Genomic DNA, 55,397 nt, shown 5'->3' with positions numbered 1-55,397 from the left:
TCAGCCTGGAAGGTTACGAGCACCATGCGCCGATGACGGCGCCGATGGCGGTCTGATCTCAAGCCTTCCAATCACCGGGCTGTCAGTCTTCCCAGCAGCCCGGTTGACTTTTCCTACATCGCCAATCTTCGCGCTCCCACATCGCCACCTTGTTGACTCAGGGACAATTACCCGGCCTCCCAGCAAGCGCCACGCCGCTTGCTGGCGGCGGTAATGGCGAGCGTTTTCCATACAGCAACCGCTCGGCGTCGCCTTCCCTTCGATAATAAAAAACGAGGTGTCGATATGTACCCACAAGCGGAAACTACCCACGCTCCACTGGAAATGACCCTGGAAGAAACCCTAGAGGTACGAGGCGCTGGCACCTGGGCTGACGTTGGCCAGGCAATCGGCCAAGTGATCGACACGGCCATTGTGGTGGCCAAAACCGTCAGCTGAGGCCTCGACGCCTTCAATTGAGGGGAGTGGCGCCGCTCCCTTCCTCACGCTGCCTCGAGGGCATTTGCCATGTTGGAACTGGGAAGGGTCGCCCAGCGTGCGCCAGTGCGCAGCCTGGTCTTCGGTTGGCTGCTGTGTCTGTTTTTTTTTATGCTCGTCATCCTGTTGCTGGCGGGTGAGTATGCGCGCAAGGAAGAGGTCCAGGGCCGTATCCTGACCCGCGATGTGGTACGCATTGCCAGTGAAGGCAATGTGCATGTCCAGGAAGTTCTGGTAACGGCCGGGCAAGCGGTACACAAGGACCAACCCCTGCTGCGGATTCGCCCGCAGGAGCCTGAGAATTTCAGCGAAGCCAGTGGCCAGACCACCGCCGCGCAAAGCGCCGAGCGCCTGGACAGCCTGCTGGCCGACACCCACAGCGACGAGCAGCATGCCCGTGAGCTGAATCAGTCCCAAACCCAGTCCCTGGCCCTGCAAATCGAGCAGTTGCAGGCCGATCTGGTACTGAACGACCAGATCGAGCAGTCGATCCGCCGTCGCGTCAACATTGCCGCAGGCCTGCAGCGGCGTCACGAGCGCCTGGCGCGCGAGGGCGCGGTGTCCGAGGCCGCGTTGAATGAAGCCATCGTGCGCCACGAAACTGCTCGCCAGAACCTGGCCAGTAATCAACAGGCCAACGTTGCCGCGCGCCAACGCCTCCTGGAGTTGCAGCAACGCAGCCGCGACGCCGGCCACCAGATGACCTTGCGCCTCGGCGAAATCGCTCGGCAGCGTCATGAGCTGCTGGAGCGCCGTGAAACCCTGAACAAGCGCCAGCAGTACGTGTTGCTGTCTCCGGTGGACGGCATCGTCGACGGCGTCTCGGTATTTGCCGGCAGCCTTGCCCAGGCCGGCCAGCCAATGATGCTGTTGCGCATCGATCAACCCGAGCGGCCGGCGCCTACGGTGATGCTGGATATCAGCCCCTCGAGCATCGGTTTCGCAAGCCCCGGAACGCCGGTGATCGTCCGGGTCGACGCCTTTCCCTACGAGCGCTATGGCGTAGTCAAAGGGCGCATCGTGCACAGTACCGCCAGTACCTACCGCGACACGCCACTCGGTGCTGCGGCCAATGCGCAGGGCGAGGCCATGTATGTGGTGGAGGTTGCCTTGGATTTCAGTGACCCGCGCACGCGTATCCGCGAAGCCTGGCTCAAGGACGGCATGACCCTGCGCGGTTCGCTGCGGCTGGAGCCTCTGAGCCTGATCGAGTGGCTATTCCTGCCTCTGCTCAAGGGCAGCCAGCGTAATCCCGACTTCCTCTATGGCGTGGCGACATGACCGTGTTAGGGGATGCGTTGAGCCGCGCCAGGCGCCTGCTCCGCCCGCGGGTGCCGGTGATTCTTCAGGACGAGATGGCCGAGTGCGGCATGGCGGCCATTGCCATGATCGCCAGCTACCACGGCCAGGCCACCACCTTGCGGCAGATGCGCCAGCGCTGCACGGTGGCCCGCGATGGCATGTCGCTGTTCCAGATCATCAGGGTGTGCGAAGCCTCCGGGTTCGCTTGCCGGCCACTCAAGGTGATGCTCGACGGTCTGCGCCAGGTACGCGCGCCATCGATCCTGTTCTGGAACAAGATGCACTTCGTGGTGCTGGAGGCGGTGGATGGGCGCGGCCTGCACATTGTCGATCCTGCCTTGGGGCGGCGTTTCTACACCTGGGAAGAAGCGCTGCCGCTGTTCAGTGGCGTGGCCCTGGAGTTGGTGCCAGGCTTGCAGTTCACCCTGCGTCGGGCCAGCCCCGCGGGTCAGGCCCTGGGCTTCGGCAGTGTGCTCTCCGGCAACCCTTGGCTGCTGCGCTACCTGATTCCCATGGGCCTGTTGGCCATCGTCGTTTATCTGGGCGCCATCGCCGCGCCGAAGCTGTTCTCGCTGACCATCGATGAAGTCGTGGCGAAGAACGACGCCGACTTTCTATTTCTGATCCTCTATGTGTTCGGCGCTGTCTTCCTGCTCAAGACAGCGGCCGCCTGGGTGCGCACCTGGCTTGATGCGCAGCTGCGCATCGCCCTCAGCCAGGACTTGGGCATCGGCGTGGTGGCGTGGTTGTTGCGCTTGCCCGTGAACTACTTCGAACGGCGGGCGCCGGGGGATATCCTGCGGCGCACCCAGGCCAGCGACCGCGCCTACATCCAGTTCACCGCGGGCTGGATGGACTTGGTGATCGATGCGCTCTTTGGTCTTGCCTTCCTCGGCCTGATGGCGCTGATCAATCTGCAACTGGCGGCGCTGTCCCTGGGTCTGTGCTTGCTGTTTTTCCTGTTTCGCCTGCTGACCCTGCCGATGATGGAGCGTACTCACAAAGCCTCGATCGAAGCCGAAACCGCCAGAAACGTGACCCTCTTAGGCACCCTCGGCGCGGTGGAGTCGATGAAGCTCTACCGCTACGAAGGCACCAAACTGGCATGCTGGAGCAATCAGCACGTCGAGACCGAAGCCGCCCGCGCCCGGGTGCAGCGCCTTCAGGCCATGAATGGCGTGGTGCATGAGGGCTTGTCCCACGGCCATTCGTTGCTGGTCAGTGCACTGGGGGCCTTTGCCGTTTTGCAGGGCGAGAACAGCATCGGCGATCTGTTTGCTTTCGTGCTCTACAAGGACATGTTCATGGGCTGCACCCTCAAGGTGCTCGACCGTTATGCCAACTTGCGTCTGATGCGGGTGGAGCTAAGCCGGGTGGAAGATATCGTCGACGAACAACCCGAGGCGTCGGATGACAATCTCTACCAGGCGCGAGTCGACGAAGCCGCACCGATGCTGCAAAGCCTGCAGGTGCGTGGCGGGGTGTTCCGCTACAGTAGTTTCGAGCGGCCGGTATTCGCCGATGTCGACCTGCACCTGGTGGCCGGCAGCAAGGTCGCCATTTTCGGGCCATCGGGGTGCGGCAAAAGTACGCTGCTCAAGGTATTGGCAGGCTTCTATCGGCTCGATGACGGGCAGTTCGAGGTCAATGGCATTGCACTTCAGCGGTTCGGCCTGCAGCGCTTTCGGCAGCAGCTGGCCTATGTCACAGCCCATGACGAAATCATCACTGGCAGCGTGACCGACAACATCACGCTCGACAGCGACCGTGTCGACGGGGCCTGGTTGCAATCCTGCATAGAGCAGGCTGGCCTCCTGGCGGCGGTGCAAGGCTTGACCAACGGCTTCAATACCACCTTGGGGCCGACTGGCGTGCAGCTTTCCACCGGTCAGAGACAACGGCTGTTGATCGCCCGTGCGCTGTATCGACGCCCGCAAATGTTGCTGTTGGACGAACCTACCTCGCACTTGGATGCCGATGCCCGTGACCGGATCATCGCCACCCTTGAGCAGTTGTCCACGCTGTGCGTGATCGTGACCCATGATCCGGAAGTCGCCAAGGCCTGTGATCGCGTGTTGCGCATGCACGCTGGGCAGTTGCAATCGATACCGGGGGGAGCGTTGCGTGACTGAGCCTGCTCGTGTTGGCTGGCGCATGCGCTATTGGCTGTTACGCATGAGCGCCAGGTCCTGTCTGACTCAGGGGGTGGCGCGATGCTTGGCATGGATTGCGCGCTTTCTGCCGTTGGGATGGCTGTTCCGTGTGCTCCCCGCGCTGTTGCAGCGCTTGCCGGCGGCTTGGCGCGGCAAGGATTACAGCCTGTGCCGACAGAACCTGGAAGCCCTGGGCTATGCGCGACCGCAGGCGCAGGCCCTGGCCTGCCGTTATGGTGTGTTGCAGTTGCAACGGGCCGTGCACGAGCGGCTTTACCCGCGTAGCCAGCCACAGGCGCTCAGGGCGTGGGTGGACAGCATTCCCGAGGTCGATCCGCAGAGTTGGCCTCCCGCGAGCCGGCCGGCCCTGTATCTGCTGCTACACACGGGCGAATACTGGATGGCGGTGGCCAGTGTCATGGCCCGTGAAGCTTCGCCGACGCGATTCGTGATCCCGATCTGGAACTTCACTGACGCCTTCACCCAGGCTTCGCTGCGGCAACTCGAAGGGCTGGGTCATCGCGTGGAAGTACTCGACGCCGCGCACCCAACCGCGGCGCTGACCATGACCCGTGCTTTGAAGCGCGGGGCGCGGGTCATTCTGTTCTGCGACCTGCCGGTTGGCCTGGGGGCCTTGCGCTTTGGTGAGCCACTGCCCGGCAGGCTATTCAATCGGTCAGCTCAGTTCGTTAAAGGGCCACTGTTCTTGGCCGCGAAGCTGCAGTGCGATGCCTTGCTGGTCGGCCATCGGGCGGTATTGGGCGGCAAAGGTGAGGTGCGCATTCTGACGCGTGTCCGTGCAGCACCGCTGGAGGTCATGCAGAAAGGATGGATGGCGGCGCTTGAGCGCTTTATCGGCGCAGCGCCGGAACAGTGGCTGTATCTGCCCCGGCTCGAAGCCTTCTACCATCGCCAGCGGTCGGCGGGGGAACAGCGTGGCTCGGCAGGCTTGGCCGGCAGACGATGAGATGGCCTAAGGTTTGCGCAGTGGCTACCTGCCTGGCTTTAGCCGGCTGTTCTTTCGTGCCCACCTATGAGCGGCCTCACGCTCCCGTCGCGCAACAGTGGCGCGACCAACCCGCGCAACCCGCTGCCGCGCTGTTGCCCGATTGGCAGCGGATGTTCAACGACCAGCACCTGCGCGCGTTGATCGCCCAGGCGCTGGAGCATAATCGAAGCCTGCGAATCGCGGTGCAGCGGGTCGACGAAGCCCGGGCGCTGCTCGGTATGGCGAGTGCCGAGCTGTGGCCGACCCTGGGCATTAAAGGGTCAACCCAGCGTCGGCAGCAGTCTGCGCTGGACTCAGGGGGCCAACGGACGTTCATTGAGCCGGGGCGCTTCAGCTTGGGCATCGGCATCACCGCCTATGAGCTGGATATCTGGGGACGTGTGCGGGCACTGCGCGAGAGTGCGGATCAGCAGTTGCTGGCGACCGAAGAAGATGCCCGAGCTGTGCAGATCGGCCTGGTGGCCGAGGTGGCCGCAGCCTACTACGAAACCCTGGCTTACATGAATTTGCGCGAACGCGATGGGCAGTTGCTTGCCGTTGGGGAGCGCTCGCTGGCGCTGATTCAGCGGCGGCGTGGACAGGGCCTGGCCAGCGAACTGGAAGTGCGCCAGGCACAGGCACTGGTGTTGGGGGTGGCGGGCACACTGGCGAATGCCGAGCGGGCGCATGTGCTGGCGGTCAACCGCCTGGAACTGCTCACAGGTGCGAGAGTGACGCCGTCCCGGATGCAGCCGGCAGCGCTGGAAGGCGAGGCGGTATTGGCGCCGATTGCGGCCGGGCTCCCATCGGACTTGCTGACCCAACGCCCTGACATTCGCGCCGCCGAGGCCCGGTTGAAAGCCTTCAATGCCAATATCGGCGCGGCGCGGGCGGCTTACCTGCCGCGCATTTCGCTGACCGGCTTGCTGGGATTGAGCAGTCCGGAGCTGAACCAGCTGTTTCGCGGTGGGGCTAAGGCCTGGTCGTTTGTGCCCGAGGTGTCGTTGCCCGTGTTCGACTTCGGTCGTCGGGGGTCGCAACTGGCATTGGCCAAGGCCCAGCGGAATATTGCCGTGACTGAATATGAACAGGCCATCCAGCAGGCATTTCGCGAAGTGGCCGATGCATTGGGATCGACGGAACCGCTGCGCCGCGAGCTCGAAGCACAACGGTTGCTGGTGGCGAATGAACGGCGCCGGGTGGAGCTGGCAACCTTGCTGTACGAGGACGGCCTGAACAGCTACCTGGAAGTACTGGATGCACAACGCAGCCTCAGCACAGCACAGCAAGGGTTCATCCGAGCACAGTTGGCCGGGCTGGGTAACCGTTTGTCGTTGTACAAGGCATTAGGGGGTGGCTGGGGCTGAAGTGGGAAGCTAATGCCCGTGACTGCGCCCTACATGCGAATGCTCGGTTTCCGGTACCGATACCGCCCCATTCACTTCCAGTTGCTGCAGGATTGCACACTCGGCCCCCTGAGCATTGCAGCGCTGACGCAGCTCCACCAACTGCGCCTGCAACGCCACCAGCCCATCGATCCGTGCCTGCACATGCTCTATATGTTCGTCGATCAACGCATTGACGCTGCCGCATGAGCCATCTGGGCTGTCGCGCAGGCGCAGCAGGCTACGGATTTCGTCGAGGGTCATGTCCAGGGTGCGGCAATTACGGATGAATGTCAGGCGCTCGACATGGGCCTGGGTATACAGCCGGTAGTTGCCGTCGGTGCGCGCTGGCTCTGGCAGCAGTTGCTCCCGCTCGTAATAGCGGATGGTTTCCACGGCGCAGTCGGTGGCTTTGGCCAGCTCTCCGATCTTCATGGCGAAATCTCCAGCAGTTAGGCTTGACCCTATAGTGGCTACAGGGTGTTCACTTAGCAACAGGCTCTCTTTAAGGACGACCCCATGAACCAGCCTGTCAGTCACGAACACGCACATGACCACGCCCACAGCTGCTGTGGCACCCATGCCGCGCCGGCCCTCGTGCAACTGAGCGAAAAGGCCAGTGATACCGCCCGGCTCAGCCGCTTCCGCATCCAGGCCATGGACTGCCCCACCGAGCAGACCCTGATTCAGGACAAGCTGGGCAAGCTGGTCGGTATCGAGCAGTTGGAGTTCAACCTGATCAACCGCGTGCTCGGCGTGCGCCATACCCTGGCCGGCACCGCCGAAATCGAGCGGGCCATCGACAGCCTGGGTATGAAGGCCGAACCGTTGGCCGATGAAGATCAGGGCAGCACCGCCACGCAACCGGTCAAGACCCGCTGGTGGCCGTTGGCACTCTCCGGCGTTGCGGCGATCGCCGCCGAAATCATCCATTTCAGCGCCTTGGCCCCCGAGTGGCTAGTGGCCGCGCTGGCGCTGGTGGCGATTCTCGGTTGTGGCCTGGGTACCTACAAGAAGGGCTGGATTGCCCTGAAAAACCGCAATCTGAACATCAACGCCTTGATGAGCATCGCGGTGACCGGCGCGGTATTGATCGGCCAGTGGCCGGAAGCGGCGATGGTCATGGTGCTGTTCACCCTTGCCGAGCTGATCGAAGCGCGTTCCCTGGACCGGGCCCGCAATGCCATCAGTGGCCTGATGCAGCTCACACCGGACATGGCCACGGTGCAGCAGGCCGATGGCCAATGGCGCGAAGTCGAAGTGCGCGACGTGGTGATCGGTACGCATGTGCGGGTGCGTCCCGGCGAGCGGATTGGTCTCGATGGCGAAGTGATCAGTGGGCAGTCCAGCGTCGATCAGGCGCCGATCACCGGCGAAAGTCTGCCGGTCGAGAAAGCCGCTGGCGACAAATTGTTCGCCGGCACCATCAACCAGGCCGGCGCTCTGGAGTACCGCGTCATCGCCGCGGCTGGCCATTCCACCCTGGCACGCATCATCAAGGCCGTCGAAGAAGCGCAGGGCGCCCGTGCGCCTACTCAGCGTTTCGTCGACACCTTCTCGCGCATCTACACCCCCGTGGTGTTCGCCCTGGCACTGGCCGTGGCGATCATCCCGCCGCTGTTCATGGCCGGCGCGTGGTTCGACTGGGTCTACCGGGCGCTGGTGCTGCTGGTGGTGGCGTGCCCCTGTGCGCTGGTGATCTCCACCCCGGTGACCATCGTCAGTGGCCTGGCCGCCGCAGCGCGCAAAGGCATCCTGATCAAGGGGGGTGTCTACCTGGAGGGCGGGCGCAAGCTCGACGCCCTCGCGCTGGACAAGACCGGCACGATTACCCACGGCAAGCCGGTGCAGACCGATGTAAAGGTGCTCGACCCGCTGTTCGAAGGCCGTGCTCAAGCCCTGGCTGCCAGCCTGGCGGCGCGCTCCGACCACCCGGTATCCGGAGCCATTGCTCAGTTCGCCAAGGCACAAAACCTGCCGCTGAGTGACGTCAGCCAATTCGCCGCCCTTGCCGGGCGCGGGGTGCGCGGCGACATCGATGGGCAAACCTACCACCTGGGCAACCATCGCCTGGTCGAAGAGCTGGGCCTGTGTTCGCCGCAACTGGAAGCACAGCTGGATGCGCTCGAGCGTCAGGGCAAAACGGTGGTGCTGTTGCTCGACCGCTCAGGCCCGTTGGCGCTGTTCGCCGTGGCCGACACGGTCAAGGACAGCAGCCGCCAGGCCATCGCCGAACTGCATGCACTGGGTATCAAGACCGTCATGCTCACCGGTGATAATCCGCACACCGCCCAGGCCATCGCGGCCCAGGTCGGCATCGACCGCGCCGAAGGCAACCTGTTGCCAGCCGACAAGCTGGCCAGCATCGAGCAGTTGTACGCCCAGGGCCATCGAGTGGGCATGGTCGGTGACGGCATCAACGATGCGCCAGCCCTGGCCCGCGCCGAAATCGGTTTCGCCATGGCCGCTGCCGGTACCGACACCGCCATCGAGACCGCCGATGTGGCGCTGATGGATGACGACTTGCGCAAAATCCCGGCGTTCGTCAGGCTGTCTCGCCAAAGTGCGGCGATCCTGACGCAGAACATCGTTCTGGCGTTGGGCATCAAGGCGATATTCCTGGCGATCACCTTTGCCGGCATGGCCACCTTGTGGATGGCGGTGTTCGCCGACATGGGCGTCAGCCTGCTGGTGGTGTTCAACGGTCTGCGCCTGTTGCGCAAATGAGGTCCTGCAATGCTGAGTGCCGAGCTCAAAGCCTTCTACATGGTGGCCCGCCTGGGCAGCATCACCCTGGCGGCGAAGAAGCTTGGGCTCAGCCAGCCGACGGTGACCACGCAGATCCGCAACCTGGAGAGCCAGTACGCGGTGGAGCTGTTCTACCGTGGGGGCCGGCGCCTGGTGCTGAGCGAGGAGGGCGTGCGCCTGCTGCCGATGGTCAAGGCGCTGTTGCAGCAGGAGGCCGACATCGAGTTCGAACTGCGCAACAGCGGTCAGCAGCAGGGCAGCCTGCGCATTGCTGCCACTGCGCCGTATTACATCCTCGACTTGATGAAGATCTTCCGCGAGCGCCTGCCGCAGGTGGAAGTGGCGGTGGAGATCGGCAACTCGCAGCAGGTGCTGGAGATGCTCGAAGACTACCGCGTCGATATCGCTGCTTCATCACAACTGCTTGAGGATGCTCGGCTGATACGGCGCGTACTCGGCACCGATCCACTGGTGGTGGCTGTGCACCGTAATCACCCATTGGCCCAGCGCCACACGGTGTCCATCGACGCGGTGGCAGGGCATTGCCTGCTGATGCGCGAGCAGGGCTCGACCACCCGCAAGCTTACCGAGCAGATGATGCAGGATGCCGGGGTGAAGGCCGGGGCATTGCTGGAGATCGGCAGCCGCGAGTCGATCCGCGAGGCGGTGCTGCGCAATATCGGCATCAGCGTGATTGCCCGGCATGAAGTGCCGCACAATCCCGAGTTGCGGGTGCTGACACTGGAGAATGCCCCCGTTATGCATGAATACCTGTACTGCCTGAAAGAGCGGCGCCAGGCCAGGTTGCCGGCGGCTTTTCTGGGTGTGGCGCAGGAAGTGGTGGGGTCGCAGTTCTAGGTCTGCGCCGGCCTCTTCGCGGGGCAAGCCCGCTCCCACGGATTATCCCTTCATCCTGAGAGCGGGGGGATACCTGTGGAAGCGGGCTTGCCCCGCGAAAGGGCCGGCTTGGCCACTACAAAATCTGCCTATACCACTATCACCCGCTTTTGCCTAAACGCCACAGAACCTTCGCACAGCCTTCCTAGCATGGCCCCATCTGCTAGATGAGGCCTTGCCATGAACCACGCCACCCCTGGCGCACAGATGAAAGTGCGCGGTATCCACAAGCGTTTCGGCGCCTTCACGGCGCTGAACGATGTCTCCCTGGACATCGCCGCGGGCGAACTGGTCTGCCTGCTCGGCCCTTCGGGCTGCGGCAAGACTACCCTGCTGCGCTGCATCGCCGGCCTTGAGCGCCAGGACCGTGGTGAGCTGTTCATCGGCGAGCGCGACATCTCCGAACTGCCGCCCCAAGCGCGTGATTACGGCATCCTGTTCCAGTCCTACGCGCTGTTTCCCAACCTCACCGTCGAAGCCAACATCGCCTACGGCTTGACCGGCAGCGGTCGTGACGCAAGCCGCCAGCGTGTTGGCGAGATGCTCGAACTGGTAGGCCTGACCGGCAGCGAAAAGAAATACCCCGGCCAGCTCTCCGGCGGCCAGCAGCAACGCGTGGCTCTGGCCCGCGCGCTGGCCCCGTCGCCTTCGCTGCTATTGCTCGATGAGCCGATGTCGGCCCTGGATGCGCGAGTTCGTGAGCACCTGTGCACCGAACTGCGCCAGCTGCAACGCCAGCTGGGCATCACCACGCTGATGGTCACTCACAACCAGGACGAGGCCATGCTCATGGCCGACCGCATCGCGGTGATGAACAACGGCCAGGTCGAGCAATACGCCACGCCACAGGAAATCTACGACCAGCCCGCCACACCGTTCGTCGCCGAATTCGTCGGCCAGGGTAATTGGCTGCCGTTTCAGCGCACTGGCGACAGCCACGCCCAGGTCGGGGGCATGAACATGCGTCTGGCATCTGGTGCGCCGCGCGCCAGCAGTGGCCGGTTGTTCTGCCGCCCGGAGGCAATTACCGTCAACCCGACGGTGCATGAGGAAAACCTGTTTCCAGCCAAGGTCCGCGAGATCACTTTCCTCGGCAACCGCTGCCGTATGAGTTTCGAACTCCAGGCCCTGCCGGGCCATGCCCTGCTCGCCGAGCTGGCGCCAGAAGCCATGCCGCGTCTGGGCTCGCAGGACATCTGGGTGGCGCTGCCGCCGCAGAGCCTGCAGGTGTTTGCCTGAGATGGCCGCGTCAATGACCCTGCCGCTCACCCAGGCCAAGCGCGGTGATGTCGCCTTGGGTGACCGCCTGTTCGTCGTCGGTGGCAAGAGCCTGCTGCTGATCCTGCTGTTGCTGGCGGTGCTGATGCCGTTGCTGGCGATCTTCTGGCGTGGCTTCAGCGGCGATGCCGGCCAGGGTGGTGGCTTGTTGGCCGCCCGTGAGTTGTTCGCCAGCGAGAATTTCCACTGGCTGCTCGGCAACAGCTTGTCGGTGGCCTTCACCGTTGTCGCGATCGTGATCCCACTGGCCTACCTGTTCGCCTATGCCCTGCAACGCACGCTGATACCGGCCAAAGGCCTGTGGCGGGGCATCTCGCTGCTGCCGTTGCTGGCGCCGTCGATGCTGCCGGCCATTGCCCTGGTGTATCTGTTCGGCAACCAGGGCCTGCTGCGCGGGCTGCTTAGCGACAACATCTATGGCTTCTGGGGCATTGTCCTGGGCGAGGCCATCTACACCTTCCCGCATGCGCTGATGATCCTGCTGTCGGCCTTGTCGCTGGCCGACGCGCGGCTGTTCGATGCTGCCTCCAGCATGGGCGCCGGACCGTGGCGGGCGTTTCGCAGCATCACCTGGCCGGCCACGCGCCAGGCGGTGTTCGCGGCGTTCTGCCTGGTGTTCACCCTGACCATCACCGACTTTGGCGTACCTGTGGTGGTTGGCGGCGACTACCAGGTGCTGGCACTGGAGGCCTACAAGGCGGTCGTCGGCCAGCAGCAATTCGGCCGAGGGGCATTGATCGGTATGGTGTTGCTGGTGCCGGCGTTGCTCAGCTTCGCGGTCGACGCCTGGCTGCGCCGCCGGCAGGGCGAGTCCATGAGCGGCCGCGCCCAGGTGTTCGAGCCCAAGCCGTCACGTGGCCGGGATGCCTGCTACCTGGCCATCGTACTGCTGGTGTGCGCTGCGCTGGTGGGGGTGATCGGCATGGCGGTGTACTCGTCGCTGGTGACCTTCTGGCCTTACAACATGACCCTGTCGTTCAAGCACTACATGTTCGAGGACACCGCCGGTGGCGGCTGGTTGGCGTACCGCAACAGCGTGACCATGGCCCTCGGCACCGCGCTGATCGGCAGCATTGTGATCTTCGCCGGTGCCTACCTGATGGAGAAAACCTCGGGCCAGCGTCTACTCAACCAGGCTTTGCGCCTGCTCAGCTTCATCCCGATGGCCGTGCCGGGCCTGGTGCTCGGCCTGGGTTATGTCTTCTTCTTCAACCTCAACGGCAACCCGCTGCATGTTTTTTACGGTGGCATGGGGCTGCTGGTGGTATGCACCATCGCCCATTACCTGACTACCGCGCAGATGACCGCCACCACCGCGCTGCGCCAGCTTGATGGCGAGTTCGAAGCCGCTGCGCTGTCACTCAAGGCGCCGCTGTACAAGCACTTTGTGCGGGTCACCGTGCCGATCTGCTTGCCGGCGCTGCTGGACATCATCCGCTACCTGTTCGTCTCGGCGATGACCACCGTTTCGGCGGCGATCTTCCTCTACAGCCCGGACACCATCCTCGCCGCCGTTGCCGTTCTGAACATGGACGATGCCGGCAACGTCGGCGGCGCTGCCGCCATGTCGACCTTGATCCTGCTGACCAGCGCCATTGCATCCCTGCTGCTGGCCGGTGCTTCCCGCGGCCTGCTGCGCCGTTCCCAGGCCTGGCGCCAGCGCGCGCCAAGCCATTGACCGACTGCCCACTCTGATAGGAACCGCATCATGTTCAAGCCCCTTGCACTTGCCGCTGCCGTATCTGCCGTATTCAGCCTGCAGGCTTCGGCCGCCAGCACGCAGCTGACTGTCTACACCGCCCTGGAAGCCGAGCAGCTCAAGAGCTACAAACAGGCCTTCGAGAAGGCCAACCCGGACATAGAGATCAAGTGGGTGCGTGACTCCACTGGCATCATCACCGCCAAGCTGCTGGCCGAAAAAGACCGCCCGCAAGCCGATGCGGTGTGGGGGCTGGCGGCTTCAAGCCTGGCTATCCTCGACCAGAACGGGATGCTCGAAGCCTATGCACCGAAGGACCTGGGCAAGATCTCCGCCAACTACCGAGACGCCGCCAACCCGCCAGCCTGGGTCGGCATGGACGTGTGGGCCGCGACCATCTGCTTCAACACCATCGAGGCCGAGAAGCAAGGTCTGAGCAAGCCGATCAGCTGGCAAGACCTGACCAAGCCGGAGTACAAGGGCAAGATCGTCATGCCTAACCCGGCGTCGTCGGGAACTGGCTTCCTTGACGTGTCCGCCTGGTTGCAGACCTTTGGCGAACCCCAGGGCTGGGCCTACATGGATGCCCTGCACCAGAACATCGGCCAGTACGTCCATTCCGGTTCCAAACCGTGCAAGCTGGCGGCGGCGGGCGAGTTCCCGATCGGCATCTCGTTCGAGTACCCGGCCGTGCAGCTCAAGCGCCAGGGCGCGCCGCTGGACATCGTCTTGCCGAAAGAAGGGCTAGGCTGGGAGATCGAGGCGACCGCATTGATCAAAGGTTCGCCGAAGGCTGAAGCCGCCAAGCGCCTGGCCGACTTCTCGGCAAGCCCGGCGGCGATGGAGCTGTACAAGGAAAACTTCGCGGTGCTCGCCGCACCGGGCATTGCCAAACCGCAGACCGAACTGCCGGCCGACTATGAACAGCGCCTGATCAAGAACGACTTTGCCTGGGCCTCGAAGAACCGGGACCAGATCCTGGCCGAGTGGCGCAAGCGTTACGACGGCAAGTCGGAGAAGGTGGCGCAGCAGTAATCACAGGAATCAGGTTAATGACCACGCCAGCCCAGATCATCGACAACACCTTTGCTCTGTACGCGCGCCACGGCAGCGACGACTACATCGGCGAAGCCATCACCCAGTTGGAGCACATGTCCCAGGCCGCGCAACTGGCCATGGCCGAAGGTTTCGACGATGAAGTGGTACTGGCCGCGTTCTTCCACGATATCGGCCACTTGTGCGGCGGTGACGGTGACATGGGTGGTTATGGTGTGGTCAGCCATGAGCGCATCGGCGCCGAGTACTTGCGCCGTTGCGGCTTTGGCGAGCGCATGGCGCGGCTGGTGGAGTATCACGTTGAGGCCAAGCGCTACCTGACGTTGCGCCAGCCGGCGTATTACTCACGGTTGAGCGAGGCCAGCCGGCGGACGTTGGAATATCAGGGGGGCGTGATGACTGAAGCGCAAGCGGATGCCTTCGAGGGCGACCCGCTGTTCAGCGTGAGCCTGCGGATGCGCGAGTGGGATGAGCGGGCCAAGGAGGTGGGGGTGCCGGTGATTGATATGGCGATGTTGAAAGGGAAGGCGTTGGCACTGCTCTGAATTGTTGATCGCTTTTACCGGCCTCTTCGCGGGCAAGCCCGCTCCCACAGAATCTCCGCAGTACTCAGGTTCAGCGGGGTTCCTGTGGGAGCGGGCTTGCCCGCGAAGAGGCCCGAACAGACACCCTCAAATCTGCAGCACCAGCGCCTCCAACTGCTCTTGCCGCTCAGCCTGATTCACCCGCGCCCCAGGGTTGAGCGTCGACCATTGCGGATGCGCCCGGGCCTTGCTCAAGGCCTCAGGCAGCTTGCCTTCGCGCCAGGCCTTGTCATCCAGTTCACCCAGGCGAATGCTGTTCTGCGCCGCATGCCCGCGGCTATCCAGCGCCGCCATCAACTGCTGCTGACGTAGCGCCAGTAATCGCAGCACGGTGTCGTCCACGGTCAGCTCACGTTGGCCTTTCAATTTGCCCATCAACCGGGAGCCATAATTGCGCGCAGTCTGTAGCGCCCCCCCGGCAATGGCACCGGCCAGGGCGGCAGCACCGAGGGTCAGGCCACCCACCAGCAAGTCGACACCCGCACCTGCCGCCGCACCTGCCGCCACGCCGCTGCCCAGGCGCACGCCGAGCAACTTCAACGTTTCGGGATTGAACAAGTCATCGCCCCAGCGCCCATCCAGCAACGGCAGATCCCCGGCATTGGCATCCTCGCGACGGAACGCATAGAGCTTGAGCAACGCTTCGACACAGCGCTGCTCACGCTGGCGCACGTCCTGGCGCAGCGCTTCGATGGCCTTGGCCTCGGCGGCAGGGTCGGCCTCGACACTGCGTCTGCAAGCGGCGCAGTCGAGCAGCAGTTCGGCAATCAAGCGCTTGCCGCTGAGCTGACGGGCCAGGCGCTGGGCCTGCTGGTCGTCGATCAACCGTTGCAGCGCCGGGCGGGCGTCTTCCAACAGCAACGCCAGGCTTTCGTACAGGCGGCGCTCGCCGTCTTCCGGGGGCGCGACGCTGTCGAAACGTACCAGCGCATGCAGGCCCAGACGGGCTAGGGCGTCGCGCCATTCGGGCTCGCGGTGCTGGCTGCTGGCGACGAAGTTGAGTACCGGCAGCAGCGGTTTGCCACAGCTGGCCAGCACTTCCAGTTCGTCACGGTACTTGGCCAGCACCGGTTCGCGGGCGTCGATCACATACAAGCCGGCATTACTGGCCAGCAACTGGCGCAGCACCTTGGCTTCCTGTTCAAAGCGCTGGCGTGCTTCGCTGCCCTGCAGAAAACGCTCCAGACGGGCCGGACCGTCAAGACGCTCTCCCGGGCGCTCCAGGCGTTCCAGGTAATCGAGCAGCGCGATGGCATCTTCCAGGCCGGGAGTGTCGTAGAGTTCGAGTAGCGCTTCGCCGTCCACCGACAGGCGCGCGCCTTCCACGTGACGAGTGGTGCTCGGGCGATGGGACACCTCGCCGAAGCCGACATCCCGCGTGAGGGTGCGCAGCAGCGAGGTCTTGCCGACGTTGGTGTGGCCGACCACGGCCAGTTTCAGCGGCTCAGTCATGGCCATGCTCCAGCCAGGTCAGCGGTGAGGTGTCGGCGTGCGGGAGGCCGAGGCGTTCGAGGGCTTCGTGCCAGTCACCCAGGCGCTCGGCGTCAAGGGCCTGGCCGGGGGCTGCCTGCAGCAGCCAGATGCGCGTGGCGCCGGCATTGCGCGCCAGCTCCGCCAGCAACGCGAGGCTGCCACGGTCCGGCGAACGGCGGGGGTCGCAGGCAATGGCCAGGCGCGCCGGCGGGAAGCGGCTGAGCTGCTCCAGCAGGCGATTGCGCGACTCGCGGCTGTCGAGCACACCGGCGTCGGTCACGCCCTTGCTCAACGCGGGGGGCCAGGGGCGTTGGTCATCCAGCTCCAGCCCGACCAGCAGTGCACCGCTGCTGCCGGATTCCAGCTGACCGGCCTGAAATTGTGGCAGTGATTGCGGGGCCACATCCTGCACGCCGATGCGCTCGCTGCGGGGCATCAGTGCTTCTCGCAGTTGCGCGTAGCCCGGCAGGCTGAGGTCCAGTGCCAGGCGTTGGCGGCCCTGGCGCCAACGCCACAGGCACAGCCCGGCCAATAGCAGGCGCGGTAACAGGCCATACACCAGCACCACGCCGAGCAGCCAACTGGCCCAAGCCTGGCGGGCGATGTCCAGGGCCGGCAGGGTGTCGCCGCTGATACGGATCATGCTTTCGTCCGGCACGGCAAAGCCGAGCAGCGAGGGCAGGGCGCCGAGGGCCTGGGTCAAATGCACGAAGGGTTCGGCGGCGAGCAGGGTGGTCTCCCAGACGAAGCCATAACGACGAGTGGCGAGCAGTGCCAGCAACAGCGCCAGTGCACTGAGCATGGCCAGCGCCCACAGGCTGTGGACCAGCAGGCCAAGCAGCCAGCGGTTCAGGCGTTGGCGTTGCAGCAGCACCAACAGTGCCGGCGCCAGGTGCGCAGCTTTGGCGTCGCGGGCGAAGCGCTCACTGAGCCATAGCCACAGGCGCCCGAGGTTGGCACCGTGTTCGCCGCTCAAGGCCAGGCCCGCAGCCCAGCCCAGCAGCATCAGCAGGTTCAACCCGAGCAGGCTGCCCAGCGCCCAGAATACGTTGACCGGGCGTTGCCCGTCGCCGAGGGCGGCAAAGGCCAGGCCCGCGCCACTGACCATTGCCACTAGCAACAACGCCAGCAGCGCTAGGCGCGCACCTTGCTTCCAGTGTTGCAGGGCGGTGGTGATGCCGTCGCGCTCGGCCAGGAACATTGCGCGCGCTTCGATGCGCGCTGCCAGGTCGCCGCCGTGCTGGCGGGCGTGGCGGTTGGCCTCCTGGTCTTCCAGGGGGCCGGTGTGTTCCTCGCGCAGGCGTATTGCTTCGGTGAGCCAGCGTTTGTCCAGTGGAGTCGGTCCAGTCACAAGGTCTTCCATTGCACGGTTCAGGGCAGAAGCATAACCCACCATGGGTTTGCTATCCTCGCCGGCATGACTACCTCACTCCCCCTCAGCCTGATCGCGGCGCTCGCCGAGAACCGCGTGATCGGCATCGACAACTCCATGCCCTGGCATCTGCCGGGGGACTTCAAGTACTTCAAGGCCACCACCCTGGGCAAGCCGATCATCATGGGCCGCAAGACCTGGGATTCACTCGGTCGGCCGTTGCCGGGTCGCCTGAACCTCGTGGTCAGCCGCCAGCCGGGCCTGGTGCTGGCCGGCGCCGAAGTGTTCGCTTCGCTGGAGGCGGCGCTGGTGCGTGCCGAGCAGTGGGCGCGTGAGCACCGCGTCGATGAGCTGATGCTGATCGGCGGCGCGCAGCTGTATGCGCAGGCGCTGGAGAAGGGCCTGGTCAGCCGCATGTACCTGACCCGGGTGGAGCTGGAGCCACAGGGCGATGCCTGGTTCCCCGCGTTCGACGAGGAGCAGTGGCAGCGGGTGTCCAGCGCGCCGCAAGCCGCTGAAGGCGAAGGCCCTGCTTACCACTTCGATGTCTGGGACAAACGCTGACCGGCAGCAATTGCGAATTCATCTCATCTTCTGCTAGCGTGCGCACCTCTTGAGGCTTAGAGCCAGGATGCGCCGTGTCTTCATGGAACAAGCAGATCGCCCGGCTGTTCACCGAGCACAAGAAGGCGCTGGAAGCCTTTGTCGCCAGGCGTACGGGCAATGCCCAGGTGGCCGCTGACCTGACTCAGGAGTCGTTCCTGCGCCTGGCGCGGTTGCCGGCCGACAAGCAGATCGACAACCTCCCGGCCTTCCTCTTCACCATCGCCAGCAACCTGGTGCGTGACCACCAGCGCCAGGCCATCCGCCGCGAGCGCCTTGAAGGCGGCGAGCCGAGCGACGAGTTGGCCAGTGACGCGCCCGCCGCCGAAGACCAGTTGGCCGACCTGCAGCAACAGGCGCTGATGCAGGCGGCGATTCAAGCCTTGCCCGAGGCGACCCGGCATATCTTCCTGCTTTATCATGTCGACGGCTGCAGCTACCGGGAAATCGGTGAGCGCATGAACATCACCGCGCGCAGCGTCGAATACCAGCTGCGCCGAGCGCTGCTCGACTGCCGTGCCTTCATCAAGGCGCAACTTGCTGCCCCTGCGCGGATGCCACGGCCATGAGCTTCGATTCAGAGAATGCGAAAACCCCGATGAGCGAAATGCCCGACAGCGAGCAGTTGTTCGCCGAAGCGACGGCCTGGTATTACCGCCTGCAGGCGGATGACGCCACGCCTGAAGAGCATGAGGCGTTCGCCGCCTGGAAAGGCCAGGGGCCGGAGCGGGTGCAGGCCTGGGACGAGGTGGTCGTCCTGCTGGGCGCTCTGCAAGCGCCCGCCAGGCAACTGCGCGAGCAGCAGCGTGCACAGTGGCGCAGACCGGCGCGCCGTACGTGGCCGCTGGCGGCGCGGGCTGTCGCGGCGCTGCTGTTGCTGGGGCTGCTGATTGGCCAGACGCCGTGGCTTGACCGCTGGCGAGCCGACTATGCCACGGCGACCGGCGAGTCCCGCAGCATCCAGCTTGGTGACGGCTCGCGGTTGCAGCTCAATACCGACACCGCTGTGCAGGTAGATCTGGCGCAAGACGAGCGGCGGGTCAGGTTGCTGCGCGGCGAGGCCTGGTTCGAGGTTAGCCGCGACCCGGCCCGGCCGTTCGTGGTGCACTCCGGTGAGGGCTGGGTGCGCGTCGTCGGTACCCGTTTCAGTGTTGCCCAGGATGATCGACAAACGCGGGTGAAGGTCGACGAGGGCAAAGTCGAAGTCAGTTCAGGCGCCGCCAGCGCCTTCCTCACCCCAGGGCAAGCGGTCGATTACGCGGCAGGCACGTTGGCCGCCACCCACCCGTTCGAACCGGCCAGCGCATTTGCCTGGCGCCAGCGGCAACTGGTGTTCAGCCAGCAGCCCCTGGCGGATGTGGTCGCCGAGTTGAACCGCTACTGGCCGGGCCAGACACTGTTGCTGGGCGATAAGCTGCGCCAGCGCAAGGTCTCGGGGGTATTCGACATCGACAAGCCACAGGCTGTGCTGAAGGCCCTGACCCACACGCTGGGCCTGCGTGCCGACCAGTACACGCCCTATTTGCGCGTGCTGCGCGAAGGCTGAGCGAAAAAACTTTCAGAAAGTTTCGGGGTTTATCTGCAGGTCGTCGTCCTTGATGGGGTAGGCGCAAATAATAAGCACTCTCAGACAGTGCCGCGCCGCCGTTCACTTGGATGATTTCGGGGGAGCTTCACCCATGCAGACTACCGCCACTCGCACCGCGCTGGGCCTTGCCATTGCGCTTGGCTGCGGCATTCAGGCCATGCCACTGCCAGCCTTTGCGGCCACCCAGGCACAGGTCTACCGCTTCGATATTCCGGCACAGTCGCTGGACGCGGCGCTGGCCGCCTTCAGTGCAGTTACGCGCGTACAGGTGCTGGTGCCTGGCGAGTTCACCCGTGGGCTCAGCTCGCCAGGGGTGAGTGGCAGTTATCCACAAGACCAGGCGCTGGCTCGCCTGCTCGGTGGTACCGGGCTGAGTCCCGCCTATATCGATGGCGACAGCGTGACCCTGGAGCGCCCACGCGCTGCCGGTGACAGCTCGCTGCAACTGGGTGCGACCAAGATCGACAGCAAGCTGCTGGGCGCGACCACCGAGGGCAGTGGGTCATACACCAGCGGCGCTCTGACCATCGGCAAGGGTGAGCAGAAGCTCAAGGATATTCCCCAATCGGTCTCGGTGGTCACCCGCCAGCGCCTAGACGACCAGAACATGAACAGCCTGCAGGACGCCATGCGTCAGGTGACCGGCGCGACCATCAAAACCTACAACGCCGGCTCCAACCTGAACGACGTTTACATGCGTGGGTTCCTGGTTGACCAGGTGCAGATCGACGGCGTTTCCCAGCGCACCGGCCAGGGCGACATGGCCACCAGCTTCGACCTGGCGATGTTCGACCGGGTCGAAGTATTGCGTGGCCCTTCCGGGCTGTACCAGGGCGCGGGTGAACCCGGTGGCACCATCAACCTGGTGCGTAAACGTGCATTGGGGCAGTTTGCCTTGGGAGGCGAACTGTCTGCCGGCAGCTATGACCGTTATCACTCCAGCGTCGATGTCACCGGCCCGCTGAACGATGACGGCAGCCTGCGCGGGCGATTCGTCACCGCCTACGAGAACAACCAGTCGTTCGTCGATTACGCGCAGAACGAGCGGCCGATGGTCTATGGGCGGCTGGAATATGACCTTTCGCCAGCCACCACGCTGTCGCTGGGCGGCACTTACCAGCGCAACAACTCCACCCCGGCTTTCGGCTTGCCGGCCTACGCCAGTGGCAAGCTGCTCGATGTCAGCCGCTCGACCTTCGTCGACGCCAAGTGGAACGAGCTGGACGAGCGCTTGTGGGAAACTTTTTTCGAAGTCGACCATGCGCTGGACAACGGCGGCCAGTTCAAGACCTCGCTGACCTACCGCGATGCCGAAACGCCCACACGCAACTTTACCTGGAGCGACGGCGCGGTGGACCCGGAAACCGGCGCCAGCTCCGCGGTCGCCTATGCCTACTACACGCACATCAAGACCCTGGGCCTGGACAGCTTCGTCACTTTGCCGGTGGAGGCGTTTGGGCGCACGCACGAATTCACCCTGGGTGCTAAATATCAGCACCTGGACAAGGAATTCACCTACGGCGGTGGGGAGTACTTCGATATCAACGTGTTCGACCCTGGCAGTATCGATATCCCCAAGCGCGACTACGAAATGGTCAACGGCAACTGGTCGAAGTCGCACCAGTACGGGGTCTACGCCCGCACCAAGATCAGCGCGACCGACTGGCTGGACGTGATCCTCGGCAGCCGGGTGACCTGGTTCGACAGCGAGGCGCGCAACGCCAACCCGTTCTTCGACGACTTCTCCAATACCGACACCAACATCGACCGCAAGGTGATCCCCTACGCGGCACTGGTGGCCAAGCTCACTCCGGAGCTTTCGGCCTATGCCAGCTACACCAGCATCTTCAAGCCGCAGACGGAGGTCGATGCAGGCGGTCAACCCATCGACCCGCGCAAAGGCAAGCAATACGAGCTGGGCTTGAAGCGTGAGTTTCTCGACGGCCGGCTGAACGGCAGCGTGGCGTTGTTCCGGATCTACGACGAAAACCGTGCGGAGTCAGTCAGCCAGACGGCCTATTACGAAGCGCAAGCCAAGGTGCGCAGTCAGGGTTGGGAGACCGAGCTTTCCGGCAACCTGACCGACAACTGGAGCATCAGCACCGGCTACGCCTTCACGATGCTGAAGTCGATGAGCGATGAGAACTACCAGGGCATCAGCATCACGCCCAAGCACAACTTCAACCTGTGGACGCGCTACGCGTTCAGCGACGGGCCGCTGACGGGCTTCAACGTGGGCGGCGGGGTGCGGGTGGTCAGCGAAACCTACTACAAGCGTGACGTCGACTTTGTTCAGGGCGGCTACAGCGTGGCCACGGCGCAGGTGGGTTACCGCTTCAACAAGCACCTGTCGAGCACGCTTACCGCTAACAACCTGTTCGACCGCAAGTACTACGAGCGGGTAGACAGTGCCTGGGGCTCGAACTTCTATGGTGACCCACGCAACCTCACATTGACGCTGCGGGCCAGTTACTGATGGATTGAGTGGGGCTGCCTGCAGCCCCACTTCACTCAGGAATGGCTCAGTTCGGCATGCTCATCGCCGGCCAGCACATCCTTGTCAGTCTCTTTGAGCAACTGACTGGTTACTACGCCCGCCGTCATCGAGCCGTTCACGTTCAACGCGGTGCGGCCCATGTCGATCAGGGGCTCGACCGAAATCAGTAGCGCCACCAGCTCCACCGGCAAGCCCATGGCCGGTAGCACGATCAATGCGGCGAAAGTTGCACCACCGCCCACGCCGGCAACGCCTGCCGAACTCAGGGTGACGATGGCCACCAGGGTCGCGATCCACAGCGGGTCGAAGGTATCGATGCCCACGGCCGGGGCCACCATCACCGCGAGCATTGCCGGGTACAGGCCCGCGCAGCCGTTCTGGCCGATGGTGGTGCCGAACGAGGCGCTGAAGCTGGCGATCGACTGCGGCACGCCCAGGCGGCGGGTCTGCGCTTCGATGTTCAGCGGGATGCTGGCGGCGCTGGAGCGGCTGGTGAAGGCGAAGGTCAGCACCGGCCAAACTTTGCGGAAAAAGCGCAGCGGACTGACGCCGGTGGCGGCGAGGATGATGCCGTGCACCACGAACATCAGGCCCAGGCCGATGTACGACACCACCACGAAGCTGCCCAGCTTGAGGATGTCATCCATATTGGAGCTGGCCACGACCTTGGTCATCAACGCCAACACACCGTACGGGGTGAGCTTCATCACCACGCGTACCAGGCGCATCACCCAGGCTTGCAAGGTGTCGATGGCCGACAGGGCCCGCTGGCCTTTTTCGGTATCGTCCTTGATCAGCTGCAAAGCAGCCAGCCCGACGAACACGGCGAAAATCACCACGCTGATGATCGAGGTCGGCTTGGCCCGTGCCAGGTCACCCACCGGGTTGCTGGGGATGAACGACAGCAGCAATTGCGGGATATTGAGATCGGCGACCTTGCCCGCGTAATCGCTGTGGATGACCTGCATGCGCGCGCTTTCCTGGACACCGGCGACCAAACCCTCGGCGCTGAGGCCGAACAGGTTGGTCAGAACGATGCCGATAAGCGCAGCGATGGCGGTGGTCAGCAGCAGCGTACCGATGCTCAGCACGCTGATGCGGCCAAGCGAAGAAGCGTTATGCAGGCGTGCCACGGCGCTGAGGATCGAGGCGAAGATCAGCGGCATGACGATCATTTGCAACAGGCCAACGTAGCCATTGCCGACCAGGTCAAGCCAGCCAATGGTGGCTTTGAGCACCGGGTGGCCTGCACCGTAGATGGTGTGCAGCACCAGGCCGAAACCTACGCCCAATGCCAAGCCGAGCAGGACCTTCTTGGCCAGGCTCCAGTCGGTACGGCGGGTTTGCGCCAGGCCCAGCAGCAGGGCCAGGAACGCCAGCAGGTTGAGAGACAGCGGCAGGTTCATTGAAGCTCCAGGAAAAAGCAGAAGAAGCATCGCCTCTATGAGCGATTGCGAACGGAAATGCTAACAGGCTGAAAAGAAACGAATTTATATCTAAAAGTAATTTGCTTAGGTGATTTAGGAATAAGAGGGATGGGCGGCACTTAAAATTCGGATTTGCAATCACTGTGAATCGACGTAAGTCTCGTGAATATTACAAAAACGAATCAAGGAGCTTGCATGCGTGTGGTAACCCACAAGAGGGGCTTCGGCCAAATGGTACTCAGCAGGTCTACATAAAGCATGTGCTTAGCCACGGCGAATATGACAAAGACAAGTGGAAGGATTGAAGATGAATGCACTCGTACAACGCGCCGTCGACCACTGGTCTTTCGTCGCGCCCCTGCTGACACCACCCAAGGACGAGGCCTCTTATGATGTTCTGGTCGAGGCTCTTGACGAACTTCAGGAAATCACCGGTTACGATCAAGGCCATCCGCTGGAAAGCATGGTGTACGTCATCGCCAACCTGATCAGCGACTACGATCAAAAGCACTTTCCGATTCCTGATGCCTCAGGTGTCGAGGTGCTGCGCTCTCTGATGGCGGAGCACGGGGTGAGTCAGCGTGATCTGCCGGAGATTGGTAGCCAGTCAACCGTCTCTCAGCTGCTTTCGGGCAAACGGAAGCTCAACGTCCGTCATATCCGGGCGTTGGCCGAACGTTTTGGGGTCAATCCTCAGGTGTTCCTTGGCTGAAAAAAAACCGGCGCTCAAGGCGCCGGTTTTACATTCACACCGTCAAGGCCTCACAGCCCTTCCAGCATTTCCTTGTTGCGCACAGCGCCTTTGTCGGCACTGGTCGCCAGCAGGGCGTAAGCCTTCAGCGCAGTGGTCACCTTGCGTGGGCGGACTTCGACCGGCTTCCAGCCCTTCTTGTCCTGCTCGACACGACGCGCGGCCAGCTCTTCGTCGCTGACCAGCAGGTTGATCGAACGGTTGGGGATGTCGATCAGTACCTTGTCGCCGTCACGCACCAGGCCGATGGCGCCGCCGGCAGCGGCCTCCGGCGAGGCGTGGCCGATCGACAGGCCGGAGGTACCGCCCGAGAAGCGGCCGTCGGTGAGCAGGGCGCAGGCTTTGCCCAGGCCTTTGGATTTCAGGTACGAAGTCGGGTAGAGCATCTCTTGCATGCCCGGGCCGCCTTTCGGGCCTTCGTAACGGATGATGACGATGTCGCCGGCTTTGACTTCGTCGGCGAGGATGCCGCGTACGGCGCTGTCCTGGCTTTCGAAGATCTTCGCGTTACCTTCGAACACGTGAATCGACTCATCGACACCGGCGGTTTTCACCACGCAGCCATCGAGGGCGATGTTGCCGTACAGCACAGCCAGGCCACCCTCTTGCGAGTAGGCGTGCTCGAAGCTGCGGATGCAGCCGTTTTCACGGTCGTCGTCGAGGGTTTCCCAACGGGTCGACTGACTGAAAGCGGTCTGCGTCGGGATACCGGCAGGGCCTGCCTTGAAGAAGGTGTGCACGGCTTCGTCATCGGTCTGGGTAATGTCCCATTTGGCGATGGCTTCTTCCATGCTGGCGCTGTGCACGGTCGGCAGGTCGGTGTGCAGCAGGCCGCCACGGGCCAGCGAACCGAGGATGCTGAAAATGCCGCCAGCGCGGTGCACGTCTTCCATGTGGTACTTCTGGATGTTCGGCGCCACCTTGCACAGCTGCGGCACTTTGCGCGACAGGCGGTCGATGTCACGCAGGTCGAACGCCACTTCGCCTTCCTGGGCTGCCGCCAGCAGGTGCAGGATGGTGTTGGTCGAGCCGCCCATGGCGATGTCGAGCATCATGGCGTTCTCGAACGCCTTGAAGTTGGCGATGCTGCGCGGCAGTACCGACTCATCGTTTTCGCCGTAGTAGCGCTTGCACAGCTCGACGATGGTGCGGCCAGCGGTGAGGAACAGCTGCTCGCGGTCGGCGTGGGTGGCCAGGGTCGAACCGTTGCCCGGCAGGGCCAGGCCCAGCGCTTCGGTCAGGCAGTTCATCGAGTTGGCGGTGAACATGCCGGAGCAGGAACCACAGGTCGGGCAGGCGCTGCGCTCGTATTCGGCGACTTTCTCGTCGGAGGCCGAAGAGTCGGCGGCGATGACCATCGCGTCGACCAGGTCCAGGCCGTGGCTGGCGAGCTTGGTCTTGCCAGCTTCCATCGGGCCGCCGGAGACGAAGATCACCGGGATGTTCAGGCGCAGGGCAGCCATCAGCATGCCGGGGGTGATCTTGTCGCAGTTGGAGATGCACACGATGGCGTCGGCGCAGTGGGCGTTGACCATGTATTCCACGGCGTCGGCGATGATCTCGCGGCTCGGCAGGGAATACAGCATGCCGTCATGGCCCATGGCGATGCCGTCGTCGACCGCAATGGTGTTGAACTCTTTGGCCACGCCACCGGCGCGTTCGATCTCGCGGGCGACCAGTTGGCCCAGGTCCTTCAGGTGCACATGGCCCGGGACGAACTGGGTGAACGAGTTGGCGATGGCGATAATCGGTTTCTTGAAATCGTCGTCCTTCATGCCGGTGGCGCGCCACAGGGCACGGGCGCCGGCCATGTTGCGGCCGTGGGTGGAAGTCTTGGAACGATAATCAGGCATGAAGCACTCCTGGCGGCTTAATCAGGTCACAAATAGGGGAGTGAGCTTCTCTTGTCCTTTGCGCCGCAGGCCGGTTGCCACTGGCACGGATGGGGCCGAATACAGCACGGGATCGCCGTGTGCTCGACCAGAGCTCATAAACCCGCCGGGGATGACTGGCGATGAATAGCCCGATTCTACACCGCTGGCGCGGCGAGGGAATGCAGATGTGTCTGGGCGGTGGCTTCGCCGCATGGCTGGTGCTTTGTAGGACGCTTCCCAAATAGCGTTTCAGGGGCTGACCTGCCGACTCAAGGTGACTATGATCCGCCCGCCGCATGTGCGGTTTCACGAGATACACACTCAATGGACCTTCCCAGTTTCAGTTCATACAGAACCTGCAAATTGGCACTGAGCGCGCCGCCGCCAGGGCTTCCGAAGGCTTGAGTCAAGGTCTGCGGGCGCTCGCGTTGGCGCCTGGAGAACGTTATGCAACAAATCTGTGCAGCATGCATGCAGTCTAAAGTCGCACCCCTGAGCACCCAGGATGTCACTGAAGACTTCCACAAAGGCGCATCCATCACCAACCACATCGGTAACCTCAGAGAGGCCACCGTCAGCCTGTTGTATCGCAAGCGGGTGCTGTGGCTGGTGTTGCTGGTGTTCGGCAACCTGTTCTCGGGTGCGGGAATCGCAGCGTTCGAGGAAACCATAGCCGCGCACATCGTGCTGGTGTTCTTCCTGCCGTTGCTGGTAGACAGCGGTGGCAATGCCGGGGCGCAGTCGGCGACCTTGATGGTGCGGGGCCTGGCGACGGGCGAGGTGGTGATGCGCGACTGGTTGCGCATGCTCGGGCGCGAATGCGGGGTTGCTCTTGCGCTGGGCGGCACCATGGCGCTGGCGGTAGCCTCGTTGGGTGCACTGCGAGGTGGGGCGGATGTTGCGATTATCGTCGCCAGCAGCATGCTGATCATCGTGTTGCTGGGCAGCCTGATCGGCATGAGCCTGCCGTTCATGTTCACCAAGCTCAAGCTCGACCCGGCGACTGCCAGCGGGCCGCTGGTGACCTCGATCGCCGATGCGGCAGGCGTGCTGGTCTACTTCGGGATTGCTTCGTACGTGCTGGGTATCTGACCCGGCACATACCCTGTGGGAGCGGGCTAGTCCCGCGAAGCAGGCACCGCGCTAAATGGCACGTGCTTCGCCCGTGTTCGCGGGGCAAGCCCGCTCCCACAGAAATGGCGCAGCTTTGGTAACCGCCCGATCAGCTGTTGGGCAGCAACCGGCAGGTAATGCTCTTGATATAGCGGGTTTCAGCGATGGCCGGGTGCACTGGGTGGTCCGGGCCCTGACCGCCGCGTTCCAGCATCTGCAGGTTGCGGTCCAGGTGGCGGGCGCTGGTCAGCAGGATGTTGTTCAGGTCGTCCTCGGGCAGGTGCATCGAGCACGAGGCGCTGACCAGGATGCCGTCCTTGGTCAGCATGCGCATGGCCTGTTCGTTGAGGCGACGGTAAGCCGCTTCACCGTTTTTCAGGTCTTTCTTACGCTTGATGAAGGCGGGTGGGTCGGCAATGATCACGTCGAAGCGCTCTTCGGCAGCTTTCAACTCGCGCAACGCCTCGAACACGTCGCCTTCGATGCAGGTCAACTTGTCGCTGATGCCGTTGAGCGTGGCGTTGCGCTCGACGCCGTCCAGAGCAAAGCCCGAGGCATCCACGCAGAACACCTCGCTGGCGCCGAATGCGCCGGCCTGCACGCCCCAGCCGCCGATGTAGCTGAACAGGTCGAGCACACGCTTGCCTTTGACGTAGGGTGCCAGGCGTGCGCGGTTCATGCGGTGATCATAGAACCAGCCGGTTTTCTGACCTTCGCGGACCGGTGCCTCGAACTTCACGCCGTTTTCTTCCAGCGCAACCCAGTCTGGCACTTCGCCGTAGGCGGTCTCGACGTAGCGCTGCAGGCCTTCGGCATCACGCGCGGCGGAGTCGTTCTTGAACAGGATGCCGCTTGGCTTGAGCACCTGCACCAGCGCGGCGATCACGTCATCCTTGTGCAGCTCCATGGTGGCCGAAGCCAGTTGGACCACGAGGATGTCGAAGAAACGGTCGACCACAAGGCCCGGCAGCAAGTCGGAATCACCGTAGACCAGGCGATAGCACGGCTTGTCGAACAGGCGCTCGCGCAGCGACAGGGCGACGTTGAGGCGGTGCACCAGCAGCGATTTGTCCAGCGGCAGCTTGATGTCGCGCGACAGCAGGCGGGCGCAGATCAGGTTGTTCGGGCTCAGCGCCACGATGCCCAGCGGCTTGCCATTGGCGGCCTCGAGAACTGCCTGTTGGCCGGCCTGGAAGCCCTGCAGCGGGGTCGCGGTGACATCGACTTCGTTGCTGTAGACCCACAGGTGGCCGGCGCGCAGGCGGCGGTCGGCATTGGCTTTGAGGCGAAGGCTGGGCAGGGACATGACGTCGCTCCGGGAAAAAAGAGCGGGAGTATACCGCGTTGGCCCTCCCACCGGTGCAAGGCTCGACAGTTGGAGCGACTTCAGCCGCGATTACCGGCGCAGCCGGTGCCATCCACCGCGTCGCTTGCTTCGCGGCTAAAGCCGCTCCTACGAGGACTGCGTCGCCATCACTGGGTTAGAATCCAGCCGTCCTCAACGAGTGTGCACGCATGTCCCAAGAACTCAGCGCCGAACAGATCCAGCAAGCCTTGCAAGGCATCACCATTCCGCCGCAACCGCAGATCATGGTCGACCTGCAGTTCGAGCAGTACATGCCTGACCCGGACCTGGAAACCATCGCCAAGCTGATTTCCCAGGACCCAGGCCTCTCCGGTGCCTTGCTCAAGCTGGTCAACTCACCGCACTTCGGCCTGTCCAACAAGATAGGCTCGATCCAGCGTGCGGTGAACCTGCTGGGCAGCCGTTCGATCATCAACCTGATCAACGCCCAGTCGATCAAGGGCGAGATGAGCGACGAGACTATCGTCACCCTCAACCGCTTCTGGGACACTGCCCAGGACGTGGCCATGACCTGCCTGACCCTGGCCAAGCGCACCGGCATCCAGTCTGCGGACGAGGCCTACACGCTTGGGTTGTTCCACGACTGCGGCGTACCGCTGATGCTCAAGCGTTTCCCCGATTACATGGACGTGCTGGAACAGGCCTACGCCAAGGCCGATGCCGAAACCCGCGTGGTCGACACCGAGAACCGCGCCTTCAACACCAACCATTCGGTGGTCGGCTACTTCACTGCCAAATCCTGGCGCCTGCCTGAGCACATCAGTGCGGCCATCGCCAACCACCACAATGCTCTGGCGGTGTTTCGCGATGAATCGTCGGGCAATGCCCAGAGCCAGTTGAAAAACCTCCTGGCGGTACTGAAGATGGCCGAACACATTTGCGCGTCGTACCGGGTACTGGGCAACCAGAGCATCGATCACGAGTGGCAGGCAGTCGGCCCGCTGGTACTCGACTACATCGGTTTGTCGGAGTACGACTTCGAGAACCTCAAACAGAACATTCGCGAGCTGGGCGGGCACTGAGTCATGCCGGAACTCCCCGAAGTCGAAACGACCCGGCGCGGTATCGCGCCGCACCTGGAAGGCCAGCGCGTCAGCCGTGTGGTGGTGCGTGACCGGCGCCTGCGCTGGCCGATCCCCGAGGACCTGGATGTGCGCTTGTCCGGGCAGCGGATCGTCACTGTCGAGCGGCGCGCCAAGTACTTGTTGATCAACGCCGAAGTCGGCACCTTGATCAGTCATCTGGGCATGTCGGGCAACCTGCGTCTGGTGCAGCTGGGCCTACCGGCGGCCAAGCATGAGCACGTCGATATCGAGCTGGAATCGGGGCTGATGCTGCGCTACACCGACCCGCGTCGCTTCGGTGCCATGCTCTGGAGCCTTGACCCGCTCAACCACGAACTGTTGCTGCGCCTTGGGCCAGAGCCGCTGACCGACCTGTTCGATGGCGAGCGGCTGTTCCAGCTGTCGCGCGGGCGGTCGATGGCGGTCAAACCGTTCATCATGGACAACGCGGTGGTGGTGGGGGTAGGCAATATCTACGCGACCGAGGCGTTGTTTGCCGCCGGCATTGACCCGCGCCGCGAGGCGGGTGGCATTTCTCGGGCTCGCTACCTGAAGCTGGCCATCGAAATCAAACGTGTGCTGGCCGCAGCCATCGAGCAGGGCGGCACCACCTTGCGTGATTTCATTGGCGGTGACGGGCAGCCGGGCTACTTCCAGCAGGAATTGTTCGTGTACGGGCGAGGCGGGCAGCCGTGCAAGCTGTGTGGCACGGCCTTGCGCGAGGTGAAGCTGGGGCAGCGGGCGAGCGTGTTCTGCCCGCGCTGCCAGCGCTGACCTTCAGTCCTTGCCGGTGATCCGGCGGTACTTGGCCATTAGCTGTTCTTCGCTTTCCGGGTGCGCTTCATCCAGCGGGATGCAGTCGACCGGGCAGACCTGCTGGCACTGCGGCTCGTCGTAATGACCGACGCACTGGGTGCACAGGTTCGGGTCGATCACGTAGATCTCTTCGCCTTGGGAGATGGCCTCGTTCGGGCACTCGGGTTCGCAGACGTCGCAGTTGATGCAATCGTCGGTGATGATCAGGGACATGGGGGCTCCGGCCGGGGCTCATGGCCCGGGCATGTTCAACGCAATGGGCACAATTGTGCCGCATTCGCGCCCGTAGTGCACGCGGGCGCGATAATCAGCGCGCGGGCTTACTTCTTGAAACGCTCGGTCAGCGCCTCGGCCACCACGGGGTGGACGAACTTGGTGATGTCGCCGCCCAGGGCTGCGATTTCCCGGACCAGGGTCGAGGAAATGAACGAATAGCGCTCCGACGGCGTGAGGAACAGGCTTTCGACGTCGGGCGCCAGTTGCCGGTTCATGTTCGCCAGCTGGAATTCGTATTCGAAGTCGGACACCGCGCGCAGGCCACGCAGAAACACGTTGGCGCCCTTTTCCTTGGCGAAGTGCGCCAGCAGCGAGGAGAAGCCGATGACTTCGACATTGGGCAGGTGCTTGGTGACCTCACGGGCCAGCGCTACCCGTTGTTCCAGCGGGAACAGGGGGTTTTTCTTCGGGCTGGCGGCCACCGCGATGATCACGTGGTCGAACAGCCGCGAGGCGCGCTCTACCAAATCGCCATGGCCTTTGGTAATGGGGTCGAAAGTACCCGGGTACAACACTCGGTTCATCGCGTCATCCTGGCTGGAGTGCGTTGGGGAGTCGGATGTTAGCGCAGCGCTAGCGCCCGGCCAAGTCATGCGGCGGGCTGATGGCACTATAGACAGCACGGGCATTTGTTGTCATGCACTGTGTGCCAGGCGGGCGAGCAGGGCGTCGGTGAGCTTGGCGCTGATGGCATACACCGACAGCTGCGGGTTGGCGCCGATGCTGGTGGGGAACAGCGAACCGTCGTGAATCGACAGATTTTCCAGCTGATGATGGCGGCCCAGACTGTCGCACACCGCTTGGCGCGGGTCTTCACCCATGGCGCAGCCGCCCATCACGTGGGCGCTGCCCAAGCGCGTGCGAAACGGCTCCAGACGCAAACCGTCGATCAGGTGCTGGGCCTGCGCCAGCGTGGTAGCGGCACTGGCATCGCTGTGCACGGGCGTAACCTGAGTGGCGCCGGCGGCGAACTGGATCTGCGCCATGCTGTGAAAAGCCCGGCGCAAGCCGTCACGCAGGTAGTCGGTGACCGGGTAATCGAGCACTGGCGAGCCATCGCCACGCAATTGCACCGTCCCGCCAATGCTTTCAGGGTGGAAGCCGTCGCGCAGCAGCGCCAGCATGACGTGGGTGTGCGGCAGCTCGGCCATGCGCCGGGCGTTGTCGGCGCCCGTACCGCCGAGCAACGTGCTGGCCAGGGCCGGGTGCAGCGGCGGCACCTCCAGTTTGTAGCCGACCGGGCCGCCGACGCCGCCTTGCCATTGGAAATGGTCGCTATAGATGGACTGTGGCGCGCCGTAATAAGGGTCGATACGTGCCTCGAAGCGTGCCGCGCTGAAATTGACCAGGTGCAGGAAGGTCCGCGCGCCCAGGCGCCCGTGAGGGTCGGGAGCCTTCGAGCGCAGCAATAGGGCGGGGCTATTGATTCCGCCGCCCGCGAGGATGTAGTGGCGGGCGCGAACAGTGATGTTGCGGCCGTTGGGCTGAATACCCTGAGCATCCAGCGCCTGGCATTGCAAATGCTCGATGCGCTCGCCGTTGTGCGCGAAACGTTCGGCACGGGCCAGGTAAAGCAGCTCGCCGCCGTGGTCGAGCGTGGCGGGAATGCGCGTCACCAGCATCGATTGCTTGGCGTTGACTGGGCAACCCATGCCGCAATAGCCAAGGTTCCAGCAGCCACGTACATTGCGCGGGATCACCGCCCAGCGGTAACCGAGCTGCTCGCAGCCGCGGCGCAGTACGTCATTGTTGGCGTTTGGCGGGACTGCCCAAGGGCTGATGCCCAGGTCTTGCTCGATGCGCTCGAACCAAGGGCGCAGGGCTTCAGTGCTCAAGCCTTTGATGCTGTGAGCCGTAGCCCAGTGCGCCAAGGTCTGCTCAGGTGTGCGAAAACTCGACGTCCAGTTGACCAGCGTGGTACCTCCCACTGCGCGGCCCTGGAGAATGGTGATGGCGCCATCCTTGCTCATCCGGCCGAGGCCTTCCTGATACAGGCTGGCGTAGGCCTCGTTTTCCAGCAGGTGAAAGTCGCTGCTGGTCTTGAGCGGGCCTTCTTCGATCAGCAGCACTTTGTAGCCTGCGGCGCTGAGTATCTGCGCGCTGGTGGCGCCGCCCGCGCCGCTGCCGATCACGGCAATGTCGGTTTGCAGGCTAAGGTCCTGTTCCAGGCGGGAGCCGTCGTGGGTGATCCAGCCGCGTTCGAGGCCTTGGCGAAACGGGTCGATGACAGGCATTGAAGATGCTCTTGTTGTTGTCGGTCAGATTCTCGGCGGGCCGGGGTAGCCGCAGGCGGCCCAGCTTTCCGGGCGCTCGTACCAGGCCATCTGCAGCAGTTGCAGCAGCGAGGCATGGCCCATGCGCAGCAGGTTCAGCGAGCTGTCCTGCCAGCGTTGCAGAAACGCCGACACTTGCTCGGCGGTGGCGTGTTCCCAGGCGCCCCAGACCCCGGTCAATGGGCCACGAGTCAGCGGCAGGCTGAGCACGTCGAACAGTTGCCGGGTCAGCTTGAGCATTTCCGGGGACAGCGCCGCCAGTTTGTCGTCGAGGCTGTGCAGCACCAATGCGTCGCTGGCCGAGGTGCCGGCGAGGACTACCGGAATCAGAGCCTGTAGCAGTGGCAAGTCGTCATCACGCAGTTGATGAAAGCCAGTCGCCGGTGCCTGGGGGCTGCAGCCGACCAGGCTGGCGCTGGCCAGAAACACACTGGCACCCAGGCTGAAACGCAGTAGATCGCGGCGCTGCATGGCCCGGCCTCAGCGGATGAACAGTTTGTAGACCAGGCGCTGCAACGCCTTGCCATACGGCGGGTAGATCAACCGGGCGGCATTCAGGCGTTGCTTGGCCAACACTGCCTTGGCCTTGCTGAAGGTCAGGAAACCGTCATGGCCGTGGTAATGGCCCATGCCCGAGGGGCCGATGCCGCCAAATGGCAGGTCGTCCTGGGCCACATGCAGCAGCGTGTCATTGAGGCAAACACCGCCGGAGTGGCTGTTGTGCAGCACATGCTCTTGCTCGGCGCGGTCGTAACCGAAGTAATACAGGGCCAGGGGGCGTGGGCGCTGATTGATGTAGTCGAGGGCGCCGTCGAGGCAGTCGTAGGGCACCACGGGGAGCAGTGGGCCGAAGATTTCGTCCTGCATCACCTGCATGCCGTCGTTCACCTCCAGCAACAGTTGCGGCGGCAGGCGCCGGCCCTGGCGGGGCTCATCCGGGTACAGGTCGATGACTTGCGCGCCTTTGCTTCGGGCGTCGTCCAGCAGGTGCTGCAGGCGCTGAAGCTGCCTCGGGTTGATGATGGCGCTGTAGTCGGGGTTGTCGGCGATGCGCGGGTAGAGGCGGCGGACGGCGTTGCGGTAGGCATCGCTGAAGGCGTTCAGGCGATTGCGGGGCACCAGCACGTAGTCGGGAGCGACGCAGGTCTGGCCGGCGTTGAGGGTCTTGCCGAAGGCGATACGCTCGGCGGCAGCGTCCAGCGGTACGCTGGTCGAAACGATGACCGGCGATTTACCACCCAGCTCCAGGGTCACCGGGGTCAGGTTTTGCGCCGCGGCCAGCATGACTTGGCGGCCGACGCTGGTGGCCCCGGTGAACAGCAAGTGATCGAACGGCAGCCTGGCGAACGCTTGGCCGACTTCCACTTCGCCCAGTACCACGCTGACCAGATCGTCCGGAAACACCCGCGCAAGCAGGGCTTTAAGTGCTTCACCGGTGGCAGGAGTGGCCTCGCTGAGCTTGAGCATGACCCGGTTGCCCGCAGCCAATGCACAGGTCAAAGGGCCGATGGCGAGAAACAGCGGGTAGTTCCACGGCACGATGATGCCCACCACGCCCAGCGGCTGATACAGCACGCGCGCGCTGGCAGGCTGGAAGGCCAGGCCCACGGTTCGCCTGGCAGGGCGCATCCAGCGCTGCAGGTGGTGCTCGGCATGGCGAATGCCCTGAACCGAAGGCAGCAACTCGGCCAGCAGGGTTTCATCGGCGCTGCGGCCGGCAAAGTCCGTATCGATCGCCTCGATCAGCCGTTGCTGATCCGTCAGCAGGGCCTCGCGCAGGCTTTTCAGCCATTGTCTGCGTTGCGCCGCTGGCGGCATGGGATTGCCTGCAAATGCCTTGCGCTGGGCGGCGAACCTGGCCACCAGGTCGGTGTCCGAATGCACAAGAGGCAAGGCGATGGTCGAGGTCACGGCGGCTCCCCGCATGGGCTGAGATTCCCTAGAGCCTATACTCTAATCGGCACCATGGTACGACTTTTTTCGCAGGCGCGAACGGTGCATCCAGGCCGTGTTACACCGTAAGATGGGCCATGACCGTAAGCCTGCAGACTGGGAGCTGAGCATGGCCCCGCGCATGAAGACCCGAGAGCGCATCGTGCAGAACAGCCTGGAGCTGTTCAACCAGCAGGGCGAGCGTAGCGTGAGCACCAACCACATTGCCGCGCACATGGAAATTTCGCCCGGCAACCTGTACTACCACTTCCCCAACAAGCAGGCGATCATCGCCGTGTTGTTCAGCCAGTACGAAACGCTAGTGGACAGCTTCCTGCGCCCGCCGCAAGGACGCGCGCCCACGGTTGAAGACAAGCGTTTCTACCTCAAGGCGCTGCTCGACGCGATGTGGAACTACCGCTTCCTGCACCGCGACCTGGAGCACCTGCTCGACAGCGACGCGGAGCTTGCCGCCCGATACCGACGCTTTTCCGAACGCTGCCTGCGCCAGGGCCAAGCCATCTATCGGGGCTTCGTCGAGGCCGGAATCCTGGCCATGGCACCTGCCCAGATCGAATCGCTAACCATCAATGCCTGGATCGTCCTGACCTCGTGGGTACGATTTCTCAGTACCACGCGGGAGCATTCCGCTCATCTAGGTGAAGAAGCCTTCATGCGTGGCGTCTATCAGGTACTGGTGCTGGAACTCGGCTTCGTCACCGCCAACGCTCGCACTGCCGTGGATGCCCTGTGCCAGGAATTCCATGTTCCATTCAACCAGGCCCTGGAGCAGTAGCTCAGGGCCTTCGTGCCATCGATCAGGAGATTGTCATGCCCCTCGCGCAATTGATCACCCCGCAGCAGCTGGCCGAGCGTCTGGACTCGCCCACGCTGGTGATCCTAGATTGTCGTTTTGCCCTGGAGGATGTGGATTACGGCCAACGCAGCTATGCCGAGGGGCATATCGCCGGGGCGCATTTCGCCGACTTGGAACGTGACCTCAGTGGGCCGGTCAGCAAGGGCAAGACCGGGCGTCACCCGCTTCCCGATCCGCATAAGCTGGTCGAGCGCCTGCGTGACTGGGGGCTGGACAACGACAGTGAAGTGGTGCTGTACGACGACGGCCCCGGCGCCTTCGCCGCACGTGCCTGGTGGTTGCTCGCCTGGCTGGGCAAGCGCAGCGGTGTGGCCATTCTCGATGGCGGCCTCAAGGCTTGGCACGCAGCGCACCTGCCGTTGAGCCTGGATGCGCCAGCCCGCCGTGAAGGTTCATTCCAGGGTGAGCCGGACGCCAGGCTGCTGATCGATGCCGAACACCTGGCCAAGCAGTTGAGCAAGCCGGAGATGACCCTGATCGATGCGCGTGCATTGCCGCGATTCCGTGGTGAGGTGGAGCCGATCGACCCGGTGGCCGGGCATATTCCAGGTGCTCAGTGCGCCGCATTTACCGACAACCTCGGCGCCGATGGGCGTTTCCTGGCGCAGGAGCAACTCAAGCAACGCTTCGCCGAGAAGCTGGCCGGCCGGGCGCCGGAGCAGTTGGTCGCATATTGCGGATCGGGGGTAACGGCCTGCCATAACCTGTTCGCCCTGGCACTGGCAGGGTATCCGCTGGGCAGGCTGTATGCCGGGTCGTGGAGTGAGTGGATCAACGATCCACGGCATCAGGTTGCCTGCGGCGACTAACCTGCCGGTTCAGGCACCGTCCACCAGCCATTGCGGAATCCGCCGCTCCAGGTAATAACCCGGGTTTCGCAGGCTGCCCTCGACAAATCCCACATGGCCGCCTCGTTCATGCAGTTCAAAATGGGTCTGTGGCGCCAGTTCGCTGGCGGCGGGGAGGCTGTGAGCGGACACGAACGGGTCATCGGTGGAATGGATGATCAGCGTCGGTGTGCGGTTCTGACCGAGGTAATAGCGGCTGGAGGCTCGGCGATAGTAGTCGTGCGCGTCGTCGAAGCCGTTGAGCGGTGCGGTCACCTTGCCGTCGAAATCCCAGAGCGTGCGCAACTTGTGCAACGGCCCCAGACGGTCGAGCGCGGCCAGGCCTTCCTGATGCCCCTGGGCACGGAAGTGGCGTTGTTTCACCGCCACGTAGGCCATCATCTCGCGCATGAAATGCGCCTGGTAGACCTTGGAAAAGCCCTGGCCGATGCGGTCTGCGCATTGGTCCAGGCGAAATGGCACGGACACCGCCACTGCCGCCTGCAACTCGCTGGCGCTGCCACGTTCACCCAGGTACTTGAGCAGCACATTACCGCCCAACGAGTAGCCGACGGCGTACAGGGGCGCCAGTGGGCGCTGGGCGCGCAGGTGAGCGACCACTTCCGCCAGGTCTTCGCTGGCGCCGGAATGGTAACTGCGCGCCAGCAGGTTGGGTTCACCCGAGCAACCGCGCCAGTTGACAGCGACGCTGGCCCAGCCTCGGGTTTGCAATGCCTGTTGCAAGCCTTTGACATAGGGCGAATGGGACGAGCCGGTCAGGCCGTGCAGTACCAGCACCAGGGGGGCATCCGGCTGGTGTGGGCCATGCCAGTCGAGGTCGAGAAAGTCGCCATCGGCCAGCCACAACCGTTCGCGGTTGCGCTCCAGCGTCGGCAGCTTGCGCCACAGCGGGCCCCACAGGGTTTGCAGGTGAGGGTTGGACAGCCCGGTAGCCGGGCGGAATGTGGCGGTGGGGCTGGGCATGCTGGGCGACTCGTGGTGTGCTTGCCTAGAGTGCCATGAAACACCGCCACTGTATCTGCGCTATTGGTCGATGGCCGGCAGTGCTTGCTGCTCGACCTCAGGGCCAACGGTGACGGTCACTGCTTTCAGAGGCGCCAGGCGCAATTTGAGGGCAACGCGTGCCATTTCAGGCGTAACCGCCAGAACGCTATCGCCGAACGTGGAAAGGTTGTCAGCGGGTAATCCTTGCTCAGCCAGCTTGGCTAAAAGACGTACCAGTGTGTGGTTGGTTGCCAGTTTACGTTGCAGCTCTCCCAGCAGCGCCTGTTTGACCAGATCGAGTTCAGCCTGAGTGGGTCCCTCATCCACGATATCCCCGAGTACGTTGCGCACCAACTGTCGCGAAACCTCTGAAAATTCGGAAGCCACATCCCATTCGATGTAGAGATAGGAGCCTGCGCTGGTGAACCCCGAGCGAATCGTGTAAGTCAGGCCATGCTTCAGACGCAATGCCTTGAACAGGCGTGAGTCATCGCCGCCGCTCCCCAGCACATCGTTGGCCAAGACCATGGCCAGGTAGTCGTCATCGGTAGGCTTTGCGCCCATTGGCAGGAGCATCAACATGGCATGGCTGGTGCCAGTGTCCTTCAAGGACAGATCGGCGTGCTTGAAGTCCGGTAGCGGTGGCGGTTCGGTAGCAAGCCAGGATTGCGGCAGCGCTCTGCAGATTCGCTGGGAAATAGCCTGGGCCGCTGTTGGCGAAAGGTCGCCGACCAGAGAGATTTCCAGGTTGTTGGCTGAATAGGCTCGCTGATGGAAGTGCCTGATGTCGTCCGCACTGGTTGCCGCGATACCTTCAGCAGTGCCGTGCAGGGGTGACCCATAGGGATGATCACCCAACACGTGGGCAAAGGCTGCCCTGCGGGCGCGTAGCACGGAAGACGCCTCCCGTCGCTGGTTGGCTTGCAATGCATGGATTTTGAGCGCGGCAAGTTCGTCTGCCTTCAGGGAAGGCTGGGCAACCATGTCGATGATCAGTTCGACTGCCTGGTCAAGCACTTCGCCCGACAAGCAGCGCAATGAGAGAGTGGCCCGGTCGTGGGTGATGTTCCGCGTATACACCGCGCCCAACTGCTCGATCTGTTCGGCGAACTGCCCTGCGTCCAGGCGTGTCGTGCCTGTGCTGAGCATTGACAGGGTCAGCGCGGCGAGCCCAGGTTTGTCGCCATCGAGCCGACTGCCGGCGGCAAAGCTCAGCACCAGGTCGACCATGGGCAGTTCGTGCGTCGCGACGAATCTGGCCTGGGCACCTTCGTCAGTCTCCCAGCTTTGCACGGTCGGGATCTTCAGAACGGGCTGTGGCCGCTGGAGATCTTGCAGTGAGAGCAGGGGGTGTACGGTGGTTTGGGCAGCGCGCTCGGCGAGCGTCGAGGGGACCTTGCCCTCTTGCAGGTAGGTGATCGTCAGGCGCTCGCGCGTGAGGTAAAGATTCGCCGCCGTGCGAATATCCTCAGCGGTGATTGCCTCTATCTGTTGGCGCTCATGGTCGATCATGGCAGGGTCGAGGCCACTTACAGCGTATCGGCCAATGGTGTTGGCTTGTTCGGCAATGTTGTCACGCCCGAAGACCCGCTGCGCGAGCAAGCGTGTTTTGGCACGCTTGACTTCGTCCTCGCTGGGGGCGCTATGGCGTAGTTGTTCTATCTCCTGCATGACAGCTTCGCTAGCCGATTCTGCCGAGGCATTGGTGGGGTTGGCGTAGAGGGCGAGCGTCAGCAGGCTGGGGCCCCGCCGCAAGTAGTCATAATCGGCCTTCAGGGACAGCAGCAGTGCCTTGTCTCGCACTGTGCGCAAGTACAACCGGGAGCTGTTGCCGTTTGCCAGCAACTCGGGTATCAACCGCAGCGCATGAGTGAGGGTCGAGTTGCTCGCAGTCGCCATGCTGGGCGTATTGAAAGACAGGATCGCCCCTTGTGGCAGGCCGGGTAAGGCGATGGTCTGGCGGCGATGCCTGTAGCGCTGGCTGGTGACAGGCGCCCAGCGTTCGGGCAGGCTGGCAGCAGGTATCGATGCGAAGTGGCGCTCGACCAGTGGTCTCAAGGTCGCCATGTCGATTGCCCCAACGATCACCAGCGAGGCGTTGTTTGGCTGATACCAGTCGTCATACCAACTGCGCACATTGGCTATGTTCAGATGCTGCAGGTCTGAAAGGTGACCGATGGTGGGCGTCGCATAGGGACTGTGGCTGTTGGCCAGGATCTCTGCACGCTCCAGGGCAAGGCCCATGGCCGAATTGTCGACGTGCAAGCGCCGCTCGGCCTTGACCACGTCCAGCTCCCTGGCAAAAGGTTGCTCCGCGAGTGTGGCGGTTACCATGGTGTCGGCCATGATCTCCAGTACCACCTCCAGCCGGCTGGCGGGCAGCGTTATCGGGAAGCAGGTGGCGTCAGCCATGGTAAATGCATTCGGGTCGCCCCCGAGTTGCGTCATGACCTTCATGTAATCGCCAGGGGCGAGCTTGCTGCTGCCTTCGAACATCAAGTGCTCGACCAGGTGGCAGAGGCCGGACTGACCTGTCGGTTCCTGGCTGGACCCCACGTGGTACCAAAGTTGAGCGGTCACCAGCGAGGAGCGATGGTCTTCGCGCAGATACACGGTCAGGCCGTTGTCGAGCGTGAACCGTTGCAGGGCTGCAGAAGGCGTAGTGGGCATGATCGAAAGCGCTCCGTTTGGCATAGGTCGGAGCAGCTTCGATCAAGCAGAGGTGTCGCCTGCGCTACTTATGTCTGCAAGCAAGGATGGGGCTGTCGGTCAGCCCCGTTGCCAGAGTGCGTAATGCACTTGGCCTGTCTTCTTCTCTCGGTGCAGACGCCAGTTACCCGGCAGTTGCAAGGTGGAGGGCGCTGCTTCGCTTTCGGTGTAGATCCAGGCCTGGTCGCGCAGCCACTGGTTCTGCTCCAGCAGGTTGCAGGTGTTGGCCAACAAGTCCTGGTGAAACGGCGGGTCGAGGAACACCACGTCGAATTGCTGCTTGGCCGGCCCCTGCAAGTAGCGCAGGGCGTCGGTCTGGAGAATCTGCCCGCGCGGGCAACGGAGGATTTCCAGGTTGTTCTTCAGGTTGCTGATCGCCGCCGCATTGCTGTCCAGCGCAACGGCATCCTCAGCTCCACGGGACAACGCTTCGAGCACCAGGGCACCGCTGCCGGTGAAGGCATCCAGCACTCGGGCACCTTCGATATAAGGCGCTAGCCAGTTGAATACAGTTTCCCGCACGCGGTCGGTGGTCGGCCGCAGGCCGTCGCCTTCGGGGACCGCCAGGCGGCGGCTGCGCCACTCGCCGGCGATGATGCGCAAGTGACCCTGGCCCTTGCTTTGGCCCTGCTGTGGGCGGGCGGGAGGGGTGGATCTAGGCATTAATGCTCCGGTACGCCAAGCGGTTGCTCGGCGGGTTTGTCAGTGGGGGCTGGCAGCGGCTTCTGCGGCACGTTCGGGCCGACGGTGACGATCACCAGTTTATCGGCAGCCAGGTGCTTGTTCATCGCGGCCTTGACCTGCTCCACGGTCAGCGCCTGGGACTGCTGCATGAAGTCTTCCAGCCAGGTCAGCGGCAAATTGTAGAAGCCGATGGCGCCCAGTTGGCCGACAATGCTCGCATTACTGGCATTGGACAGCGGGAAGCTGCCGGCCAGTTCGCGCTTGGCGTCATCCAGTTCTTGCTGGGTGGGGCCAGTCTTGAGGTAGTCGGCAAGAATACCCTGAACCAGCTTCAGTGTGCCCTCGCTGACTTCGGCACGCGTCTGCAGGTTGATCATGAACGGACCGCGTACCTGCATCGGGCTGAACACCGAGTATACGCCGTAGGTCAGGCCGCGTTTTTCTCGCACTTCACTCATCAGGCGGGTGCCAAAGGCGCCGCCACCGAGGATCTGGTTGCCCAGTGACAGGGCGGGCCAGTCCGGGTCCTGGCGGTCGATACCCAGCTCGGCCAGCATCAGGTGGGTCTGCTTGGACGGGAAGTCGATGTGGGTGGCACCCGCTTTCGGCTCGACCGGTTGGCTTGGCTTGGCCAGCGCCGGGCCTTTGGGCAGCGCGGCGGAGACCTGAGCGGCGACGGCCTCGGCTTCTTCGCGGCTGAGGTCGCCGACCAGGGCGATTACCGCGTTGCCGGCCGCATAAGCTTTGGCGTGGAATGCGCGCAGTTGGTCCAGGGTGATGCCGGGGATGCTCTCGGCGCTGCCGTCGCTCGGCTTGCCGTACGGGTGGTCGCCATAGAGTTTGCCGAACAGCGCCTTGCCGGCGATCTTGCCGGGGTTCTGCTTCTCGTATTCGAAACCGGCCAGCAACTGGTTCTTGATGCGTTTCAGTGCATCTTCCGGGAACGTCGGCTGGCCGGTGACTTCAGCGAACAGCTTGAGCGCCGGGTCGCGCTTGTCCTTCACGCTCAGGCTGCGCAGCGAAGCCACGGCCATGTCGCGGTAGGAACCATTGCCGAAGTCCGCGCCGAGGCCCTCGAAGCCTTCGGCAATGGCTGTCACGTCCTTGCCGGCCACGCCCTCGTTGAGCATGGCGTTGGTCAGGGTGGCCAGGCCTGGCGTGTTGCCGTCCTGGCTGCTGCCGGCGGCGAAGGTCACGCGCAGGTCGAACATCGGCAGCTCGCGGGCTTCGACGAACAGCACCCGGGCACCTTCGGCGGTGGTCCAGTTCTGGATGTTCAGCTGGCGCCGGCTGGGCGCCTTGCCGTCCAGGTCGGCCAACGACTGCAAGGTATTGGCCGGTCGGGCCGCTGTGCTATCGGCTTCGGAATGGGCGGGGCGGGCGAGGATGGCGGCGACGGCCACCACCAGCGCGATGAGGCCCGCGCCGATCAGGGTGTAGCGGGGTGCGCTGCGATCACTCATGAGCGGACTCCTCTGGCAGTACATGGGCAACGCTCAGCCGTTCGCGGGTGAAATAAGTACGCGCGGCGTTCTGGATGTCGGCGGGGGTCACGCGCTTGAGCTCGTCCAGTTCGCTGTCGATCAGCTTCCAGGACAGGCCGACCGTTTCCAGTTGGCCGATGGTGGTGGCCTGGCTGCTGATGGAGTCGCGATCGTAGACCAGCCCTGCGATCACCTGGGCGCGAACACGCTCCAGTTCTTCGGCGCTGGGTGGCGTGGTCTTGAGTTCGTCGAGCAGCTGCCAGACGCCTTTCTCGACTTCGGCGAGGGTTTTCTGTTTCTGCACGTTCGGTGTGGCCGAAACCAGGAACAGGCTGTCGCCGCGGGTGAAGGCGTTGTAGCTGGACGAGGCGCCGGCCACCAGCTCCTGGCCACGTTCCAGGCGCGCCGGCAGGCGGGCGCTGTAGCCGCCGTCAAGCAGGGCCGAGATCAGCCGCAGGGCGTGCACGGTGCGTGGGTCCTTGGCAGTGGCCAGGCCAGGTACGTTGAAACCGTAGATCAGGCTGGGCAGCTGGGTGCGCACGTGCAGGGTCAGCTTGCGCAGGCCTGGCTCGGCCAGTTCCAGCGGCAGCTTGGCCGGCGGTATCTGGCGTTTGGGGATCGGGCCGAAATACTTCTGCGCAAGGCCCTTGACCTCATCGGCGGTGACATCACCCACCACGACCAGGGTGGCGTTGTTCGGTGCATACCAGGACTCGTACCAGTGGCGCAGTTCCTCGACCTGCATGCGTTCGAGGTCGGCCATCCAGCCGATGGTCGGCGTATGGTAGCCGCTGGCCGGGTAGGCCATGGCGCGGAACAATTCCAGGGCCTTGGAACCGGGCTGATCGTCGGTGCGCAGGCGGCGTTCTTCCTTGATCACCTCGATTTCGCGGCTGAACTCGTCGGCCGGCAAGCGCAGGCTGGCCAGGCGGTCGGCTTCAAGCTCCAAGGCCACCGGCAGGCGATCGCGGGCCAGCACCTGGTAGTACGCGGTGTAGTCGTCGCTGGTAAAGGCATTTTCTTCCGCGCCCAGGTCACGCAGGATGCGCGAGGCTTCGCCAGGGCCGATCTTGGCGCTGCCCTTGAACATCATGTGCTCCAGGGCGTGGGACAGGCCGGTCTGGCCCGGGGTCTCGTAGCTGGAGCCGACCTTGTACCAGATCTGCGAAACCACCACCGGCGCACGGTGATCCTCGCGTACGACCACTTTCAGGCCGTTGTCGAGAATAAATTCGTGGGTGGGTTGCACATCGGCGGCAAAGGCCGCGAGTGGCAGGCACAGCGTGCCAAGCAACAGGCCAGCGGCGCGGCGGGCTAGAGCATTCATAAGGTGTTCAACCTGTTCGGCGGCCCGCTGGTTTAGCGTCGGCGGGCCAGGAGGTGCTAGGATACTGATCCGGTTGCCTGGCGACCATGCCTGTCGCCGTTCTGGCCTGCAGGCCTTCAAGACAAAACATTGCGCATGAACCAGCCGGATTCAAAATAGTCTGTTCTGCGTTTAGAGAATTCCCGATGTGCCGCTGCTGGCTCATCGCTACCCTGAGATAGCCGTCTTCCATGTTTGGTTCCAACGACGACAAAAAAGCGCCGGCCGAGGCTGGCGAGAAAAAAGGCCTGTTCAGCTGGTTTCGCAAGAAGCCGCAGCAACCTGTGGGAGCGGGCTTGCCCGCGAATGAAGCCCCCACGGTCGAGCAACCTGCAGCTGCTCCGGTCGAGGAACCTACTACCGAGGCGCCACAGGCTGGCGAACCCGTACAGGCTCCTGAGGCTCCATCGCTGATTGAACCGGAGCCGGTCGCCCAGCCCACACCGCCCCCGGTTGTCGAGATCCTCGAGCCAGAGCCAGTCGCTTCTATGCCACTGCAAGTGGCACCGGTCGAGACGGCCCCGGTAGTCGAGCATGCCGCGCCGGTCAGCAACCTGGTGCTTCCGGTAGCCGAAGAGCCTGTCGCGCTGGTCCCGGACCTCGAACCCATGGCTCCGCCAGCGATCCCCGAGCGCCCGGCGCCAGAGCCTGTCGCACCTGTGGTCGAAGCCCCAGTCGTGGCGCCAGTACCGATCGAGCCTGAGCCAGAACCCGAGCCGACTTCCGTCGCTGCCGCCCCAGCCGCCACCGAACAAGCCAAACCTGGCTTCTTCGCCCGCCTCAAGCAGGGCCTGTCGAAGACCAGCGCCAGCATCGGCGAAGGCATGGCCAGCCTGTTCATGGGCAAGAAGGTCATCGACGACGACCTGCTCGACGAGATCGAAACCCGCTTGCTGACCGCCGACGTCGGCGTGGAAGCGACCTCGACCATCGTTCAGAACCTGACTCAGAAGGTTGCCCGCAAACAGCTGGCCGACGCCGATGCCCTGTACAAGTCGCTGCAGGAAGAACTGGCCGCGCTGCTGCGCCCGGTCGAGCGTCCATTGAAAATCGAAGCGCAGAACAAACCCTACGTGATCCTCGTGGTTGGCGTGAACGGCGCCGGCAAGACCACTACTATCGGTAAGCTGGCCAAGAAGCTGCAGCTCGAAGGCAAGAAGGTCATGCTGGCCGCCGGCGACACTTTCCGTGCCGCCGCCGTCGAGCAGCTGCAGGTCTGGGGCGAGCGCAACCAGATTCCGGTAATCGCCCAGCACACCGGTGCCGACTCCGCGTCGGTGATCTTCGATGCCGTGCAGGCCGCCAAGGCCCGTGGCGCCGATGTACTGATCGCCGATACTGCCGGTCGTCTGCACACCAAGGACAACCTGATGGAAGAACTGAAAAAGGTTCGTCGGGTCATGGGCAAGCTCGACGCCGAGGCGCCGCACGAGGTGCTTCTGGTGCTCGATGCCGGTACCGGCCAGAACGCCATCAGCCAGGCCAAGTACTTCAACCAGAGCGTGGAACTGACCGGCCTGGCCCTGACCAAGCTGGACGGCACCGCCAAGGGCGGGGTGATTTTCGCCCTGGCCAAGCAGTTCAATATCCCGATCCGCTTCATTGGTGTCGGTGAAGGCATCGACGACCTGCGTACTTTTGAAGCCGAGCCCTTCGTCAAAGCGCTGTTTGCCGAGCGAGAGCACCCATGATCCGATTCGAACAGGTTGCCAAGCGCTACCCCAACGGCCATGTCGGCTTGCATGAGCTGAGTTTCCGGGCGCGCCGGGGCGAGTTCCTGTTCGTCACCGGCCATTCCGGCGCTGGCAAGAGCACCTTGCTGCGCCTGCTGCTGGCCATGGAGCGCCCGACCAGCGGCAAGCTGATGCTGGCAGGGCAGGACCTGGGGCAAATCAGCAACGCGCAGATCCCCTTTCTGCGTCGCCAGATCGGGGTGGTGTTCCAGAACCACCAGTTGTTGTTCGATCGAACCGTTTTCAACAATATCGCACTGCCGCTGCAGATTCTCGGCCTGTCCAAGGCCGAGATTGCCAAGCGTGTGGATTCGGCGCTGGAGCGTGTGTCGCTGGCCGACAAGGGCGACCTGTTCCCGGCTGACCTGTCCACTGGTCAGCAACAACGGGTCGGCATTGCCCGCGCCATCGTCCATCAGCCCGCCTTGCTGCTGGCCGACGAACCGACCGGTAACCTCGACCCGCGCCTGGCTGCGGAAATCATGGGTGTGTTCGAAGACATCAACCGCCTGGGCACCACGGTACTGATCGCCAGCCACGACCTGGCACTGATCGCGCGCATGCGCCACCGCATGCTGACCTTGCAGCGCGGCCGATTGATCGGCGATGGGGAGGCCGGGCAATGAGCACTACACCTACACGCAAGGTTTCCGAGCGCGTCGCGCCCAAGGCCGCCGACGAAGATCTCAAGAAAAAGCCCGGCGCGCATGATGACGACGGCCCGGATTTCCGCACGCTGTTCAATGCCTGGGTGGAAAGCCACCGTGCCAGCCTGGCCGACAGCTTGCGCCGCTTGGGTAAACAGCCGATCGGTAGCTTCTTCACCTGCCTGGTGATGGCCGTGGCGCTGAGCATGCCCATGGGCCTGTCGCTGTTGCTGAAAAATGTCGAGGTGCTGGGCGGCTCCTGGCAGCGCGCGGCGCAGATTTCGTTGTATTTGAAGCTCGATGCGGGCGGTAAGGAAGGCGAGGCGTTGCGCGAGGAAATCAAGGGCATGCCCGGTGTGGCCGATGCCCTTTACGTCAGCCCAGGCCAGGCGCTTGAGGAGTTCCAGCAGCAGTCTGGCCTGGGCGAGGCCCTGCGTGAGTTGCCTGATAACCCGCTGCCTGGCGTGGTGGTGGTGACGCCGACCGAAGTCGATAAGCCGGCCCTGGAAGCTTTGCGCCAGCGCCTGGCCGAGTTGCCTCGGGTGGAGAATGCCCAGCTCGACCTGGTGTGGGTGGAACGCCTGGCGGCGATCCTCAAATTGGGAGATCGTTTCGTCTTTGGCCTGGCGGTCATGCTGATTTCTGCGTTGCTGTTAGTAATCGGTAACACAATTCGTCTACATATTGAAAACCGCCGTGTCGAGATCGAAGTCATCAAGCTGGTAGGCGGTACCGACAGCTATGTCCGCCGGCCTTTCCTGTACATGGGCGCCTTGTACGGCCTGGGTGCGGGCCTGCTGGCCTGGGGTATCCTGGCTTTCGGCCTTAACTGGCTGAACGACGCCGTGGTAGGGCTGTCCGGGCTGTATGGCAGTGACTTCGCCCTGGGCGGGGTGCCAGCATCCGATGGTCTGTCCCTCTTGATCGGGGCGGTACTGTTGGGGTATATCGGTGCATGGATCGCGGTCGCTCGTCACTTGAACGAGCTTGCGCCTCGATAGTTTTTCTGTGCCAGCATTGACAATTTTTCATTTTTGGAACTTGTACCTTGGTTCCAGGTCAATGTTGGCAGTGCTCACAAGGCACGAGTCTGGTAAGTCGGAGGTTCTTGAATGACCACATCGTTGCAACCTGCCTATGCCCTGGTACCCGGTGCGAACCTGGAAGCCTACGTGCACACGGTCAACAGCATACCGCTGCTGACTGTCGAGCAGGAGCGTGATCTGGCCGAGCGTCTCTATTATGAGCAGGATCTTGAGGCCGCTCGGCAAATGGTGATGGCCCACCTGCGTTTCGTTGTGCATATCGCCCGCAGCTATGCAGGCTACGGCCTGGCCCAGGCCGACCTGATCCAGGAAGGCAACGTTGGCCTGATGAAGGCAGTCAAGCGTTTCAACCCGGAAATGGGTGTGCGCCTGGTGTCGTTCGCCGTGCACTGGATCAAGGCTGAAATCCACGAATTCATCCTGCGCAACTGGCGCATCGTCAAAGTGGCCACCACCAAGGCCCAGCGCAAGCTGTTCTTCAACCTGCGCAGCCAGAAGAAGCGCCTGGCCTGGCTGAACAACGACGAAGTACATCGCGTGGCGGAAAGCCTGGGTGTCGAGCCGCGTGAAGTGCGCGAGATGGAAAGCCGCCTGAGCGGTCAGGACATGGCGTTCGACCCGGCTGCCGAAGCGGACGACGACAGCGCCTTCCAGTCGCCTGCGCATTATCTGGAAGACCATCGCTACGACCCTGCCGTGCAACTCGAGGACGCCGACTGGAGCGACAACTCCACCAGCAACCTGCATGAAGCCCTGCAGGGCTTGGACGAGCGCAGCCGCGACATCCTTTACCAGCGCTGGCTGGCCGAGGAGAAAGCGACACTGCATGAGCTGGCGGACAAGTACAGCGTCTCGGCCGAGCGTATTCGTCAGCTGGAGAAGAATGCGATGAACAAGGTCAAGGCGTTGATTGCGGTCTGATCGAGTTTGGATGCATTGAAAAAGCCGCTGGCCCTGAATGGGTGAGCGGCTTTTTTGTGTGTACTGGCTCTGGTCCCCGTGGGAGCGGCTTTAGCCGCGAAGAGGCCATCAAGGCCGACGCGAAGCATCCAGCTGCATCAGATAGCTCGGCCCACCCAGCTGGCTCATCTGCCGGCGAATCCACCCCGCGCGGCTGGCCACATAGGCACTAGGCCGACTGGCGCTCCACTTGATCGGGCTAGGCAGCACTGCCGCAAGTTGAGCGGCCTGCTGGCGGTTCAGTCGGCTGGCATCGATGCCGAAGTGATAATGTGCCGCAGCCTGGGCGCCAAACACGCCTTTGCCCCACTCGGCGCTGTTCAGATAGACCTCGAGGATCCGCTCCTTCGACCAGAACAGCTCGATCAACGCGGTGAACCAGGCCTCCAGCCCCTTGCGAAACCAGCTGCGCCCCGACCACAGGAACAGGTTCTTGGCGACTTGCTGGGTCAGGGTGCTGGCGCCCCGGATGCTGCCACCACGCTCGTTATAGGCCAGCGCCGCCTGGATGGCCGGGATGTCGAAGCCCCAATGGTTGGCGAACTTCTGGTCCTCGCCAGCGATGACCGCCACCTTGAGCTCGTCGGAGATGTTCCCCCACGGCTCCCAGTCGCGCTGCAGGTCGATCGGCTCGCCACTGAACCACGACTGCACCTTGCGTTCGGCCATCAATGCCGTGCCGGGCGGCGGTACCCAGCGGAACACCAGCACCACGACGATGCTGCCGGCAGCGAACCAGAGCAGGGCGCGGGCGAGGCGGCGGATAAGGGATGACAGCATGGCGATGGCTTGGCCGGACCGTTGGAACGGGCCATTATACAGACCCGATACAAGGAGTCGTCCCATGCTTCGCAGCTTCCTGATGCTCGCCGCGTTTTTCGGCTTCACCGGTGTTGCCCTTGGCGCATTCGCCGCCCACGGACTAAAAAACCGCCTGAGCGCTGATTACCTGGCGATCTTTCATACCGGCGTGACCTACCAGTTGGTGCATACCCTGGCGATTTTCGGCGTGGCGCTGCTCGCCGCCCACTTGCCTGGGCGTCTGGTGGGTTGGGCCGGCGGTCTGTTCGCCATAGGCATCGTTTTGTTCTCCGGTAGCCTGTACATGCTGACCCTGAGCGGGTTTGGAAAACTCGGCATCATCACCCCCATCGGCGGCCTGTGTTTCCTTGCCGGGTGGCTGTGCCTGGGCCTGGCAGCCTGGCGCCTGGGCTGACCAAGCGGTCCACTATCGCGACTAATGGCGTGCACCGCCCTTGGGTTAAGGCGTTGATCGGCGCTAGAATGCGGGCCCGAAAAGCACAATGGTGGCCGTGCGCATGCGCATTCAACTGAACGGTGAGCCTTACGAATTGCCCGCTGGCGAAAGCGTCGCGGCCCTGCTGACCCGCCTGGAACTGACCGGGCGCCGCGTGGCGGTGGAACTCAACCTGGATATCGTGCCGCGCAGCCAGCACGACAGCACGCAGCTGAACGACGGCGACCAGGTCGAAGTGGTCCACGCCATCGGTGGCGGCTGATTCCGGCCTGGCGATTTACCTGCAAGCCTTGCAACCTTTTCCAGAGGAACTTTGATGAGCAACGTTCGTAGCGACAAGCCTTTTATCCTGGCCGGGCGTACCTTCCAGTCGCGCCTGCTGGTCGGCACCGGCAAGTACCGTGACATGGAAGAAACCCGCCTGGCCACCGAGGCCTCGGGCTCAGAAATCGTCACCGTCGCCGTACGCCGTACCAACCTTAGCCAGAACAAGGGCGAGCCGAACTTGCTCGATGTGCTGTGCCCGGACAAGTACACCATCCTGCCGAACACCGCAGGCTGCTTCGACGCGGTGGAAGCGGTACGCACCTGCCGCCTGGCCCGCGAACTGCTCGACGGTCGCAAGTCCCATGAAGAAAGGACGCTGGTCAAACTGGAAGTCCTCGCCGACCAGAAGACCCTGTTCCCGAATGTGATCGAAACCCTCAAGGCCGCCGAAGTGTTGGTCAAGGAAGGTTTCGACGTAATGGTCTACACCAGCGACGACCCGATCATTGCCCGTCAGCTGGCCGAAGTTGGCTGCATCGCGGTCATGCCGCTGGCAGGCCTGATCGGCACCGGTCTGGGTATCTGCAACCCGTACAACCTGCAGATCATCCTGGAAGAATCCAAGGTGCCGGTGCTGGTCGATGCCGGCGTGGGTACTGCTTCCGACGCCACCATCGCCATGGAAATGGGCTGTGAAGCCGTGCTGATGAACTCGGCCATCGCCCACGCCCAGCAGCCTGTACTGATGGCCGAAGCCATGAAACACGCAATCCTCGCCGGGCGCATGGCCTACCTCGCCGGGCGCATGCCGAAAAAACTCTATGCCAGCGCCTCTTCGCCGCTGGATGGTCTGATCAAGTAAGAGCCCCAGATGACTGACTCGCAAGATACGCCGATCTCCGCCGACGGCGACCAGCGCCCACACCGCCGCATCAAGAGTTTCGTGATGCGCGCCGGGCGCATGACTGAAGGCCAGCAACGTGGCCTGGACCAGGGTGGCCCGCTGTACATCCTGCCGCTGGCTGACAGCGTGGTGGACTACGATTCGGTGTTTGGCCGTTCGGCACCGCGCACCCTCGAGATCGGCTTCGGTATGGGCCATTCCCTGCTGGAAATGGCTGCTGCCGCGCCGGAGCAGGACTTCATCGGTGTCGAAGTGCACCGTCCGGGTGTCGGGGCGCTGCTCAACGGTGTGCTGACTCAGGGACTGAAGAACCTGCGGGTGTACGACTGCGACGCCATCGAAGTGCTCAACCGCTGCGTGGCCGACAACAGCCTCGACCGCTTGATGCTGTTCTTCCCCGACCCATGGCACAAGGCGCGCCATCACAAGCGCCGCATCGTCCAGCTGGAGTTTGCCGAGCTGGTACGGCGCAAGCTGAAACCAGGTGGCGTGTTCCACATGGCGACCGACTGGGAGCCCTATGCCGAGTACATGCTGGAAGTGATGAGTGCTGCGCCTGGGTATCGCAACCGTGCTGAATACGGCACCTATGTGCCGCGCCCGGAAGAGCGCCCGATCACCAAGTTCGAACGCCGCGGCGAGCGGTTGGGGCATGGGGTGTGGGATTTGAAGTTCGAGAAGGTGGATTGATTGGCTGAGACAGCCTCTCGATGTTGGGCTTGAAGAAATGCAGGCGAAAAAAACCGCTCTAAAAAGAGCGGTTTTTTTGTGTGAGCGACAGGACTGAGTATCCTTCGCTCCGGGATTTCACCGAAAACCCCCACACAGTCAGGGGATCATATTCAGCTCGAGGCGGTGGGTCAATGACAAGAAATATCCAGCATCAAGTGTGTCGCAGCGGTTAACAGCTTCCAATGGATGTACCAAGTATCATCGCGCTGCTCCTGTGTGGATGATTTCGGTGATGGGCCGGGTAGGCTAAGAATTCTGCTTTCCGGCCCCTTCGACGCGGCCTGAGAACCGTGCCGGCGAATTGTTCGAAGGGCCATTGACCTGGCCACTTCACCGAAGACTCCCCACACAGTTTTCGAAGGCATCGAAGCGCCGGTTAGATGCTGGAAGATTGGCCCGCCAACACGGAGGCCAAGGCATATGAAGCGTTTGCTTGATGCGCTGAGCCGCGTATGGAAGCTCATCCGGATCTTGTTTGTACTCAAGTCCGCGAGAGACTTCATGCGTGATCACTTCGACGATTCCCCTTAAAGGATAGCCGAGTGGTAGAGCTGCCCTGGTTCTCCGGGGCAGCTTTTAGCAAACTCATCCCCGCCGATCGGCCACCACGCCAATCAACACCAGCACCACCAACAGCACCGGCGCCAACGCATAGTTGTTGAACTGCCCCAGTCCCTTCACCACCCACGGCGTGGCATAGATCAGCGCCGCACCACTACCGATCATCACCAGCGCCGCCATGAACGGAACGCGCAACGCGCCTGCCAGGCCGCCGAGGCGTTGCTCGACCCAGCCCTTGATATCGGTGCCAAACAGCACCAGCAGGCAGCCTACCAGGGCGAGGGAAATCTCAGACAGGTTGCTACGGCTCCAGCGGGAAACCGTCGCCAGCAGATCGAGTACCAGATCCATGGGTCATCCTTAGGTCAAGAAATACTGCAGCAGGTCATTGAGGAACAATTGGCCGCGCGGCGTGGCCACCAGTCGATCCGGTTCGACCTGCAAAAGGCCCTTTTGTTCGGCAGCGCGCCTGGCCTCGGCCAGTTGCGCCAGTGGCAGACCGGTACGTTGGCTGAACAGCTCGGCTTCCACGCCATCGGTCAGGCGCAATGCATTCATCAGGAATTCGAACGGCAGCTCTTCGACCGGCAGCAGCTTCTCGCCCGCCTTGAACGGTTTGGCCAGGTTCAGGTAGTCCTTGGGCAGCCGGGTTTTCCAGGTGCGCAGGATGCGGCCATCGGCAAAGCTCAGCTTGCCGTGTGCACCGGCACCGATGCCGATGAAATCACCAAAGCGCCAGTAGTTGAGGTTGTGCCTGGCGGCGCGGTCAGCCTGGGCATAGGCTGAAACTTCGTACTGCTTGAAGCCGTTCGCGGCCATCAGCGCCTGGCCGGCCTCCTGGATGTCCCAGAGGATGTCGTCCTCCGGCAGCTCCGGCGGCTGGTTCCAGAACACCGTGTTCGGCTCCACCGTCAGCTGGTACCAGGACAGGTGGGTCGGGCCCAGGTCGATGGCCTGGCGCAGGTCGCCCAGCGCGTCATCCAGTGATTGGTCGGGCAGGCCGTGCATCAGGTCCATGTTGAAGTTGTCGAAGCCGGCCGCACGAGCCATGCCAGCGGCGCGGATCGCCTCGTCGCCATTGTGGATGCGGCCCAGTGCTTCGAGCTTGGCTGGCTGGAAGCTCTGCACGCCGATCGACAGGCGGTTGATGCCTGTTTGCCGGTAAGCCTTGAACTTGTCCTGCTCGAACGTTCCGGGGTTGGCTTCGAGGGTGATCTCGATATCCGGGGCAAACGGAATGCGTTGCTCCACGCCACGCAGCAGCCTGCCGAGCGCGTTGGCGCTGAACAGACTCGGGGTGCCACCGCCGAAGAAGATCGACGAGATAGGCCGGCCCTGCACTGCTGCCAGCTCCTGGTCGAGGTCGGTCAGCAAGGCATCGACGTAGGCTTCTTCCGGCAACTCAGGACCGGCAGCGTGGGAATTGAAGTCGCAATAGGGGCATTTGCGCACGCACCACGGGATGTGGATATACAGCGCCAGCGGCGGCAGGCTGGTGAGCTTCACCGCGCAGGCTTCGGACAACGTTGCGATCATGCCAGGCCCAGACGTTGACGCAGCAGCGCCATGGCGCGGGCGCGATGGCTGAGCTGGTTCTTATCCACAGGGGTGAGGTCGGCGCTTGAGCAGTTGCGCTCAGGTACCCAGAACAACGGATCGTAGCCGAAGCCATGCTCACCGCTGGCCGCGAACAGGATGCGCCCGTGCCACAGGCCTTCACAGAGGATTGGTAGCGGATCGTCAGCATGCCGCACCAGTGCCAGTACGCAGACGAACTGCGCGCCGCGCTGGTCTTGCGGTACATCCTTGAGCGCTTCGAGCAGCTTGGCGTTGTTCGCTGCATCACCCTTGCCGTCGGCATAGCGTGCCGAGTAGATGCCCGGCGCGCCGCCGAGGCAATCCACCGCCAAGCCGGAATCGTCGGCCAGCGCAGGCAGGCCGGAAATGCGCGCGGCATTGCGCGCCTTGAGGATGGCGTTCTCGACGAACGACAGGCCAGTTTCTTCTGGTTCTACCTGGCTGAACTCGCCGATCGAGCGCAGTTGCACGGACTCGCCGAGCATGGCCTGGAGTTCCTTGAGTTTGCCGGCGTTGTGGCTGGCCAATACGAGTTGCTGGAGATTCATCATTCGCCTGGGAACACTTCCTGGTTGAAGCTGAGTTTATGGCTGACCCCGCCGGTTTCGACATTCAGGTCGAAGGTCAGTGTCTCGGCCTGTTCGATCTTGAACTGGGCGATGTAGTACACCGCCCCTTGATCGGTAATTTGCTTGAACGACAGCGGGTTGCTGCGCCCGGTGAGGTCCTGCACCGTGCCGCTGACCACCGCCATGACCGGTTTGTTGGCCTTGAGCACGGCAACGTTGAGTACCCCCTGGTTCTTGCTGCGGGTCAGCCCCGTAGCGGCAGCGATGTCCGGCTGCAGCATGCTCGAGGTAAAGGCGCTGTAGTGCACCGTCACGTCGCCGAAAACTTCCTTGCGCTCGGGTTTGGCGGCATCCGCAGCCAGTACCGGCAGGGCCAGGCACAGGCTGAACAGGAACAGGGCTAGGCGACGCATGGTGCGATTCCTCTGCTGGGCGTCAGACGGCCAGTTGGTGCTCCGCAAGGCCCGGGCTGCTGACGCGATAAATACCGATTTCACCTAGAAGATTAGGCCAAAGCCGGCCGCCCCATCCATTGCGGTGCAAGTGGTCGACGGCCAGGCGGTCGAGCACCTTGGCACGGCGTTCGTGACACAGCTGTTCGAAGTCGGCGAAGGTACAGAAGTGAATGTTCGGCGTGTTGTACCAGGTATACGGCATGAAGTCCGAAACCGGCATGCGGCCTTTAGTCGCCAGGTACCAGCGGCAGCGCCAGTGGCCGAAGTTGGGGAAGGTGATGATGCACTGGCGGCCCACCCGCAGCATCTCGTCCAAGATGCGGTCGGGGTACTCCACGGCCTGCAGGGCCTGGGTCATGATCACCACGTCGAAGCTGTTGCTGGCGAAGTTACCCAGACCTTTGTCGAGGTCTTGCTCGATGACGTTGACGCCCTTGGCCACGCAGGCGGCGATGTTGTCGGCGTCGATCTCCAGGCCGTAGCCGGTGACTTGCTTGCGATCACGCAGCGAAGCCAGCAGCTCGCCGCTGCCGCAGCCCAGGTCGAGGACCCGGCTGCCGGCGGGAATCCAGTCGTGGATGATTTCCAGATCGGCTCTCATGCTGTCCTCAGATGGCGATGCGGTTCATGTAGTTCGCGAAAGCCTGCATGTAGCGAGGCGTGGGGATCAGGAAGGCATCGTGCCCGTATGGCGAGTCGATCTCCAGGTAACAGACGTTCTTGCGTGCGGCCATCAGGGCGTC

At 63.2% G+C, this 55,397-nt stretch carries 53 protein-coding genes (2 of these 53 running past the window's edge); 30 read left to right on the top strand and 23 right to left on the bottom strand.

The window, feature by feature from the left end; all coding sequences use genetic code 11:
• The 6 genes from ACZ6YA_RS14265 to ACZ6YA_RS14240 all read left to right on the top strand — a co-directional run.
• Positions 1-56 carry the 3' portion of a thymidylate synthase gene (locus tag ACZ6YA_RS14265; protein ID WP_465897769.1) on the top strand. Its footprint begins 916 nt before the window's first position, so only the last 56 of its 972 coding nucleotides appear in the window; its start codon lies off the left edge, out of view; it ends in the stop codon at positions 54-56.
• A 229-nt stretch (positions 57-285) separates the two neighbouring features.
• Positions 286-438, top strand: a complete 153-nt coding sequence (locus tag ACZ6YA_RS14260) for a hypothetical protein (protein WP_465897768.1) — start codon at positions 286-288, stop codon at positions 436-438.
• Between the two features lie 69 nt (positions 439-507).
• Complete coding sequence (locus ACZ6YA_RS14255; protein ID WP_465897767.1) at positions 508-1,758, top strand: HlyD family secretion protein; 1,251 nt, start codon at positions 508-510, stop codon at positions 1,756-1,758.
• Entirely contained in the window at positions 1,755-3,911 is a 2,157-nt protein-coding gene (locus tag ACZ6YA_RS14250; protein WP_465897766.1) for a peptidase domain-containing ABC transporter, read from the top strand. The genes ACZ6YA_RS14255 and ACZ6YA_RS14250 overlap by 4 nt, the downstream gene beginning before the upstream one ends.
• Positions 3,904-4,899, top strand: a complete 996-nt coding sequence (locus tag ACZ6YA_RS14245; protein ID WP_465897765.1) for a lysophospholipid acyltransferase family protein — start codon at positions 3,904-3,906, stop codon at positions 4,897-4,899. The genes ACZ6YA_RS14250 and ACZ6YA_RS14245 overlap by 8 nt, the downstream gene beginning before the upstream one ends.
• Positions 4,896-6,287, top strand: a complete 1,392-nt coding sequence (locus tag ACZ6YA_RS14240; protein ID WP_465897764.1) for an efflux transporter outer membrane subunit — start codon at positions 4,896-4,898, stop codon at positions 6,285-6,287. Before ACZ6YA_RS14245 ends, ACZ6YA_RS14240 begins: the two co-directional genes overlap by 4 nt.
• 9 nt (positions 6,288-6,296) lie before the next feature.
• On the opposite strand, the gene cadR is transcribed toward ACZ6YA_RS14240, so the two are convergent.
• The gene (gene cadR / locus ACZ6YA_RS14235) at positions 6,297-6,740 is read right to left on the bottom strand and encodes a cadmium resistance transcriptional regulator CadR (RefSeq protein ID WP_465897763.1); all 444 of its coding nucleotides are present in this window, start codon (positions 6,738-6,740) and stop codon (positions 6,297-6,299) included.
• 84 nt (positions 6,741-6,824) lie between these two features.
• On the opposite strand from cadR, the gene ACZ6YA_RS14230 reads away from it, so the two are divergent.
• The 6 genes from ACZ6YA_RS14230 to ACZ6YA_RS14205 all read left to right on the top strand — a co-directional run bounded on the left by ACZ6YA_RS14230 (position 6,825) and on the right by ACZ6YA_RS14205 (position 14,528).
• On the top strand, positions 6,825-9,032 hold the full coding sequence (locus ACZ6YA_RS14230; protein WP_465897762.1) for a heavy metal translocating P-type ATPase: 2,208 nt from the start codon (positions 6,825-6,827) through the stop codon (positions 9,030-9,032).
• 9 nt (positions 9,033-9,041) lie between these two features.
• Entirely contained in the window at positions 9,042-9,911 is an 870-nt protein-coding gene (locus ACZ6YA_RS14225) for a LysR family transcriptional regulator (RefSeq protein WP_465897760.1), read from the top strand.
• Positions 9,912-10,130: 219 nt separating this feature from the next.
• Positions 10,131-11,189: a putative 2-aminoethylphosphonate ABC transporter ATP-binding protein gene (locus tag ACZ6YA_RS14220; RefSeq protein WP_465897758.1), complete on the top strand. Its 1,059-nt coding sequence runs from the start codon at positions 10,131-10,133 to the stop codon at positions 11,187-11,189.
• Between the two features lies 1 nt (position 11,190).
• A complete protein-coding gene (locus tag ACZ6YA_RS14215; protein ID WP_465897757.1) occupies positions 11,191-12,906 on the top strand; it encodes a putative 2-aminoethylphosphonate ABC transporter permease subunit in 1,716 nt (571 codons plus the stop codon).
• Between the two features lie 30 nt (positions 12,907-12,936).
• Positions 12,937-13,962: a putative 2-aminoethylphosphonate ABC transporter substrate-binding protein gene (locus ACZ6YA_RS14210; protein ID WP_465897756.1), complete on the top strand. Its 1,026-nt coding sequence runs from the start codon at positions 12,937-12,939 to the stop codon at positions 13,960-13,962.
• A 17-nt stretch (positions 13,963-13,979) separates the two neighbouring features.
• On the top strand, positions 13,980-14,528 hold the full coding sequence (locus ACZ6YA_RS14205; protein ID WP_465897755.1) for a phosphonate degradation HD-domain oxygenase: 549 nt from the start codon (positions 13,980-13,982) through the stop codon (positions 14,526-14,528).
• A gap of 126 nt (positions 14,529-14,654) precedes the next feature.
• Here the strand turns inward: ACZ6YA_RS14205 and ACZ6YA_RS14200 are convergent, their stop codons facing one another.
• Both ACZ6YA_RS14200 and ACZ6YA_RS14195 read right to left on the bottom strand, forming a co-directional pair.
• Entirely contained in the window at positions 14,655-16,019 is a 1,365-nt protein-coding gene (locus ACZ6YA_RS14200; protein ID WP_465897753.1) for a GTPase/DUF3482 domain-containing protein, read from the bottom strand.
• Positions 16,012-17,403 (bottom strand): DUF2868 domain-containing protein, encoded by a 1,392-nt coding sequence (locus tag ACZ6YA_RS14195; protein WP_465897752.1) that lies wholly within the window; start codon positions 17,401-17,403, stop codon positions 16,012-16,014. The genes ACZ6YA_RS14200 and ACZ6YA_RS14195 overlap by 8 nt, the downstream gene beginning before the upstream one ends.
• A gap of 54 nt (positions 17,404-17,457) precedes the next feature.
• On the opposite strand from ACZ6YA_RS14195, the gene ACZ6YA_RS14190 reads away from it, so the two are divergent.
• The 4 genes from ACZ6YA_RS14190 (at position 17,458) to ACZ6YA_RS14175 (ending at position 22,079) form a co-directional block, all read left to right on the top strand.
• Complete coding sequence (locus tag ACZ6YA_RS14190; RefSeq protein WP_465897751.1) at positions 17,458-17,976, top strand: dihydrofolate reductase; 519 nt, start codon at positions 17,458-17,460, stop codon at positions 17,974-17,976.
• A 74-nt stretch (positions 17,977-18,050) separates the two neighbouring features.
• Positions 18,051-18,584, top strand: coding sequence for an RNA polymerase sigma factor (locus ACZ6YA_RS14185; RefSeq protein WP_465897750.1), 534 nt, complete (start codon positions 18,051-18,053; stop codon positions 18,582-18,584).
• The gene (locus ACZ6YA_RS14180; protein WP_465897749.1) at positions 18,581-19,561 is read left to right on the top strand and encodes a FecR family protein; all 981 of its coding nucleotides are present in this window, start codon (positions 18,581-18,583) and stop codon (positions 19,559-19,561) included. Before ACZ6YA_RS14185 ends, ACZ6YA_RS14180 begins: the two co-directional genes overlap by 4 nt.
• Before the next feature lie 133 nt (positions 19,562-19,694).
• Positions 19,695-22,079, top strand: a complete 2,385-nt coding sequence (locus ACZ6YA_RS14175; protein ID WP_465897747.1) for a TonB-dependent siderophore receptor — start codon at positions 19,695-19,697, stop codon at positions 22,077-22,079.
• 35 nt (positions 22,080-22,114) lie between these two features.
• Here the strand turns inward: ACZ6YA_RS14175 and ACZ6YA_RS14170 are convergent, their stop codons facing one another.
• Complete coding sequence (locus ACZ6YA_RS14170; protein ID WP_465897746.1) at positions 22,115-23,506, bottom strand: L-cystine transporter; 1,392 nt, start codon at positions 23,504-23,506, stop codon at positions 22,115-22,117.
• 328 nt (positions 23,507-23,834) lie between these two features.
• Between ACZ6YA_RS14170 and ACZ6YA_RS14165 the strand changes: the two genes are divergently transcribed.
• The gene (locus ACZ6YA_RS14165; protein WP_465897745.1) at positions 23,835-24,239 is read left to right on the top strand and encodes a helix-turn-helix domain-containing protein; all 405 of its coding nucleotides are present in this window, start codon (positions 23,835-23,837) and stop codon (positions 24,237-24,239) included.
• Positions 24,240-24,289: 50 nt separating this feature from the next.
• Here the strand turns inward: ACZ6YA_RS14165 and ilvD are convergent, their stop codons facing one another.
• Complete coding sequence (ilvD, locus tag ACZ6YA_RS14160; protein WP_465897744.1) at positions 24,290-26,131, bottom strand: dihydroxy-acid dehydratase; 1,842 nt, start codon at positions 26,129-26,131, stop codon at positions 24,290-24,292.
• Between the two features lie 468 nt (positions 26,132-26,599).
• Between ilvD and ACZ6YA_RS14155 the strand changes: the two genes are divergently transcribed.
• Positions 26,600-27,244: a magnesium transporter gene (locus ACZ6YA_RS14155; RefSeq protein ID WP_465897743.1), complete on the top strand. Its 645-nt coding sequence runs from the start codon at positions 26,600-26,602 to the stop codon at positions 27,242-27,244.
• Positions 27,245-27,374: 130 nt separating this feature from the next.
• On the opposite strand, the gene ACZ6YA_RS14150 is transcribed toward ACZ6YA_RS14155, so the two are convergent.
• Positions 27,375-28,571: a class I SAM-dependent rRNA methyltransferase gene (locus ACZ6YA_RS14150; protein WP_465897742.1), complete on the bottom strand. Its 1,197-nt coding sequence runs from the start codon at positions 28,569-28,571 to the stop codon at positions 27,375-27,377.
• Between the two features lie 263 nt (positions 28,572-28,834).
• Here ACZ6YA_RS14150 and ACZ6YA_RS14145 point away from each other — a divergent pair, with 263 nt between their 5' ends.
• Both ACZ6YA_RS14145 and mutM read left to right on the top strand, forming a co-directional pair.
• A complete protein-coding gene (locus tag ACZ6YA_RS14145) occupies positions 28,835-29,653 on the top strand; it encodes an HDOD domain-containing protein (protein WP_465897859.1) in 819 nt (272 codons plus the stop codon).
• Positions 29,654-29,656: 3 nt separating this feature from the next.
• Positions 29,657-30,469: a bifunctional DNA-formamidopyrimidine glycosylase/DNA-(apurinic or apyrimidinic site) lyase gene (gene mutM, locus ACZ6YA_RS14140; RefSeq protein WP_465897740.1), complete on the top strand. Its 813-nt coding sequence runs from the start codon at positions 29,657-29,659 to the stop codon at positions 30,467-30,469.
• A 3-nt stretch (positions 30,470-30,472) separates the two neighbouring features.
• On the opposite strand, the gene ACZ6YA_RS14135 is transcribed toward mutM, so the two are convergent.
• From ACZ6YA_RS14135 to ACZ6YA_RS14115, 5 genes are all read right to left on the bottom strand, one after another.
• A complete protein-coding gene (locus ACZ6YA_RS14135) occupies positions 30,473-30,724 on the bottom strand; it encodes a YfhL family 4Fe-4S dicluster ferredoxin (protein ID WP_016502084.1) in 252 nt (83 codons plus the stop codon).
• Positions 30,725-30,831: 107 nt separating this feature from the next.
• Positions 30,832-31,311, bottom strand: coding sequence for a pantetheine-phosphate adenylyltransferase (coaD, locus tag ACZ6YA_RS14130; protein WP_209863951.1), 480 nt, complete (start codon positions 31,309-31,311; stop codon positions 30,832-30,834).
• Positions 31,312-31,422: 111 nt separating this feature from the next.
• On the bottom strand, positions 31,423-33,021 hold the full coding sequence (locus ACZ6YA_RS14125) for a GMC family oxidoreductase (protein ID WP_465897739.1): 1,599 nt from the start codon (positions 33,019-33,021) through the stop codon (positions 31,423-31,425).
• A 24-nt stretch (positions 33,022-33,045) separates the two neighbouring features.
• A complete protein-coding gene (locus tag ACZ6YA_RS14120; RefSeq protein ID WP_465897738.1) occupies positions 33,046-33,531 on the bottom strand; it encodes a twin-arginine translocation pathway signal protein in 486 nt (161 codons plus the stop codon).
• Positions 33,532-33,540: 9 nt separating this feature from the next.
• Complete coding sequence (locus ACZ6YA_RS14115; protein WP_465897858.1) at positions 33,541-34,971, bottom strand: coniferyl aldehyde dehydrogenase; 1,431 nt, start codon at positions 34,969-34,971, stop codon at positions 33,541-33,543.
• A 151-nt stretch (positions 34,972-35,122) separates the two neighbouring features.
• Between ACZ6YA_RS14115 and ACZ6YA_RS14110 the strand changes: the two genes are divergently transcribed.
• Together ACZ6YA_RS14110 and ACZ6YA_RS14105 are read left to right on the top strand one after the other, a co-directional pair.
• The gene (locus ACZ6YA_RS14110; RefSeq protein ID WP_465897737.1) at positions 35,123-35,788 is read left to right on the top strand and encodes a TetR/AcrR family transcriptional regulator; all 666 of its coding nucleotides are present in this window, start codon (positions 35,123-35,125) and stop codon (positions 35,786-35,788) included.
• 35 nt (positions 35,789-35,823) lie between these two features.
• A complete protein-coding gene (locus ACZ6YA_RS14105; RefSeq protein ID WP_465897735.1) occupies positions 35,824-36,678 on the top strand; it encodes a sulfurtransferase in 855 nt (284 codons plus the stop codon).
• Positions 36,679-36,687: 9 nt separating this feature from the next.
• Here the strand turns inward: ACZ6YA_RS14105 and ACZ6YA_RS14100 are convergent, their stop codons facing one another.
• The 5 genes from ACZ6YA_RS14100 to ACZ6YA_RS14080 form a co-directional block, all read right to left on the bottom strand.
• Complete coding sequence (locus tag ACZ6YA_RS14100; RefSeq protein WP_465897734.1) at positions 36,688-37,680, bottom strand: hydrolase; 993 nt, start codon at positions 37,678-37,680, stop codon at positions 36,688-36,690.
• Positions 37,681-37,740: 60 nt separating this feature from the next.
• Positions 37,741-40,371: a M16 family metallopeptidase gene (locus ACZ6YA_RS14095; RefSeq protein WP_465897733.1), complete on the bottom strand. Its 2,631-nt coding sequence runs from the start codon at positions 40,369-40,371 to the stop codon at positions 37,741-37,743.
• Positions 40,372-40,470: 99 nt separating this feature from the next.
• The gene (rsmD, locus tag ACZ6YA_RS14090; protein WP_387522843.1) at positions 40,471-41,073 is read right to left on the bottom strand and encodes a 16S rRNA (guanine(966)-N(2))-methyltransferase RsmD; all 603 of its coding nucleotides are present in this window, start codon (positions 41,071-41,073) and stop codon (positions 40,471-40,473) included.
• Positions 41,073-42,557: a M16 family metallopeptidase gene (locus ACZ6YA_RS14085; protein ID WP_465897732.1), complete on the bottom strand. Its 1,485-nt coding sequence runs from the start codon at positions 42,555-42,557 to the stop codon at positions 41,073-41,075. Before ACZ6YA_RS14085 ends, rsmD begins: the two co-directional genes overlap by 1 nt.
• Positions 42,550-43,905: a M16 family metallopeptidase gene (locus tag ACZ6YA_RS14080; protein WP_465897731.1), complete on the bottom strand. Its 1,356-nt coding sequence runs from the start codon at positions 43,903-43,905 to the stop codon at positions 42,550-42,552. Before ACZ6YA_RS14080 ends, ACZ6YA_RS14085 begins: the two co-directional genes overlap by 8 nt.
• Positions 43,906-44,135: 230 nt before the next feature.
• Here ACZ6YA_RS14080 and ftsY point away from each other — a divergent pair, with 230 nt between their 5' ends.
• From ftsY to rpoH, 4 genes are all read left to right on the top strand, one after another.
• Positions 44,136-45,635: a signal recognition particle-docking protein FtsY gene (ftsY, locus tag ACZ6YA_RS14075; RefSeq protein WP_465897730.1), complete on the top strand. Its 1,500-nt coding sequence runs from the start codon at positions 44,136-44,138 to the stop codon at positions 45,633-45,635.
• Positions 45,632-46,303: a cell division ATP-binding protein FtsE gene (gene ftsE, locus ACZ6YA_RS14070; protein ID WP_465897729.1), complete on the top strand. Its 672-nt coding sequence runs from the start codon at positions 45,632-45,634 to the stop codon at positions 46,301-46,303. Before ftsY ends, ftsE begins: the two co-directional genes overlap by 4 nt.
• Positions 46,300-47,325 carry a permease-like cell division protein FtsX gene (gene ftsX, locus ACZ6YA_RS14065; protein ID WP_465897728.1) on the top strand — a complete coding sequence of 342 codons (1,026 nt, stop codon included), beginning with the start codon at positions 46,300-46,302 and terminating at the stop codon, positions 47,323-47,325. The genes ftsE and ftsX overlap by 4 nt, the downstream gene beginning before the upstream one ends.
• Positions 47,326-47,436: 111 nt before the next feature.
• Positions 47,437-48,291 (top strand): RNA polymerase sigma factor RpoH, encoded by an 855-nt coding sequence (rpoH, locus tag ACZ6YA_RS14060; protein ID WP_008092958.1) that lies wholly within the window; start codon positions 47,437-47,439, stop codon positions 48,289-48,291.
• Between the two features lie 108 nt (positions 48,292-48,399).
• On the opposite strand, the gene mtgA is transcribed toward rpoH, so the two are convergent.
• Positions 48,400-49,110 (bottom strand): monofunctional biosynthetic peptidoglycan transglycosylase, encoded by a 711-nt coding sequence (gene mtgA / locus ACZ6YA_RS14055; protein WP_465897727.1) that lies wholly within the window; start codon positions 49,108-49,110, stop codon positions 48,400-48,402.
• Positions 49,111-49,174: 64 nt separating this feature from the next.
• On the opposite strand from mtgA, the gene ACZ6YA_RS14050 reads away from it, so the two are divergent.
• The 4 genes from ACZ6YA_RS14050 (at position 49,175) to trmB (ending at position 51,449) form a co-directional block, all read left to right on the top strand.
• Entirely contained in the window at positions 49,175-49,546 is a 372-nt protein-coding gene (locus tag ACZ6YA_RS14050) for a DUF423 domain-containing protein (protein ID WP_465897726.1), read from the top strand.
• Positions 49,547-49,649: 103 nt separating this feature from the next.
• Complete coding sequence (gene thiS / locus ACZ6YA_RS14045) at positions 49,650-49,850, top strand: sulfur carrier protein ThiS (RefSeq protein WP_012312305.1); 201 nt, start codon at positions 49,650-49,652, stop codon at positions 49,848-49,850.
• A gap of 54 nt (positions 49,851-49,904) precedes the next feature.
• Entirely contained in the window at positions 49,905-50,717 is an 813-nt protein-coding gene (locus ACZ6YA_RS14040) for a thiazole synthase (RefSeq protein ID WP_465897725.1), read from the top strand.
• A 9-nt stretch (positions 50,718-50,726) separates the two neighbouring features.
• On the top strand, positions 50,727-51,449 hold the full coding sequence (gene trmB / locus ACZ6YA_RS14035; protein ID WP_465897724.1) for a tRNA (guanosine(46)-N7)-methyltransferase TrmB: 723 nt from the start codon (positions 50,727-50,729) through the stop codon (positions 51,447-51,449).
• Positions 51,450-52,076: 627 nt separating this feature from the next.
• Here trmB and ACZ6YA_RS14030 read toward each other — a convergent pair.
• The 6 genes in view from ACZ6YA_RS14030 to metX are tightly spaced (at most 22 nt apart) and all read right to left on the bottom strand, a layout consistent with a single transcriptional unit that may run on beyond the window.
• On the bottom strand, positions 52,077-52,403 hold the full coding sequence (locus tag ACZ6YA_RS14030; protein WP_465897723.1) for a DUF3392 family protein: 327 nt from the start codon (positions 52,401-52,403) through the stop codon (positions 52,077-52,079).
• 9 nt (positions 52,404-52,412) lie between these two features.
• Complete coding sequence (gene hemW / locus ACZ6YA_RS14025) at positions 52,413-53,588, bottom strand: radical SAM family heme chaperone HemW (RefSeq protein WP_465897722.1); 1,176 nt, start codon at positions 53,586-53,588, stop codon at positions 52,413-52,415.
• Positions 53,585-54,181 (bottom strand): RdgB/HAM1 family non-canonical purine NTP pyrophosphatase, encoded by a 597-nt coding sequence (rdgB, locus tag ACZ6YA_RS14020; RefSeq protein WP_465897721.1) that lies wholly within the window; start codon positions 54,179-54,181, stop codon positions 53,585-53,587. Before rdgB ends, hemW begins: the two co-directional genes overlap by 4 nt.
• Positions 54,178-54,612, bottom strand: coding sequence for a DUF4426 domain-containing protein (locus ACZ6YA_RS14015; protein ID WP_465897720.1), 435 nt, complete (start codon positions 54,610-54,612; stop codon positions 54,178-54,180). Before ACZ6YA_RS14015 ends, rdgB begins: the two co-directional genes overlap by 4 nt.
• A gap of 22 nt (positions 54,613-54,634) precedes the next feature.
• Positions 54,635-55,255: a methionine biosynthesis protein MetW gene (gene metW / locus ACZ6YA_RS14010; RefSeq protein ID WP_465897719.1), complete on the bottom strand. Its 621-nt coding sequence runs from the start codon at positions 55,253-55,255 to the stop codon at positions 54,635-54,637.
• Positions 55,256-55,262: 7 nt separating this feature from the next.
• Positions 55,263-55,397, bottom strand: partial view of a homoserine O-succinyltransferase MetX gene (gene metX, locus ACZ6YA_RS14005; protein ID WP_465897718.1) — the final stretch only. The gene runs 1,005 nt beyond the window's last position; 135 of the gene's 1,140 nt are visible here — the last part of the coding sequence; its start codon lies beyond the right edge, outside the window; it ends in the stop codon at positions 55,263-55,265.

This window comes from Pseudomonas sp. NPDC090752, assembly GCF_055584805.1.
The sequence above is the reverse complement of the archived record's forward strand: the minus strand, read 5'-3'. Positions and strand labels throughout refer to the sequence as shown.

Bases quoted from the DNA above. Each gene is read 5' to 3' on its own strand.
- ACZ6YA_RS14260 (WP_465897768.1), top strand. From the start codon at position 286: ATGTACCCACAAGCGGAAACTACCCACGCTCCACTGGAAATGACCCTG.
- ACZ6YA_RS14255 (WP_465897767.1), top strand. From the start codon at position 508: ATGTTGGAACTGGGAAGGGTCGCCCAGCGTGCGCCAGTGCGCAGCCTG.
- ACZ6YA_RS14250 (WP_465897766.1), top strand. From the start codon at position 1,755: ATGACCGTGTTAGGGGATGCGTTGAGCCGCGCCAGGCGCCTGCTCCGC.
- ACZ6YA_RS14240 (WP_465897764.1), top strand. From the start codon at position 4,896: ATGAGATGGCCTAAGGTTTGCGCAGTGGCTACCTGCCTGGCTTTAGCC.
- cadR (WP_465897763.1), bottom strand. From the start codon at position 6,740: ATGAAGATCGGAGAGCTGGCCAAAGCCACCGACTGCGCCGTGGAAACC.
- ACZ6YA_RS14230 (WP_465897762.1), top strand. From the start codon at position 6,825: ATGAACCAGCCTGTCAGTCACGAACACGCACATGACCACGCCCACAGC.
- ACZ6YA_RS14225 (WP_465897760.1), top strand. From the start codon at position 9,042: ATGCTGAGTGCCGAGCTCAAAGCCTTCTACATGGTGGCCCGCCTGGGC.
- ACZ6YA_RS14220 (WP_465897758.1), top strand. From the start codon at position 10,131: ATGAACCACGCCACCCCTGGCGCACAGATGAAAGTGCGCGGTATCCAC.
- ACZ6YA_RS14215 (WP_465897757.1), top strand. From the start codon at position 11,191: ATGGCCGCGTCAATGACCCTGCCGCTCACCCAGGCCAAGCGCGGTGAT.
- ACZ6YA_RS14210 (WP_465897756.1), top strand. From the start codon at position 12,937: ATGTTCAAGCCCCTTGCACTTGCCGCTGCCGTATCTGCCGTATTCAGC.
- ACZ6YA_RS14205 (WP_465897755.1), top strand. From the start codon at position 13,980: ATGACCACGCCAGCCCAGATCATCGACAACACCTTTGCTCTGTACGCG.
- ACZ6YA_RS14200 (WP_465897753.1), bottom strand. From the start codon at position 16,019: ATGACTGAGCCGCTGAAACTGGCCGTGGTCGGCCACACCAACGTCGGC.
- ACZ6YA_RS14195 (WP_465897752.1), bottom strand. From the start codon at position 17,403: ATGGAAGACCTTGTGACTGGACCGACTCCACTGGACAAACGCTGGCTC.
- ACZ6YA_RS14190 (WP_465897751.1), top strand. From the start codon at position 17,458: ATGACTACCTCACTCCCCCTCAGCCTGATCGCGGCGCTCGCCGAGAAC.
- ACZ6YA_RS14180 (WP_465897749.1), top strand. From the start codon at position 18,581: ATGAGCTTCGATTCAGAGAATGCGAAAACCCCGATGAGCGAAATGCCC.
- ACZ6YA_RS14175 (WP_465897747.1), top strand. From the start codon at position 19,695: ATGCAGACTACCGCCACTCGCACCGCGCTGGGCCTTGCCATTGCGCTT.
- ACZ6YA_RS14170 (WP_465897746.1), bottom strand. From the start codon at position 23,506: ATGAACCTGCCGCTGTCTCTCAACCTGCTGGCGTTCCTGGCCCTGCTG.
- ACZ6YA_RS14165 (WP_465897745.1), top strand. From the start codon at position 23,835: ATGAATGCACTCGTACAACGCGCCGTCGACCACTGGTCTTTCGTCGCG.
- ilvD (WP_465897744.1), bottom strand. From the start codon at position 26,131: ATGCCTGATTATCGTTCCAAGACTTCCACCCACGGCCGCAACATGGCC.
- ACZ6YA_RS14155 (WP_465897743.1), top strand. From the start codon at position 26,600: ATGCAACAAATCTGTGCAGCATGCATGCAGTCTAAAGTCGCACCCCTG.
- ACZ6YA_RS14150 (WP_465897742.1), bottom strand. From the start codon at position 28,571: ATGTCCCTGCCCAGCCTTCGCCTCAAAGCCAATGCCGACCGCCGCCTG.
- mutM (WP_465897740.1), top strand. From the start codon at position 29,657: ATGCCGGAACTCCCCGAAGTCGAAACGACCCGGCGCGGTATCGCGCCG.
- ACZ6YA_RS14135 (WP_016502084.1), bottom strand. From the start codon at position 30,724: ATGTCCCTGATCATCACCGACGATTGCATCAACTGCGACGTCTGCGAA.
- coaD (WP_209863951.1), bottom strand. From the start codon at position 31,311: ATGAACCGAGTGTTGTACCCGGGTACTTTCGACCCCATTACCAAAGGC.
- ACZ6YA_RS14125 (WP_465897739.1), bottom strand. From the start codon at position 33,021: ATGCCTGTCATCGACCCGTTTCGCCAAGGCCTCGAACGCGGCTGGATC.
- ACZ6YA_RS14120 (WP_465897738.1), bottom strand. From the start codon at position 33,531: ATGCAGCGCCGCGATCTACTGCGTTTCAGCCTGGGTGCCAGTGTGTTT.
- ACZ6YA_RS14110 (WP_465897737.1), top strand. From the start codon at position 35,123: ATGGCCCCGCGCATGAAGACCCGAGAGCGCATCGTGCAGAACAGCCTG.
- ACZ6YA_RS14105 (WP_465897735.1), top strand. From the start codon at position 35,824: ATGCCCCTCGCGCAATTGATCACCCCGCAGCAGCTGGCCGAGCGTCTG.
- ACZ6YA_RS14100 (WP_465897734.1), bottom strand. From the start codon at position 37,680: ATGCCCAGCCCCACCGCCACATTCCGCCCGGCTACCGGGCTGTCCAAC.
- ACZ6YA_RS14095 (WP_465897733.1), bottom strand. From the start codon at position 40,371: ATGCCCACTACGCCTTCTGCAGCCCTGCAACGGTTCACGCTCGACAAC.
- rsmD (WP_387522843.1), bottom strand. From the start codon at position 41,073: ATGCCTAGATCCACCCCTCCCGCCCGCCCACAGCAGGGCCAAAGCAAG.
- ACZ6YA_RS14085 (WP_465897732.1), bottom strand. From the start codon at position 42,557: ATGAGTGATCGCAGCGCACCCCGCTACACCCTGATCGGCGCGGGCCTC.
- ACZ6YA_RS14080 (WP_465897731.1), bottom strand. From the start codon at position 43,905: ATGAATGCTCTAGCCCGCCGCGCCGCTGGCCTGTTGCTTGGCACGCTG.
- ftsY (WP_465897730.1), top strand. From the start codon at position 44,136: ATGTTTGGTTCCAACGACGACAAAAAAGCGCCGGCCGAGGCTGGCGAG.
- ftsE (WP_465897729.1), top strand. From the start codon at position 45,632: ATGATCCGATTCGAACAGGTTGCCAAGCGCTACCCCAACGGCCATGTC.
- ftsX (WP_465897728.1), top strand. From the start codon at position 46,300: ATGAGCACTACACCTACACGCAAGGTTTCCGAGCGCGTCGCGCCCAAG.
- rpoH (WP_008092958.1), top strand. From the start codon at position 47,437: ATGACCACATCGTTGCAACCTGCCTATGCCCTGGTACCCGGTGCGAAC.
- mtgA (WP_465897727.1), bottom strand. From the start codon at position 49,110: ATGCTGTCATCCCTTATCCGCCGCCTCGCCCGCGCCCTGCTCTGGTTC.
- ACZ6YA_RS14050 (WP_465897726.1), top strand. From the start codon at position 49,175: ATGCTTCGCAGCTTCCTGATGCTCGCCGCGTTTTTCGGCTTCACCGGT.
- thiS (WP_012312305.1), top strand. From the start codon at position 49,650: ATGCGCATTCAACTGAACGGTGAGCCTTACGAATTGCCCGCTGGCGAA.
- ACZ6YA_RS14040 (WP_465897725.1), top strand. From the start codon at position 49,905: ATGAGCAACGTTCGTAGCGACAAGCCTTTTATCCTGGCCGGGCGTACC.
- trmB (WP_465897724.1), top strand. From the start codon at position 50,727: ATGACTGACTCGCAAGATACGCCGATCTCCGCCGACGGCGACCAGCGC.
- ACZ6YA_RS14030 (WP_465897723.1), bottom strand. From the start codon at position 52,403: ATGGATCTGGTACTCGATCTGCTGGCGACGGTTTCCCGCTGGAGCCGT.
- hemW (WP_465897722.1), bottom strand. From the start codon at position 53,588: ATGATCGCAACGTTGTCCGAAGCCTGCGCGGTGAAGCTCACCAGCCTG.
- rdgB (WP_465897721.1), bottom strand. From the start codon at position 54,181: ATGATGAATCTCCAGCAACTCGTATTGGCCAGCCACAACGCCGGCAAA.
- ACZ6YA_RS14015 (WP_465897720.1), bottom strand. From the start codon at position 54,612: ATGCGTCGCCTAGCCCTGTTCCTGTTCAGCCTGTGCCTGGCCCTGCCG.
- metW (WP_465897719.1), bottom strand. From the start codon at position 55,255: ATGAGAGCCGATCTGGAAATCATCCACGACTGGATTCCCGCCGGCAGC.